Origin of the sequence: Nostoc sp. 106C (assembly GCF_002154725.1) — a bacterium.
GTDB lineage: Bacteria > Cyanobacteriota > Cyanobacteriia > Cyanobacteriales > Nostocaceae > Aulosira.
In genome coordinates, this window is record NZ_MTAW01000048.1 from 1 (window position 1) to 57,671 (window position 57,671).

Here is a 57,671-nt window from a genome sequence, read left to right on the forward strand (position 1 = left end):
TCGTAGCTCATTGCTCTTTGTTTTTTGACCTGTATTTTTTCATGCTTACATTATTTGTGCAAGAGGTCTATTGTTCACAAAAAGTGATCGCTTCGTTGATTTTTCCTGTATTGGCTTTGAGCATCCCCAACTGGTGCAACGTCACCGCTTTCTGTCTTTTGTCTTCTGGTGGGCAAAGGGCTATAACTTGCTGATAGTGTTCAAAGGCTTGCTCAACTAGACCAATTTCTTGTTTAGATTTACCTAATTCATAGAGAAGACGATAGTTTTCAATAATTTCTAAAGTGCCTTGACAAATTACAATTGCTTCTTGAAATCGGCTAATGTCATACCATCTATCTGCCAGAGCCGTAGCAATTTCAACCGCAATCTTTTCTACCTTCCCTCGCAATGCCAGCCGATGAATTTCTAAGCATCTTTCCTCAGTTGAGGTTTTCTTTTTTTCACACCAAAAGCGATACAACACCTCAGCCGCTTGCTTATACAAACCCTCCCCATCTCCCGCTAACTGCACAGGCAAAATACGCGGCACTCGCAACGCCTCATCATGGCTCACTTCCAACAGCCCCAACGCCACTGCGCGACTAATATAATCTTCCAAATTGGGGATATTCTCACAAACTGTGGCTAAAGCTTCCATCGGTACTGGTAACTCAAACACCAAACCCCGTGACAACATTTCTCGCATGGTTGTATCCATCTGTTGCAGCAGCGCCTCTGCCAAAACTTGCTCTCGCAACTCCACCGGATCTGCTTCCAAACTATTGAGAATTGCCGCTTGATCAACAGTTTTATTTTGCAGAATCTTATCCAACCATTCCAGCAAGCGGGGATTACCATCCGCCAATCTCTGCGCCTGTAACTTTAATGCCTCATCTACCTGCGATTTATCACTAAAAGCTGTGAGGCGATTAAACTTTTTTCGCAAATCTGCGCCTTGCAGCGCATCCAACGGCTGCTTGTGGAAATACTGCAACTGGGTAAATTCAAAATCGTAACGGCAAGTAATAATGATACGGTGGAATGTGTAATTGTCTCTAATTGCCCAAACTAAAGCTTTCAATACCTCTGCTGCTTCCGCTTGCAAACGACCTAACCCCCCTTCCCTAGCAGGGAATGGGGGAACTTGACTCACTTCTCCGCTTCGGAGAGGGGTTGGGGGTGAGGTCTCTAAATTCACTTCAAAGTCATCCAGCACCAACAAAAACGACTTTCCACTCTCATGCAATTGCTGCAAAACTCGCCGCAACCGAAATTTTAATTCTTCATCGTAATTTTGTAAGCTTCGGCGTTGTTCGTTGTCATCCAACTTTTCCCCTAAACGACTCACCAAATTAGCTTCATCAATTCTCCCCACCCAAACAATGCGCTCAAAATTCGGCAGTCTGTCGCACAGCCTAGCTGCTAAACTACTTTTACCCAAACCGCCCATTCCATGAATCAACACCCCAACTTCATTATTTGATTGCGTCAGCACCCTTAAACAATTTTGCAACTGACGGCGACGACCAACAAAACTTTCCCGCGTCGGGACTTTCACCTTACCCGTCGGATCTAAAAACTGGGTAGTCACAGAAGGCGGTGGTGCTGGTTTCCGTCCGCGAGTCCGTAAGGGTGTAACTAATGCACTGGGTAAATCATCTGCTGCATACAGCCGCAATAAATGCCAATCTCGCGCTTTATTCTTAATTAATGCTTGGTAGGTACTAGCAACAGCCTCAGTGATTTGCTTTCCCGCCGATAATTCCTCATACAATGCAGCAGCTGCGGCTGCTGCATCCGGATCTAAAACCTTTTGACCCCAACCCAATACCGCTTTTGCACCCGATTTCAGCAATTCTTCTGCCATCGAAGGCACATCACCCCCATTACCTGCTTGCCCAGTGCGACAACCAGACAGGAAAATCAGTTTAGGCAGTCGAAATTGTAATTCTTCGGCGATATCTCCAGCACTAGCATAGAAAGCTTCACCTGTTGCTGTTTCTGTCACAAAGCGCGGTTGCCCATCTTGTAAAGTAGCATGACCAGTCAGGTGTAAAACATCAAAATAATCCCTGTCGTAACCATCGACTAAATAACCCAACTCCGACAAACAGCCGCTTTCTTCCACAGTCAATGCTAAAGGTTGCCGCGCCGTCGCCTCTAAAATCCGCGCTTCCTCTCCCTCAAAATCCAACACAGGTTCAACATTCAACGGCGAAGTCGCCATAAACAAAACTTGTAGCGCCCGATTTTCTGGTTCCCCTGCAACAGTCAATTTTTTTACAGCGCTATCCGACACCCACCGCACGGGAACCACCGCCGGAACACGCTGTACCAAAAAGCCATTGCCATCATGCAAAACTTCCCAAGGCAGATGGGCTAGTTTTTCTGCTGCTGCGATCGCTAACCCCCCCCCTTCCCGCCGATACTTATCTAGTAGGGATTGTAGAGTGCGATCGCTTCCATCCAACCAGTTATACAACCGCCGCCCAGTTACCGTATAATCCTCTGGGAAAGCCGAAACATAATAATCTCGCTCCGCCAACTGAATCAAATCGGTGATTTCTGATAGAGCGAGCGATGTCTGACGACAAGCCGCTTCGCGTCTACGCTTCTGATACTCATTTGGATTATCAATAAAGTAACGTAGCTCTACGTAATTCCCATCAACTGGCTTGAGGTCGAGGTGGAGGGTTTGCACGTTCTTGCTCTAGAACTTTAAGACTTCAGTATTTTCTGCAAGTCTATCACCCTCGATTCCAAAGACGCGCTCAATCGCGTCTCTACGATTCTAAAATTTGCCGAATTTCCTCTAACGTCGCATCTTTCAACAGCAATCGTCTACCATTTCGCCCCACAATCAACACCTTTTCAATTCTTTTACCGGACTGTTTGGCTTGATACTCTTGATACCACTTGCGAATTTGTTCAGCAATGGCAATGCTTCCTCCCACAATCCCTACAATAGTTGCAACTGTTGTAACTACTGGCTCTCGTTCCTCTGCTTCTGAACTTACCGCATAATTCCCAGATATCCCAGGAATTGCCAAAAGCGCTTCCGTTGCAGCAACAGCATCTTCACCCTCAATCGCCAACTGAATTTCTGCCATAGATCTACCTGCAACTATCTCCAGGCTTATTTTAAGCAAAATGCGATCGCCATTTCTCCGACTTTCTGCGATTCATTAAACCTCTTATATCGTGTTTGGTGAAAGACTTATCATTAAGACTGACATGGAGACACAGAGACGCGGGAACGCGGAGAGTTTTGAATAATAAGTAGATTATCCGAACTCAGGTTACATAAGTGGTTTTCATCTGCATACCCTGCGGAAAGCCATCTATATCAAGGTTAATTCTTCATTATGTCGGACTTCTCCGCGTCCCCATGTCCCCGCGTCCTCTTCCTCATCTCCCTAACTTCCCCTGATGTTCACATTTAAAACCGTGACTTTGCCAAGCTTGCATATCTACATCTGCAAGTCTTGTCACTTTCGAGCATTCTGGCTGAATAATTTGGCTTAAACCCGCCCATATCAAGCTACGAGTTACATCCAGCCCAGTTTTTAGCCAAAACTCATGATTAGCAGGAATACCTTGCTCCTGAACAATATCTGGCTCTACCCAAATGCCATTAGCTCCCAAAAGAATCTGCGCCATCCATTTAGCTCTAGGTAAGTGTGTTGGCGAAGTAATCAGTTTTACTTTATGTACTCCCCAGCGCTGCAGAATGGGAATACTATAGTAAAAATTTCCCCAAGTAGAATTTGCACAGTTTTCTAACCAAATGTTTTGTAACTCAGTATTTTCCCTTTGGAATATTAGCCATACACATGGGTCTGGAGAACCATGAGAAATTAAAATTGGGATACTAGGGTATTTTTTAGCTTCTTTTGCTACGTATATTTCTCGGCGGATACTACCACCAAGCACAAACAAACCGTCTACTGGCTGGGAAGATACTGAAACTAGGGTTATAGTGGTACAGACCAGCCAAATCCCAAAGATAACGCACATCCCACAGGCTATTTTTTGTATCAAGTGCCACAGTTTCCTGAATTTTCTCCTATGGGAATCTGTTGATTTCATGGAACCATTACGTTTCATTACACAGTTACGAAAAGCTTGGTTAGTCAGTGTTTAAAATACCAGCAACTAAGCTAGCAAAGTGCTATCTTATAAAAGTAATCAAGGGTGTAAAGTTGACACATATAAAAGTGTCATATTCGCCTAGATTATCGTCCCGGAGAAAGCTAGCAAACAGAGAAATGATTGTTAAAAAGTAAAGCTGTATTTTCAGTATCATTTCTACTTGAAATGATCAAAAAGTAACGCTTAACTTGAGTATAAAAACTTAAAATTTTCTGGAAATCCTGATTGCTAAACTGTCAACAACACAATTATTCCAGCTGATATACATGAACCAATCTGCGAAACGTTACTCACCGCTCCAAGTAGCCTTGATTGGTGGAGCGATCGCCACGACAGCCACTGTATCTGTATTTGGTCCCGCTTGGACTCGCTGCGTTCGTGCTGCCCTACAAGATAGCCCGAAAGCAATAGTAGACCAAGTATGGCAATTGGTGAATCGTGAATACGTTGATGGTAAATTTAATCAACAAGATTGGCAAGCTACTAGACAGAGCCTTTTAAATAAAAACTATTCTTCTCGGGAAGACGCTTATGTCGCAATTCGCGAAGCTTTAAAAACTTTGGGCGATCCATATACTCGGTTTATGGACCCCAAACAGTATGAAGCTTTAACTAGCCAAACTTCAGGAGAAGTTTCTGGGATTGGCATTCGCATGGAATTGAACGACAAAACCAAGCGGCTGACTGTTGTGGAAGCTATAGAAAATTCCCCAGCGCTCAAAGCAGGTATTAAAGCAGGCGATGAAATTTTGGCTATTGATGGTAAACCCACTCAACAAATGAAAGTGGATGATGCCTCCAAATTGATTCGCGGCAAAGCTGGTACTGCTTTGACTTTGCGGCTGGGACGGACAGGGCAGAGTGTTTTTGATCTAAAGCTAACCCGGGCTACTATCGAAGTGCCAACAGTGCGTTACACCCTCAAGCAAGAAGGTAACCGCCGCGTTGGCTATATTCGTTTACGAGAGTTTAGTTCCCATGCAGGCGAGCAAATGCGGCGAGCTATCCGCGATTTGAACAGTAAGCAAGTTAACGCTTATGTCTTAGATTTGCGAGGCAATCCTGGCGGTTTATTGCAAGCAAGCATTGAAATTGCTCGGATGTGGCTGGATAACGGCGGCATTGTCCGTACAGTAGATCGTCAGGGAGGAACTGAGGATACTAAAGCTAATCGTACTGCTCTGACTAATCTTCCGTTAGCAGTGTTGGTAGATGGTAATTCCGCTAGTGCTAGCGAGATCTTAACAGGAGCACTCAAAGATAATAAGCGAGCAGTAGTTGTTGGTAGTCAAACCTTTGGTAAAGCCTTAGTGCAGTCAGTTCATGAACTCACAGATGGTTCCGGTTTGGCAGTCACCATTGCCCACTATTACACACCTAAAGGAACTGACATTAACCATAAAGGAATTACACCAGATATCAAGCAAGAATTAACAGAAGCCCAAGAGCGTCAGCTAGCATCTAATCCAGATTTAGTTGGCACGAAAAACGATCCGCAATATGCGCGGGCAATTACAGCTCTATCTAATAGTAACTTCGCTCAACCACCAGCCAGTCAAACTACTGGAGCCATGAGTATTCGTGCTAGAGACTTGAAATTTTAAGGATTGAGGAATTGATTCAGTAGTGCTGAGTCTTGAGTTGTGAGTGCTGAGTGAAACTCCATAACTAAGAGTTAGGGGATTGAATAAAGAATTCGTTTCTTTTTCTCTACGACTAAAGTTGAGGGCTTTAAACTAATTGTCTAGTTGCGAGCACTAATGTGCTTTGATAAAGCTCAGCACTCAGCACTCACTACTGGGAACTATTTCGGTAATTGATTGCCTTACTCAATTTCCTCCCAATATCTAGTTGCTAAGAATATTAGGTTTTGAGAATTTGGCAAACTGCCTATCTTAACTGATTTTAAGACTTTGGATTGGGAATACTAGTTAGTAATCCTATGCCAAAGTTTTAATTTATGAATCATTCTCCTGTTCATGCAACCACCACCCACAGCTTTTTGCCTAAGGTGTCGGTGGTTGTACCTATTTATAATGGTGAGATAGATTTACCAGATTTAATCTCCTGTTTGTTGTCTCAAACTTACCCAAAAGACCGGGTGGAGTATTTGCTGGTAGATAATAACAGTAGCGATCGCACTCTTACTTTCCTCAAAACAGCTGCGGAACTTTCTCCCCTCACCATTCACCCTTTGAGTGAAAATCAAATTCAAAGCTCCTATGCAGCTCGTAACACTGGCATTCGCTCTGCCACAGGTGAAATTATTGCTTTTACTGATGCTGATTGCCGTCCGCAGCCACAGTGGCTAGAATCATTAATTCAACCTTTTATCAACCTGGACGTAGTAATTGTTGTAGGTGAAATTACAGCGCTACCAGGTAAAAGTATTTTAGAACAACACGCCGACCGCCAAGAAACTCTATCGCAAAAGCACACCCTTTCCCATCACTTCTGTGCTTACGGTCAAACTGCTAATTTAGCCATTCGCCGTCTCGCCTTGGAAAAAGTCGGTTTGTTTCGCCCCTATCTCACTACTGGGGGTGATGCAGATATTTGTTGGCGAATTCTGATGGCAAAAATTGGAAAATTAGAATTTGCTCCAAATGCAGTAGTCCAACATCGCCACCGCACTACACTTAAGGAACTTCAAAGCCAATGGCGGCGCTATGGGCGTTCAAATCGCTACCTGCATGAACTGTACGGTGTGGAGTTAATGCCAGGGCTGACACGTAAGGAATATTATTATCGCTTAGTACGCTGGTTAGTGAAAGAAATACCAAAAAATATTTTGAAGGCGATCGCAGGTAAAGCTAGCTTTGTAGACTTTTTAAGTACTCCTATAGGCTTATTTACAGCTAAAGCGCGTTACTTAGGTCAAAGTGAAGCCAAACTACCAGAACAAGCTCAGATCATTGATTGGTTATAAAAATTTTTTATTACTCAAGGGTAAATAGTTATTTCTTCTTTATCTTCCTTGTTTCCCGCCTCTGCGCAACCTTGTCCTTTTATTTACGCTCCTTGTGTCCAATGCTTGCCAACTTTCGCTAAATTGGAAAAAGGTAGACTCAAGGAAATTTTAAATGTCAGCACAATTGTTATTGGTAGATGATGAACCGGGATTGCGGGAAGCCGTAAAAGACTATTTGCAAGAAAGCGGTTTCAGCGTTCAAGTCGCCAGTAACGCCCGTGAAGGCTGGGATTTGATGCAGCAGAATACGCCTGACTTAGTGATTTCTGACATCATGATGCCTCAAGTGGACGGTTATCAGTTCCTGAAACAACTACGAGAAGACCCTCGGTTTCAAGCACTTCCTGTAGTATTTTTAACTGCTAAGGGGATGACAGGCGATCGCATCCAAGGTTATCAAGCTGGTGTTGATGCTTACTTACCCAAACCCTTCGATCCAGATGAGCTAATTGCCATCGTAGAAAACTTACTTTCCCGACGCATGGCTAAACCTCACGCTACAGGTGAAGATACTGAAACACCTGATATAGCTGAACTAGCCAATCAGATTGCCCAAATAAAGGCGTTGTTAACTCAAAGAAGCGCTATCTCTCAATCACCAGCACCTTTTAAAATTGACTTAACTCCTAGAGAACAAAGTGTTTTAAATTTGGTAGCTGAAGGATTGATGAATAAAGAAATCGCCCGTCGCTTAGAGACAAGCGTCCGTAATGTCGAAAAGTACGTTAGTCGTTTGTTTAGCAAAACTGGTACGAATAGCCGCACTGAGTTGGTTCGTTTTGCCTTAGAACATGGTCTTGCTAAATAACCGTTATCAACTGCGTACACAAGGATAGATGAGGAACAAAGGAGCAGGGTGCAGGGGGACAATAAATACTAACTTTTGACCCTTGACCCTTGACTCTTGACCTCTTAGCAAAATGAATTCAACCCTGATGATTTAGTCAAAATTATCCTATATGTATGCCAGTTGTGAGGGCGGAATGTAACTTCAAGCTCGCAAAATACACATTCAACAATTGCGATCGCTCAACACAAGAGTGATAAATTGCGCAATTTTCGTAATCTTTAGACTATATCAAGCAGATTATCGCTCGCAAGTACTTCGCCAACTTGAAGTAACACCCTGATTAAATGTATTCCCCAGAACTAGAATTTTTGAAAAACTATAACCGCCCTGGTGAGAAAGGCATAACTGCATTAGTAGGCACCCAAGTATTTCCGTAGTGCAAAGGGTGAGGGCTACTGTGACGCTTTCTTTGGCTTTTTTGAGGAGAGAATCAGCTCCAAGCCTAGGTTTTAGATTACACAAGCCAACTCAATAAATGTTAGAGCAAATGACAAATTACATCTAGAAAATTTACCATTTGATGCTCAATTTACAACTTGCCACTACTTAATTAATACAGATAATTATTGACTATTGTCGGCAAAGTTACGTAAGCGCATTAACTGACGTCGCATTTGCGGTGAAGCTTTGAACTCAGAAATTTCCTGAGCTTTGACCGACGCTTGCAGCGTCTCCAAAAAGTCATCAGACCCTTCGGTTAAAGCATCTAATAGTACCTGTAACAGTTGCTCGCGATCGCCCAATAGACTCTTTTCCTCAATTAAACGGAATTTGAGATGGATTTCGCACTCATAAACACCTACTTCAATATTATTTATTTGGCGTGGTAAGGCTTTGGAGTTCATAGATTTGAGGATTCCTTTACTTGGTGGTCATGAAGTTTAGGAGTTAAATCTCCAGCAAAATTCTTTATATTTTCTTGTGAATCCAAAGTGTTTGAATTAAGAATTATTCTTTATCCATCACATTTGTATTCCATTTCACTCTCCTCTCGTTTTTTTCACTTCATACTTTACACTGCTTAGGCTGTAATGTCCCTGCGCCAGAGGTGTGCAGGTAAGCCATAACTATTATTCAGTTTTTAAGATTCTATACAATAAAGTTTCTGTAAGAAGTTGTTCGAGCTTTTTAAAGGTTTTTACATCAACTTTATCTTAACGTCAACAACAGTTTGGGATTTTACTGAAAATTTAGTATTTTTACGTAAGTGATCGCACTAAATTTCTTCTTTTTGATGAAAGTCTAAGGTAGTTGTACCATAACTACGTAAATCTACTAGATGTACATTTTTTTTATCCTAAAATTTTAGAAGACGTTAAGCAGCAAAGTCGTTAAAGGTTGATTTTTGATCTGAATCAAAATTATAGACACTGAAACACGCTGATTACAGCCTATTACAAAGTGACAAAATTGAAGCAGTCAGAGCCAAGAGTAGTCGATAACTGTTCCACTATCAAGTCGGCAGAGCCACAACAGTAGTTCCCTAAGAAATCCTACTGCTTTGGATCAGCTTTTGTGGCAAATGCTATGGGAACGCCAGTCACCTGGCTCGAGAACACCTCCCGAAGTTGCCACAACGCGGCGGTACTTCCTAAGCGAAGATTTCTGCTTTGGAGTACAAGTTTAACAACCCAATAGAGCGACCCTTGCGAGGCAATTGTCTTGGCATTACTACTAGACTCACGCCTGCCCGTTATAAGTAGTCAGACAGAATTGATTACACATACGTGTCAATTTAACGCAAAACCCTCATTCCGCAAGGAACTGAAGTTCCTTGCTCATAGCAAAAGTCATCTTTAGATGACTAGATATCGCTCAAAATCTTGAGTCTACTTTAGTAGACTTTCGCTATTAGCCTGGGAATTGATTCCCCGGCGGGCGATGAGGCCTAGCGTGAGGCTATTTGTAACTTAAGTGGACACGTATGAGCTATGTCGTACCCCTACGCTTAAGCAAGCTACGCGCAGGGTCTTTGCTAGGAGAAGGCTTTACCCTCGCCAGAACTGTAAATATTTTTGTCCGATTACTTAGTAGCTGTGGTGGCAGGAGACAGAAGACTGATGAAATAAGCATTGCCTGCTTGCACTAAATACCTCACCCTGATGCCTAGTCAATCTAACAAGTGCAAACAGCTTGACAGTATTGCTTGAATATGGTTAACTTACCGCTACAGTAAACTTGTAGCCCCTTCAGAAATGAAAACAACCTACTCCATCATTGTCATCAGAGGAAATTTTATCTGCGCTTCCTAGTTGAACAAACCTCCCTTACTTTAGTTATGAGCAGTTGCTGATTGACGCACAAGCTTTTTGCGTATGCCTGCTTAATTAGGCATGATTCCTGGTCATTGCGGGCATTTAAGCTCAGGCATAACGTTTACAATGATTTCATTGTAGTCAACCCAAATCTTACACCCTTTATGGACAACCCGATGCTGCTCAAGTCTACAACTCGGCATATTCGCATTTTTGCGGCAGAAATTGACCGGGATGGTGACCTGGTTCCCAGTAATCAGGTCTTAACCTTAGATGTTGACCCAGACAATGAATTCAACTGGAATGAAGATGCCCTACAAAAGATCTATCGCAAGTTTGATGAACTAGTAGAAGCATCTAGTGGCGCAGATTTAACAGACTACAACTTACGCCGTGTTGGTTCCGACTTAGAGCATTATTTGCGATCGCTCTTACAAAAAGGCGAAATCAGCTACAATCTCCAAAGCCGCGTCACCAACTATAGTATGGGAGTCCCACAAGTAGCAGTTGATGATCAACAGTCAAGATAAGAGCTACCTGTAAGTTTTGGTATCTCTGAGCTTCCTAGGGGCATTCTTTAAACTACCCCTAGGAACTTTTAACAAACACAAGCAACAGGGTAGGAAGGAAGCAAGGAAGTGTTTATTCTGTTCGTTGTTGCACCTAAAAGTGATAATTAGAGACGCTTAACTGGCTTGTGCCAATGATTAATCAACAGTTTGCTGGATGTCTTACACCAAAAATCATTAACTAAAATTTCTACTGACACAACTGCTGATGCAATATTTATCAGAGTGTCACGATCGCTACTACTATACTGCCTGCTGAAGCATTCAAAATTTTATCAATTACTTTCTGAGCCTTGAATACACTACTATTTGTTCGGTATAGCTAGCACAGTTGTTTATCTATAAAGTTATATTAATTTCAAGTAATTATAAGTTATACTAATCTAAATTTTGTCGGGTGAATGTGGGCACATTCAGCAAAAAATCCTATGAATGCAAGTTTTGGCAGCTTTAAATCAAAGATTAATGACATACAAGAATCCAGTTTGAGTTTTGAAAACATGTCCTACTCCTCTACCTTCCTAATTTGCTGTTCCCTGTTAAGAGTTCCCAAGTGCTACAAGTAAGTTCAAAACTCAAATAAGAGTAGCTTACATATTTCGCAAACTTTAAGCATTGATTTGTTGATTTATTTAGTTAAACCTCGTCCATTTTGAAACCTGGAGTAGTGCGGGCTGGAAAGCCCGCTAAGAAGAGCAGGGAGCAAGATGCTCCCACTACTTTTAAAACTATGGTTCTCAAAATAGATGTGGTTTATCTTAATTCTTAATTAAAGTTAATTGTTACCTAGTAACTTATAAACTATAGGAATACCAGCATAATTTGCCTGTTTTTGATGAAGTAATTCAACAAAAGTAAACAGTACAGTTATGTTGGGGTTAAGCTTTGGTGACAGGGTTAAAGTTAGCTGTGTTGACGATGGAGAGACATAGAGCAATAGAGGCTATGATGAGGCTGTAGGGTTGACTGAGGAGTAAATTATTTGGATAAGTAGATCGTAGATTCAATAAGTATTAGCACCTGCTGCTATCCACCAGCTAAAATCATTGATCCAAAGTTGGATATGTCAGGTTCAAAAATATGAGCGGTTTAGATTGCCGCTGCCAATGCTGTTGAAGAAATTGCCAATTGCTGATCGGTGAGAAAACTATGGAAAATGATGCGGCAACGCTCTACTGCCCAAATGAACTTTGTCAATCTCCCAACCCCCTAAGCCACAAATTTTGCTTGCGGTGCTCTACACCCTTACCCAAGCGCTATCTTTGGGCTGAAGGAGAAGGCTTGAGTGTTGCCGCCCCTGGAGAGATATTAGCCGATCGCTATTTAGTAATTGATAAATCTATTGTTTTAGATATCAGACCTGGTTTAGTACCCCAAACCCCTGAATTAGATAGTTTATCGACAATTAGACCTTATTTGCGGCTTATACCTTATCGATTACACGTACCGCAGGTATATGGAGTGATACCGCCAATAGACGGGCGCTGCCAACAAGAAATATTACTCTTAGAAAAACCGCCACTACTTAACGATTGTACAGCCCAACAAGCGCAACTTTGCCCCGATTTAATTACAGCTTGGCGTGATGCCAGCTCGATGCGCCAACTCCACTGGCTGTGGCAGTTAGCAAATCTCTGGCAACCATTGTTGAGTGAAGGTGTGGCTGTTAGCTTACTGAAATCATATCTAATCAGGGTAGAAGGTCCATTAGTACGCTTGTTAGAATTGCATTCCGACTCCGCCGCAGCGCCTACCTTACCCCAATTAGGCGAATTTTGGGGGCAATTGCACAAGAATGCTAAACCAGCCATAGCTGAATTTATTGACAAAATTACTAGTTCTTTAATTCAGGAAGAAATAAATTCATCTGAACAACTAATTGCTGTTTTAGATCAAGGAATAGCACAATTAGGGCGATCGCAAACGCCCACCATCAAAATTTTTACCAAAACTGACACAGGTCCCAGCCGCCAACGAAATGAAGATGCTTGTTATCCTCCCAGTGGAACTTTAGTGAGTAAACCACCACAACCGACAGCCTTAGCTATTGTCTGCGATGGCATTGGTGGTCATGAAGGCGGCAATGTGGCATCGAATTTAGCGATTGAAACAATTCAACAGCAGGTACAGCAACTGACAAAAGTTCCTGCCGATCATATAGATCCTTCACTGCTACTCTCTGACTTAGAATCAGCTGTAGCAGTTGTGAATGATAAAATCAGCCAGCGCAACGACAGCGAAAATCGCCAAGGGCGTCAACGCATGGGAACAACTTTGGTGATGGCGTTGCCAATTGCTCACGAAATGTACATTACCCATGTAGGTGATAGTCGTGCCTATTGGATTACGCGTCACGGTTGTTATCAAGTTACCCTTGACGATGATGTTGCCTCCCGCGAAGTTAGGTTAGGCTATGCTGTCTATCGCGAAGCAGTACAACAGAGTGGTTCTGGCTCCCTTGTCCAAGCTTTAGGGATGAGTCCCAGTACTTCGCTACATCCCACCTCCCAGCGGTTTATTCTCGATGAAGATGCTGTTTTTCTACTCACATCCGATGGCTTAAGCGATTTTGACCGTGTAGAGGATTATTGGGAAACAGAAATATTACCAATTTTGAAAGCGGAAACAGATGTGACAAATGCTGCGGAAAAATTGGTAGAAATCGCTAATACCAAAAATGGTCATGATAATGTCACCATCGCCTTAGTACATTATCAGGTTAAATACATTGAACCAGAGTCCAGCCTCACAGCAGTCATTCCCGAAAGTTTGCCCACGCAAGCTGCTGATACATCTCCCAGACCAACACAACAGACTCTCTTAACCAACTCCAATGCTAAAACGCAAGTAATTCCAGAAAATAAGCAGCGAACCAGCAGTGCTCAACTACCGCTACAGTTTATAGTCCCGTTGATCATAGTAGCTGCTGCTGCTGGTATTGGCTACTGGTTCAAGGAACAGCAATCGCAAGTAGCTACAGTTCAAAATACCCCAAGTCCAACTACAACTGTACAACCAACTCCTCTTAATTCACCCACAAAAAGAACTATTGATAACATCAACACTGGGTGGGTGATTCAAACCACAGCCGCAATACCCTTAGCTAACAAAGAATCGTTACCTCCTAGAAATTTTTTGCAAGTTATTGAAACAAAACCAAATCCTCAGTCTCCTAATCAGGAATTTTTGGTGGAGCTACAGGTATGTCCTAATAAAGATACATCTACTCCAGTTAAGGACGATTCTCCAAACGTACAGGAACCAAAGAGAATTGAATTTTCCCAGACCCAGCTGAAAAAGTATAAGGTTTCTGTCTTACAAGCAGGTCAAGCCAGCCCATGCGATCAAGTATCGCCACCAGTTAACCAAACGCCTGCACCTACTCCACAAGCTGAAGGTAATCCAACTTAGTTGAATACTCCATAAACTGGTAAAACCTGAAATAATACAGGTAGGAACGAAAATAAAAAACTTACAAGGTAGAGATTTTTACCTTGAAAAATTGTTATTTGAAATAATTTGTTTTCCCCCTTTAGTTTAATGACTCCATTGCCATGCCTGAACCTGGCGATCGCTCGTTTGACCAACACTGGCACTGATAACTTTGCCATTTGGGTGGTTAAGGCTCCTTATCCCAGTGGCTATGTTTTGCATGACTGTATATGGCCGATTGAACTCTCTCAAGTTTGGCAAGAATGGCAGGAGATGTTTGCAGGTCACAGTCGCTTAGATATTTCCTCACGCTCAACGCCTCCACAAATACCTCCCTTACCAATCAACTTGGTTTCATCTGCTTCAGGTCAAACAGCAGGCTACAGTAGTCGCCTGATGCAATATTTGGGAATTAGCCTGTGGCGATGGTTATTTGACGCACAAATTCTCGGCAGTCTAGAACGTAGCCGTGGCATGGCTATGGGTCAGCATACACGTTTGCGCTTTCGTTTGGAAGTTCGCGATCCAGATTTAATTGCCCTACCTTGGGAAATTATGCAGCGTGAACCTGGGCAATCGGCAATGTCGCTGTCTCAAGATTTACTATTTAGCCGTACTACCAGTGAAGTTGAATCATTGCCGTCTTTGCGAACAGATCAGGCTCTCAACATTCTTTTGGTTTTAGGGGAAGATGAAAATAAAAATCTGCAACTGGAAAAAGAAGCAGAAATATTAACACAAACTCTGACTAAAGCTGGGCCTTTAGGTAGCAATTCTCAGGGATATGCACCTTGTATGGTACATACACTGCTGCAACCAAGACCACAAGAGTTGATTGAAGAATTAGAAACTAAAGCATACAACGTCTTTTTCTACGCCGGTCACGGTTTGCCAGACCCAGACGGAGGTTTATTATTTTTACGACCGCGGATGACACTCAATGGCATAGAATTAGCCCAAGTATTGACTCGTACTGGTGTCAAACTAGCGCTGTTCAACGCTTGTTGGGGTGCACAACCAGCTGCTGTCAATCACCAAGCTATACCTTCTAGTAGTTTGGCAGAAGTGTTAATCCGTCATGGCGTACCTGCGGTTTTAGGAATGCGCGATGAGATTGCTGACTCTGAAAGCCACAGTTTTATTCAAGTTTTTACTGAAGCGTTGCGATCGCGCAAGCCAATTGATGAAGCGGTGGCAGAGGCAAGGCAAGAACTATTAACACTATATAAGTTCAATCAACCTGCATGGACTTTACCCGTCCTTTACCTGCATCCAGATTTTAATGGCGAACTGATTAAAAGTTTTGATGAAGGAGTTACAGAATTACCAGACACGACTATTCCGAGTATAATTTCTTCGGTGCCTACAGCCTCATTGCGATCGCTGTCGCTGGAAGGCAAAGCCTGGTTGTTACGTTCTGGAGTTACTCGTATTGGCCGGACAAAAGACAATGATATTGTCATCCCAGAACCTTCAGTTTCCAAACGCCATGCCGAAATCTTATGTCGGAATACTTTTACTGGTACGACTCCAGTAAGAACTTATTACTTGCAAGATTTATCTACCTACGGCACAACTTGGGTTTTAAGTTCTAATGGTTGGCAACAAATCCTCCGCGAGGAAGTACCTTTAACATCAGGAATGCAGTTAAAGTTTGGTAGTTCTAGAGGTGAGATCTGGGAGTTTATTATTGAAGACTCCTAACTTTTAGCATTTGACTTTCAAAGTGAGTACAAATGAATAGCACCGCAGCGGGTAAGAATAATTTGTAGCTGTCAAATAGCAGCTTAGGATGAGCTATTACATTGATGAAGTTTCCATTAATAGCAACAGCCTGACACAACTATTCTTACCCTCAGCAAAATTCTCTTGTTTTGCGGAAATGAGTTTCTGAGCGCTGTAGCTGTCAATACCGCTAAATAATCAATCGGGAGGCGACAAATGATTAACAAAATTAACAATTCAGATACTTTCAGTTCTTCACCATCTCAAGTGGAATTAGATTTTCTCGCAGCGTTACTAGAACCTGAAGATGCAAGTTATCCCTGGAATCCTGCTGATGCGGAATCAGAAGCTTATTTTGATCAATTAGAACAGCAGTTCCATAGCGATGATTTATGGGCAGAAGAAGAAATTACAAGGCGATCGCAAGATTTTTATAGCCAACTTGATGCACTTTGGCCTGAAACTGCCAATGCTTCAGATTCCAAGACTCATAGCAGCCGGATGATGATGGAAAATCTTCAAGAAGCTTTACAAGCTGCTTTTGCTTCAGCAGTACCTCAAGGCTGGCTAAATAGGATTGCCCAGAAAGCTACTGAGATTTTTATTTCCCAACAGTCAATTGGCGAGCAATTAGTTCAGTGTGTTCAAGATGTACTACCTACTTGGGGAGCAGAAGACCTCTTAGTTTTAGCTCGTCCTTATGCTTACGCTATGCGCAGTGGCGAACCACAAAACCCACAGGCTGTAATGACTAAGTTTGGCAATCGGGAATGGACAGCTTTATCGGAAGTCGAGCAAGCAAAGGTTAGTTTAGCGATTTCTTACTACGCTCTCACTCAACTCAATAGCTTTCAGTCAGAATCCTAAATTTAGTTGCCTTATATCTCTTAATCCGGAGATACTTCAGGCTAGTTTTAGCTTTGCCCGCACTCGGCGCTTGTATTGCGGGTCTGATAATTTATTGCTTGTGATTGCTAAGCATGGTTAAACCACCATGATTCAGACTATAGGCTGATTCACAAAGCAGCGCTATCTATCCCAAGACATAAAAATTTATTTGAAAATATTCGAGTGTCAACAGTCAACAGTTAAGGGTCATTAGTTATTTTTCCTTGTCCCCCTTGCTCTTCATCATTTACTTGGGGCCAAGAAAGCGAGTAGCAAAATTCTGCGATCGCGTTGGTGACAGAGCACGTGCCTTGAGAATTGCCGCCATCAAAAAGGCATAAGATAATACCCCAACAACCACCAACAGCAAGGCATTAATAGAACCAGTGGCATTCCACAAAGCATGGAGTGCAGCAGCGCTAACATAACCAATCGGAAGAATTTGCCAAATCAGACGCGGTTTGAGCACAGCCAAGCCGATAAAATACCCCAGATAGCCACTGTAAGCCATGTGTCCTGCTACAGAGCCTAAAATGCGTGGAATTAGTAATTGCAAACCCACCAGTTGCCCAGTCCCTACCCCTGCCTGTTGAGCAACATTTTGAGTAATAACTGGCACATATTGTCCAAGAGTTTCCAATAGAGTAAAACCTACAGCAGAAGCAGTTCCCAAAAGAATGCCATCTAGCGGTTCCCAGATACCTATACGTTCTCGCCAAGGCGAAGGTAAAGTCATACCTAATATCAGTGCTACCAATACAGGTAATGCCTTAAGTAATTCCTCCATCAACCCAGCACCAAAAAACATCCGTACTAACAATTCGGTGAAGGTAATCGAATCTTGAGATGAAGGTAAGTTCCCAGGCAAAATCCCGCGAAAAACGAAAATAAAGAAATCTAATAAGGGACTTTTCAAAATTAGTGCCGTACCCAATGCTACGGACACAAGCACCCACCAAGGCTTCTGTTTGCCGCAAAGTTGGTAAACAAAATAATAGGCAGCGAATGCTATATAACTCGCTACAATCACTTGATTGGCTTGTGGCTGACCTACCGTAGCAAACATCAATACCACAAAGACTACTGTAAGAATTCCCGGTACTAAGTAAGCTTTCCGAGTTAAATCTTTACCAGTGGAAATAATCGGGAATAGTTGGGTAAAGCTCACCGAATCAGATTTAGATTGACCTTGGTAGCTTCCAGCAGACGGAAGCGGTGTGGCTGGCCTAGTCATGATCGTAGCTTGGGAGACATATTCATGCTCAAACACAAATTGCGGTCCATCAGCACCCAGAGAAATGCGATCGCCTGCGTGTAATTCCTGACAACCTTGCAAGCGATGTCCATTTAAATAAGTGCCATTAGCACTATTCAAATCACAAATGAGCCAGCTGAATTTGTTATCTGGAGATGAAGAGAGGGGACGAACCACAGCATGACGACGAGATACCATCCGGTACATCATGGCATCCAAGACAATTTGGCAGCTGGGGTCGCGTCCAATTATCATCTCTTTACTGGGGAGCAGCGAGTAGCGGAATTCTGACCTAAAAGGTGCTCCATTACCAGACACTAGCCGCAGAAATGCATTATGTCTTGCGTTTTTGCCTGTCATCGAGTTAGAGTGCGTTTCTCAATTAATTCTTAAAATACTTTGGCATTAGAACTTAAGCTTAGCCAATTTACAGCAATCTCTTTTGGGTGGTGCACAAAAGTTATCTGCCGTACCTGGATTTCGACTTTAGACTTGTTCATATACTATTTCGGACTGCTGTAACTGCGGCATGGCTAAATACACTATAGCTTTACTCTCTGCTTAAGAATCCGAAATTCGCTACCTAAAAATTAAAATTGTGCGATCTGCTGCTGGCAAGGTTTGAATGATATCTTGATTCCACTGGATTGTATTGGTACTGCTGCCGAGTCAATCAAGAAGGAAGAAGTCAAAAAACTTTTATTTTAGTCTTGCACTGTTTTTAATGGGGTCTTTATTTTTGCTGGGCTGTACTAGTGCAAATTTAATGTACGTTAATTAATTACATAATTTAGTAGTCTTGACCACATTTATTTAGATACCAAAAAATATAGATTTATTAATTGTCTTTTGTCAGATATTTTATATAATTTATATTGGTTCGCACATTGCTGATAAGCCAATAATCATTAAAATTGCATCTCCGCGTCTTCCTTTCTCCGCGTCGTCGCGTCTTTCTGAGGCTAAGGATTATGCAACTTAAAGGCAGATTAGCTTACTTACTCAGCTTGTAGGCTAGCCTCAGAAAGCGGTTGTCTTGAGAAAGGGTGTAAGGATATAGAGGTGTTGGGAAGACTGCTTTTTTATGCTTGGTTATGAGATTGTCCCGTAATTGACTTTCTTGAAGTGAGACAAACCAGACGCCAAAAACGGGATATGCAGTGAAACAGCTGATTGATTGTGCAAACGAAATGTACCTTAGTTTAACCTAGCAGTTTAAAGCAGGTTAAATTCTGCCATTGCTTTGGGAAAGTTTTTATTTTCATGTCCTGAACGGCTGAGTTTAATTAGTGCAAACCGCTGTAAAGAAGTTAACGATTGCCATTGTTGAGTTGTGATAGTTATACCTAGTTCTTGAGCTTGTTCTTGAACTGTAACTGGAATATTATTAGAGTCCATCCATGCAGGATTGGCATCAATCGGCAATTGTTTTGCTGGTATACTTGTGTGGTTTAAAATCAGATGTTCGAGATGTTGTCGATAAGATTGAATTTCCGTTTCCGTATTGCAAGGTAATTCAACTAACGCTTCACGTTCAGCTTGAGACATTTGATGCCAATCAGACAATTTGAGCTTGATACCACTGGTATCTAGTTTATAGCGTACTTGCATGGGTATGCAACGCAGGGATTCAACGAAATCTGCCTCGAATTCAAAAAAGATTGCCATAATCATTAATTTAATAGAATAGTAATCTCAAATTTTTGGGCTGACAAATGCAAGTTGAAAATCCAAAATTTGCTAGATGGTTAATGCTAATTTCGCGAATTACTAAAACGAATTATTAAATAACTAATTGATAAAGCTAAAATTGCAATTCCTAAACCAATGATATCAATTCCTGACACCTTTTCTAAATCAAGAATGATAATTTTTCTGGCGACAGCAATTAAAGAGGTAACAATAACTAATTCAACTTGAACAACGTGTTTTCGCAGGTAAGCAGTAATATTTTCTAAAATTTCCAAAGCAATTAAAATGTTTAAGAATAAACCAAAAACTTTAAATAATATACTATTAAATTTTCCGTATGGTGCGGTAAATAATTCTCTGAGCAGAAAGACACCTAGATCCCAAATTGCAACCAAAATTACCAATACCATAAACAAAGATAGTACCTTAGAAACTATCACCTCTACTTTTTCAATGAGGTGCATAAATTGCTCATCTTTAGTGGTATCTATCATTCGTCTGAATAGCTTTCTCATTTGCTGCACCCTATTTTATAGCCCAAAGTCAACAGTCAAAACATACATTAAAAATCCCATAGATAAATCTATAGGATTAGAAAAAATAATCGTCACTATTGACTATTAACTATGGGTTAAATTTTCAATTTACTGTTTAGTAATCTACTTAGCAGCTTACCATTGTGAGGATTGGAGTTGATAATTTTTGAGTGTAACTTCCGCAGAAATTGGTATCAGTTGTACAGCACAAGCTTTTAATTCTGGTTGCAATGAATCGGGGCAAGATTCTGGATGGGTGAGGGCATTAGCTTCAGCCTCGTTTGCCCACAGCGCACCCCAATGCATGGGAACGAAAACTGTACCAGGTGCGATCGCTTTTGTGACTTTTGCCGGAAATTTCGCTTTACCTCGACGCGATCGCACTTCTAGCCACTGATTATCTGTAATATTCAACCTAGCAGCATCACGGGGATGAATCTCGATAAATGGTTCGGGGTGCATTTGCCGAATTTTTTCAACTCTACCAGTACGCGTTTGGGTGTGCCAATGTCCGTACAACCGCCCAGTCGTTAGCACAAAAGGATAATTCGGATCTGGAGGTTCTGCCAATCCTCGTGAGTGATAGGCTCCAAACCGCGCCCGACCATCAGGTGTAGGAAAGCGGAGATCGGTGTAGAGGCGCTTTCCTGAAGGGGAAGATGCGTGTTCCCGCGTCCCCGTGTTCTGTTCTGGATGAGGCCATTGGGTGGGGCCTTGTGCTTGTAATTTCTCATGACTAATACCAGTCATGTTGCAAGGGCGGTGACGAGTTAATTGCACAAATTCAGCATAAACTTCTGCGGAGTTGGTAAAGGCAAATTCTTTCACAAAACCCAATCTCCGACCAACTTCGGCAAAAATTTCCCAATCTGGTTTCGCTTCTCTTGGTGGTTCACGGAATGCTTGACAGAGGGTGACTGTGCGCTCGGAATTCGTCATCACCCCAGTTTTTTCACCCCACTGAGCAGCAGGTAAAAGGACGTGGGCGTAAGCAGCGGTTTCTGTTGGGTAGTAGGCATCTTGATATATAGTGAAGGGCGATCGCAATAATGCCTTCTTAGTCCGCTCCAAATCAGGCATACTAACGGCTGGGTTTGTGGCGGCTATCCATAGTAAACCAACTGCGCCATCTTCTAAGCCAGTAATCATATCCCAAGCCGTTAACCCAGGATTAGGTGAAATTTGTCCTGGCTTTAATCCCCAAAAATCTTCAACTTCAGCGCGGTGCTGAGGATTTTTCACCAAACGATAACCAGGTAATAAGTGCGCTAAACCCCCAGCTTCCCTTCCTCCCATCGCATTCGGTTGACCGGTTAAAGAAAAAGGCCCTGCTCCCGGCTTACCAATCTGTCCGGTCATCAGGTGCAGGTTAATTATCGTTCTTACCTTAGCAGTACCTTCACTAGACTGATTCACACCCATTGACCATAGAGACAACACCCTCTGTGATTGACCCCAATAGCGGGCTGCTGTTTCTAAATCTGCAACGCTGATTCCACAACGATTCGCCACTATATCTGGAGCATAATGGCGAAGCACTTCTGCATAGGCGGGAAAGTTGCTGGTACAGTCTTCAATGAAGCTAGGCTCAATATAGTTCCAGCGCATCAACAGGTAAGCAATCCCATTCAACAAATCGATATCTGTACCTGGACGTATGGCTAAGTGCAAATCAGCTGCTTCTGCGGTTGGTGTGCGTCGGGGATCAACCACAACCATTTTGACTTTGCGATTTTTTTTGTGGTACTTTGCCAAGCGATTGAAAATTATCGGGTGACATTCAGCTGTATTTGTACCAATTAAAAATGCACAGTCGGTTAACTCTAAATCTTCATAACAACAAGGGGGACCATCTGAGCCAAAGCTTTGAATATACCCAGATACAGCGCTAGACATACATAAACGTGAATTGGCATCGAAATTATTACTGCCCAGACAACCTTTCATGAGTTTCTGGGCAATGTAATAATCCTCGGTTTGAAACTGTCCAGAACCATACATACATATAGCTTCTGGTCCCTGGGTGAAACGCACTGTTTGAAGGCGCTTGGCGATCAGATCAAAAGCTTCATCCCAACTCACCCGTCGGAACTCTTGATCTAAAGAGTCCCTAACCATTGGGTAATGCAGTCTGTTTTTATCTAAAGACTCAGCGATTGTTGCACCTTTAACACAAACCATACCTTGACTAGATGGGTGAGCTTTGTCGCCACGCACCCGCCAAATTGGAGTTCCTTGACTATCCCGATGAGTCGCTTTGCCGTATTGGGCTGGGGGCGAAACTTCTAGCCCACAGCCAACACCACAGTAAGGACATTGGGTTTTGGTAAATTCACTCATGGCAATTATCCTATTGTGGATTTTGCAACACCGACCGCAGCGCCAGTTGGAAAAATGCGTATGGTGCACATCAATCCGATATTGAGGGAATTAAAACCACAGACAACTCAACAGTGTTTATCTGTGGTTTCATTTTCATAAAATTATTCTTCAGCTAGAACAGAAGGCTTTTGTGTTACCGTTTCTGATAATTCATCTTCAGGTGCGCCTGCAAAAGATCCTTTCGGTTCTTTGAGGAAGAAACCACACATAAAAGCGCAAATTATAGCTGCTACACCCATTGTGCTAAAGAGTGTTGATGCATCAGTTAAGCTGAAAATTGTTAGATATACTACACCACCAAAATTACCGTAAGCTCCCACATTGCCTGCTATTTGTCCAGTAGCTTCTTTTTTAATGAGGGGTACAATACCGTAGGTTGCACCGCAGCCAGCTTGGGCAAAGTAAGCAGCAAACATAGTGACTGCGATCGCTAAGGGAATTGGCCAGCTACTATTAATAAAATGTGCCATTAAATAGCCAACACCAATACCTGCACTGATAATTGTCATTGTCCATTTGCGCGAGCCAAATTTATCAGAAATTAAGCCACCACTGGGGCGAGAGATTAAGTTTAAGAAGGGGTAGGTGGCGGCGATCATCCCAGCTACTACATGCTCTAAACCGAAGGTTTTTTCAAAGAAAGCCGGGAGCATAGAAACTGCTGCTAACTCGCTACCAAAATTAGTGACGTAAGTGAATTCGAGTAAAGCAACTTGACTAAACTGATAACGCTGTGCAAGTGGGTAAGTTTTCTTCCCAATCAGTAATTCTTTGTTAACTTGATAAGCTTTATAGGTTTGGTAAGCAAACAATCCTGCCAACGCCGCCCAGGTAAAATACATTTGGGTTTGATTGAGGAAGTGAATATTCTTTTGTTCTAAACGCCAAGCTAATAAACCTAAGGCAAAAATTAATCCAAAATTGGAAAGAATCATTGCCCAGAAGCTTTTAACGCTAGTGACTTCTAAAGCGCCATTTTTCTTAGGTTTCTTGTAGATTTTGCCAGTAGGCGTATCTTGGACGCTGTTGTAATAAATCACGCCGTAGATAGCAGCAATGATACCTGTAAGTGCGATCGCCAACCGCCAGTTGGAAGCACCACCAGCTAAAAAGCTTGTAGCGACGGCAATCATTGGTAGAGCAAACTCTGCACCAAAAGCACCAAAGTTACCCCAACCGCCATAAATACCTTGGGCACTTCCCATCTGTTTTGGCGGAAACCATTCGGCTACCATGCGGATACCAACAACGAATCCAGAACCAACAATTCCCATTAACAGACGACTGATAACTAGTTGGTTAAAGTCCTGGGATAGCGCTGTTGCTAAACAAGGAACAGCAGCAAACATTAACAACATTGAGTAAGTAATCCTGGGGCCGAAACGATCCAGCAACATTCCAATAATTAGTCGTGCGGGAATTGTTAGGGCGAGGTTACAAATGCCCAAAGTTTTAATTTGCTCAGGTGCTAAATGTAGTTGTTTTCCAATAGTGGTTGCAAAGGGAGCAAAGTTAAACCAACAGACAAAGGTGAGAAAAAAGGCAAACCAAGTCTGATGAAGGATACGATAGCGATCCCTGAATGAAAATAATCCCTTGAGCATTCAAACTTTCCTCAATTCAAAAAGTGCATGGATCTACATCAGGGATAATGCTTAATTACCCTGCTCAAATCAGAGATTTCTTGTTATTTATTGGTGCTGAATCTAAGACTGTAATTCTTACTCCCTTATTAGTGGGCCTCCAGGGAGTGTTTCAATAATTGCTAATAACTAAAGTTAGAATTACCTAGCAAGTTGATTTGTATCTGCAATTACATTTTGCTGGTATAAATGTAAAAATGGCATCATAGCTATGCGTCAAAAATCATATTTTCAAAATTAGATGCCAAACAATTCTGCTAATTATTTTTACTCATCATCCTGAGCAAAGCGGCGATAGAGAAAGTCTAGGGCGTAGTTCCGCAAGTTATAGTATTTAGGATCTTCCATGATGCGGCGACGATTCCGAGGACGAGAAAAAGGAATATCTAAGATTTCACCAATTTGAGCAGCCGGCCCGTTTGTCATCATCACAACTCTGTCGGCTAAGAAAAGTGCCTCATCAATGTCATGCGTAATCATCAATACGGTGACTTGATGATCCCGCCAGATTTGCAGTAGTTCTTCTTGTAATTCCTCTTTAGTGATGGCATCTAATGCACCGAAAGGTTCATCCAGAATCAGAACTTGCGGACGGATAGAGAGGGCGCGGGCGATCGCAACTCGCTGCTTCATCCCTCCAGAAATCTGACTGGGTTTTTTATCAGCAGCTTCTGTTAGCCCCACCATTGCCAAATGTTCTCTAACTATGGCTCGTTTTTCTGCCTCGGTCTTTTTAGGAAATACCGCATCTACAGCCAAATAAACATTATCAAATACACTCAGCCAAGGCAGTAAACAGTAGTTTTGGAACACCATCATCCGGTCTGGACCGGGTTCAGTGATGGGTTGGTCTTGCAGTAACACCACTCCATCGCTAGGAGTGTTAAACCCAGAAACCATATTCAGCAGAGTTGATTTACCACAGCCAGAGTGACCAATTAAACAGACAAATTCACCCTCGCGAACTTTGAGGTCAATTCCATCCAGTACTGGGTAGGGACCTTCGGGAGTTGCATAAATTTTGCTTACACCTTCAATTACCAGAAAATTCTCTGCTTTCTGGGTTTGTAATTTCTCGATTTGATTAGTTCTATTGACTATTTGCATAATATTTTTTAGCTTGGCTGTATTTAGGATTTATTCACGCAGAGGCGCACAGACGCAGAGAGGGACTCGGAGAAATAACCAATGACAAATGACAAATGACCAAGGACTAAATAAATACCTCTTCAATACGTATCTGTCGCTTGATTTCCAGGCTTTTGAGGTACTCTATTGGCTCAGAAGGGTTAAAAACTTTACCATCAAATAAATGAATCGGGTCAGCCTGTCCGATATCGAGGATGCCGAGGTCTCGTGCAGCAGCGCCAAATACGTCTGTGCGGCAAACTCTGTCAATTACCTCCACCCAGTTTTTGGGGAAGGTTACTAAACCCCAACGTGCTAGCTGAGTTACCATCCACAAAAGTTCAGTGCGATTGGGATAGTTGGTTTGATTGAGATAAAACTGGTTGTATCTTGCTAGTTCTTGGGGTTCTGTACCATCGCCGCGATCATAGGGATCGATAAAACCAGGACGGACGTATGCAGGATTCATATTGAGGTACTCAGGACGACAGATTAATTCCACAATTTCTTCACGGTTGCGGAAGTCGTCGCAATATTTGCAGGCTTCTAATAGTGCTTTTACCAAAGCCAGATAAGTTTCTGGATATTTCTGCGCCCACTCTTCCCGCACTCCCAGAACTTTTTTCGGCTGTCCTGACCAAATTTCTAAAGCGGTAGCAGCAACAAAACCGATATCTTCATGAACAGCGCGGTAGTTCCAAGGTTCGCCAGCACAGTAACCGTCAATATTGCCAGCTTTAAGTTGAGAAACCATTTCTGTTGGTGGGATCACTGTCAGACTGATATCTCTGTCGGGATCGATCCCACCAGCAGCCAGCCAGTAACGCAGGATTAAGTTCTGCATTGATGTGGGATGCACGATTCCCAAAGTCAGAATTTGGTCGGGAGAAGCGTTAATTGCTGTTTTCAAGTCAGCTAGGTTTCTCACGCCTTGGCTATACAATCTTTTACTTAAAGTGATGGCGTTAGCGTTGCGAGAAAGATTTAAGGCATTGACTATAGGAATCGACGGTTTACCACCAGCGCCTAAAGTCAGGGCGAGAGGCATTCCGGCGACCATCTGGGCTGCGTCTAATCTACCAGTACCAACACCCTTAGCGATTTCCTTCCAACTGGTTTCGCGGCTGAGGGTGACTTGTTCTAAGCCGTACTGAGCAAAGAAGCCTTTTTCTTGAGCAACGATTAACGGTGCAGCATCGGTAAGGGGTAAAAAGCCAATGTCTAAATTAACCTTTTCTAAGCCGTTGCGGGAGACGATGATGGGTGTTTGAGTCTGTGCAGCCTGGCGCTTCTTAGCCTGTTTTTGCTGGTTAAGGAAGTAAATCATTTCGTTCCGCAGATTGTAATAACTGGGATGATTTACTACTTCTAGACGCTGACGAGGGCGGGGGATCGAGACTTCGAGAATTTGTCCGATGTGTGCTTCTGGGCCATTGGTGAGCATAACGATGCGATCGCTCAACAATAATGCCTCGTCCACATCATGTGTCACCATCACACAGGTAACGTTGTGTTCGTTGCAAATTTTCATCAGTTGTTCTTGCAAACTCCCCCTGGTTAAAGCATCCAACGCCCCAAAAGGTTCGTCTAACAGTAACAACTTCGGACGGGTAGCCAAGGCGCGAGCGATCGCTACCCTTTGTTTCATCCCTCCAGATAACTCACTCGGACGTTTATTCGCTGCTAGCCGCAGCCCCACCATGTCGATGTGTTCTTCAATAATTTCCCGACGTTTACCCTTGGGGTGATCCTTATAGACTTCATCTACAGCTAGGGCGATGTTTTCCCTGACAGTTAACCAAGGAAGCAATGAGTAGTTTTGAAAAACTACCATGCGATCGGGACTAGGATCTCTGACTTCTCGCCCTTCCAAAGTTACACCGCCAATACTAGCTCTATCTAAACCTGCGATGATATTGAGCAGAGTAGATTTACCACAACCGGAGTGTCCAATGAGGGAAACAAATTCTCCTTGTTGGATTTTCAATTCAATATTTTTCAGGGCAATATATTTGCCACCATTTGGTAGGTCAAATATCCGGTCAATGTGATCAACTTCTACAAAAGTAGCCATTAGTCCTTAGTCCTTAGTCATTTGTCAACAGTCATTGGTAAATAGTCAATACTCTCGTTTTGATTATTGACTTTGGATTATTGACTACTTCTGTTCTGCTACAACTTTGCTAGCGATAAAACCCACCATTCTATCTAGCAGTAAGCCAACCAAACCAACGTAGATGAGAGCTAAAATAATCTCGCTCAGGTTTGTTTCTGTAGTTGTGTTGTAGGCATCCCAAATAAACGAACCAATACCTACACCACCAACTAACATTTCTGCAGCGACAATTGCTAACCAAGATAAACCAATGCCAATGCGTAACCCTGTGAATATATAAGGAACAGTGGCAGGAAACACAATTTTAAAGAAATACTTTCCGCCTTTGAGGCGTAACACCCTAGCCACATTAATGTAGTCTTGGGGAATTTGTTGAACGCCGACTGTGGTGTTAATAATAATCGGCCAAATCGATGTAATGAAAATTACGAAAATTGCTGATGGATTAGCTTGTTGAAATGCTGCCAGCGAAATTGGTAGCCATGCTAGAGGCGGTACAGTTCGTAATACTTGAAAGATGGGATCGACAGCGTTATAAACTAATTGATTTGCACCGATAATAATTCCCAATGCAATTCCTACAATTGTCGCTAACGAAAAGCCTAAACCAACCCTGCCTAAACTACTGAGGATTTGCCAGCCCAAACCTTTATCACTTTCGCCATTATCAAAAAATGGATGGATAATAAAAGGGTCCCAAGTTTCAGAAAATGTTTCGATTGGTCCAGGTAACTTAAAGTTGGGATTTAAACAAAGTAGTTGCCAAATCACTAGAAAAATAGCTAATGCTACTAATGGCGGTATAATTTTTTTCCAGATTAATTTATTAAGAGCCTTTTGAGACTTTTTTCTAGTAGGACGACTTCCGACAATAGCTGTCATTTTCTTCTTTCTCCTGTTACAGTTTAGTTAAATTAAAAAGAAGCGATCGCAGCCATTATTAAACTTTTTTAATCTTCAAACTATTGAGATATGCTTCGGGTTGCTCTGGGTCAAATTTCACCCCATCAAAGAAAGTCTCAACTCCCCGAGAAGTGCTGGTAGGGATTTCAGAATCAGGTACACCAATTGCTTTAGCTGCTTGTTTCCACAAGTCTTCTTTGTTTACTTGATTGACTATTTCCTTAACTTTGGTATCTTTTGGCAGATAGCCCCAACGAATTTCTTCAGTTAAAAACCAAGTATCGTGGCTCTTGTAAGGATAGGAAGCATTATCTGCCCAGTACTTCATGCGATCGCTGAAGTTTTGCTGCTTGCGTCCATCGCCGTAGTCTATATTGCCCTTAGCTCTCTCTAAAATATCTGCGGCAGCAACGTTAAAGTATTTACGGTCAGAGCAGATTTTGCACATCTCCTCTTTATTTTCTGGTTTATCGCACCACTGTTGAGCTTCTAAAACTGCCATCAATAGCGCCTGTGCAGCGTTGGGATTTTTATCAACCCAATCTTTGCGCATAGCAAAGGCCTTTTCTGGATGATCTTTCCACAACTCACCTGTAACTAGCGCTGAGTAACCTAATTTTTGGTTTACCAACTGGGCATTCCAAGGCTCTCCCACACAAAAGGCATCGATTGTACCAACTTTCATATTCGCCACCATTTGTGGTGGTGGTACAGGTTCCAAAACCACATCTTGATCGGGATTAATCCCGCCAGCTGCTAGCCAATAACGCATCCATAAATCGTGGGTGCCACCAGGAAAAGTTATTGCCAGTTTCATGGCTTTTTTATCAGCTTTGGCTTTTGCAGCAGCCTCTTTCAACCCCTTACTTTCTAAACCGACTTTTAGGTCTTTTAATTTATTAGCGACCGAGATAGCCTGGCCGTTGGTATTTAACCGCGCCAAGAGATACATCGGCACTTTATCGTTGATAGTCATCAGGTAAGGCATAGGGCTGAGAATGTGCGCGCCATCAATGCCATCACCAGCAGAGCCGATTTTTAGGTTGTCACGGGTAACAGGCCAAGATTTTTGCTTGATCACCTCGACATTAGTCATGCCGTACTTGGCAAAGAAGCCCTTTTCTTTAGCAATGATTATAGGTGCAGCGTCAGTGAGTGGGATAAATCCTAGCTTGGCTTTGGTTGTTTCTATTTTGGGTGCGTTAGCTGCTGTAGAGACATTCGCAGCTGGGGCAGCCGAGGGTGCTTGTTCACCTGTTGTAGCTGAATTGGAATTACTAGAAGAGCAACCATGAGCCAAGATAGAAGCAGCAGCCGCAGCAGTGGTCGTGAAAATAAATTTTCTACGCGAGAGATTTGTCATTTTTCCTTTGTTAGTTACTTAGTTGTCTCTGTTTTTGGTTGTTGCTTTTTATCCACTCACTACTTATTTAATGAGTGACCAAGGCTTCTTGCTTGAGTTTTGCCCCAAAGTGTTGGATGAGTAAATTTTGTAAGACTGGCTGCAAGTCTTCGCAAGGTATGCCTTTGGTAACGCAAGTTCCCAAATGAGCATCTTTGCCGACCTTACCGCCCATATAGATGTCCACCCCTTCCAAGGTTTTGCCGTTCTTGCGGGTTTTAGTTCCCATCAAGCCGATGTCTGCAACTTGTGGCTGTCCACAGGAGTTAGGGCAACCAGTCCAATGAATGCGTACAGGGCGAGTTAGGATTAATTCTGATTCCAAGGCTTGAATCGTTGCCAGAGCACGGTTTTTGGTTTCGATGAGGGCAAAGTTGCAAAATTGTGCGCCTGTGCAAGAAACTAGCGATCGCGTCAGTAAACCAGGATCTACAGCAAACCTTTCTAATAAAGGTTCAGCTAACAATGTTGTCAATCTGGATTCAGGAATATTGGGGATAATGATGTTCTGCTCAACCGTGAGCCGAATTTCTCCACTGCCGTAAACTTCCGCCAAACGAGAAATTTCAAACATATCCCCCGCATACAATCGACCCACAGGGATGTGCAAGCCTACGTAGTTTAATCCTGGTTGTTTTTGCTTGTATACGCCGATATGGTCGCGTTTTTCCCAGTCGATTTCATCTTTTGGTGCTGCGGGTAAAAATGACTTACCCAAACGCTTTTCTACTTCCAAGCGGAATTTTTCTAAACCCCACTCATCAATCAACCACATCAAGCGAGATTTCTGGCGATTAGCACGTAAGCCGCGATCGCGAAAAACTTCCACAATCGCTCTACATACCGCAACCACATCTTCAGGAGGCACCCAGGCATTCAAGGGGATCGCCGCCTCACAACGTTTGGCAGAGAAAAAGCCACCGACGAGGATGTTGAAACCGAAGAGTTTTTGCTCCCCTGCTGCCTTAAAGGCTGGAACAAAAGCCAAGTCGTTGATTTCGGCGTGAACTGAATTGTCCCGTCCACCAGTAATTGCAATATTAAATTTGCGTGGAAGGTTAGTAAACTCTGGGTTACCTTCGCCTTTGTTGGTTAACATATCCTGAATTTGTTGCACCAACTCTCGCGTATCAAACAACTCGTCCGCATCTAACCCCGCTATTGGGTCGCCTGTGATATTGCGGATGTTGTCCATCCCTGATTGGATTGTGGTTAAACCCACTGCATGAAATCTATTAAAGATATCAGGCAAGTCTTCAATCGCGATCCCCCGCAGTTGGATATTTTGCCTGGTGGTAATATCGGCGTTGCCATCATCACCGTAACGCTGCACCACTTCTGCCAAAGCACGCATTTGGGCACTCGTGAGAATACCATTTGGTATCCGCATCCGCATCATAAACTTACCAGGGGTGACTGGGCGAAAAAACACACCCACCCACTTAAGTCGGTGATCGCGGTCTGTTTCATCCATTGCTTCCCAGCCTAAGGAGGCGAATTTTTCGATTTCCTCCTTAATGGCAAGTCCATCTTTTTCTGCCTTGAATTTCTCGAACTTGTTGAGGCTGGCTGTAGTGGTAGTTGCTGTGTCTGTCATGAGCTGACTCTCATTGCAAATTTTTAATCCCGGAGAACCAAAGCGAGTTGTTGCCCAATATCAATTAACCCGTAGTTCGACGAGCATTTTTTCTGTCTACTAGGGCAAATGCATTCATAATGTATATTTGGTGCTGAAATTACTGCTTCAGAAAAAATATTTCTGTGTATCCATTTGGAAATGTGTAAGCGCTGTTCTGGTACTGACAGTGTAACGATTTACATACTCTTAAGGTTAAAGGCGGATTTCCGCTAAAATCGTATAAATTGCTACGAAATTTTGGGTTAATGTCCAAAAATGTATTACTATGATGCATTTTCTGCATAATCTGCGTTACTGAAGTTACATAAAGTCCTTGAGAAAGACGATCGCCATTAATCCAAACTGGAAAGTTATTTGAAATAAAGTAGCCTATGAAACGTCGTGACTTTATTAGTTGGGTAGGTTTAGGCTGGATAGCAAGTTCTTTACCGATAGCAATTGCCGCTTGTTCTTCGGAAACAACGACACCAAAACCAACATCTTCTGCATCTGGAGATTGGCAAAAGGTAGGCACTACAGCAGAATTAGATAAGACTGGTCAGTTGGTTGCCAATGATTCACCTGTTGGGCCTGTCTTGGTAGTAGGTAAATCTCAATCTGAAAATTTGATTGCTGTTAACCCTACCTGTACTCATAAAGGCTGCACGGTAGCATGGAAAGACCAAGCCAAAAAATTCGCTTGTCCCTGTCATGGTTCAGAATATGGAGCTGATGGTAAGGTGCTAAAAGGACCAGCCGAGAAACCACTCAAAACTTACGCTGCTAAAATTGAGGGCAATTCTGTAGTGGTGAAGCCAAGCTAGTACCGCTACGCGAAAGTCAAAAGTCAAAAGTCAAAAGAATTTTATTCCGGGCTTTTGCGGTGTTTGGAATGGGTGGTTGATTCACGCAGTCTTGTACTAGCGGTTCATTGCTAAGGAGTCAATATATGTAATGCTAAGACCCCTAATTCGCTAGTGGTATTCTTCTAGAAAGTCAGAAATATTGTTTTTTACAAATAATTTAGGTTTGCTAGATTAGCTAAAAATTTGCTAAATCTAGCAATTTTTTTAGCCATATACAGCAGATTGTATAGGATTCATAAACTCTGTATTTATTAATTACGAATTACGCCTTTAAAATTAGGAGTTTGTATTAATTTATTCAGATTAAATTTTGGGAATTATTAACAATAAATTTTGCATTTATGATTGACAGGTATAAAATTATACATTAATATAATGACATGATAAAGGCGATCGCCTAATCCCGGAAAGAAGAATGCGATCGCCCTTATCTAGCCCCTATATCAGGAGACAAATACAATGATGGCACAATTACAAAAGTCCGCCCAGTCAAAATTAGAACAGTACTTGGGTGAAAATTTAGATACACCCGCCCGTAATCAATCAACTGCACCTTAACGGGTGACAACCTAGCTACAAAGCCTGTTGTATAAGGGACAGAGCATAAAAGCCTCGCTGAAAATAGAGGCGTTTATGAGGTTTGAGCGCAATCAGATTCAGTACCCAATCGGCCCATAATTCCATCCCATATTTCCATCGTTGCCCATATAGTCCAAGGTTGAACTCACTCTGTCTAGGAGTCGTATCTTTGTGTTCTTTAATACGTCCGGCGTAAATATCTATGCCTAATTTCTTCAGCCATTGTCCTTGGAGAGTTGCCAAACTATAGGCGATGGCAATTAATAATACTAAGGCTAAAAACCGAGTTTCATTCACTTTTGCTTGTTCTAAATTATAGCCACCCGTTTTGCAATCTTTGAACAGTTGTTCGATTCCCCATCGACAACAATAGACATCCAATGCTTGTTGAAGAGTGGGCAGATTAGTCAAAATATACCAGGGTTCTTTGGGTCCCTTATGACGATATTTTCGTTTCCAATAGACGGCCACATTAAATGGTCCTAATCCATCAGCTTTATTGCACAATACGCCTTGATAAAATTGGGACATTCCTGGTTTAAATCCAAGAGTTTTGAGTACCTGATACTCCTGATTGCACGCCTGTTGGAAATGAAGATCTTTCTTCTGACGTAGGGCAAAATATACACCCTTGGATTCAAGCCAGTCAGCGAATTTGGGGCTATGAAACTCTCGGTCTCCCAACACCAGAACTGGATAGTTTTTAAACAGATGAAGCACCGCTTTCAATAGACGTTTTTGGGTCTTCACATCGCTGTTGCCTTCATGGTCTAAGACCTCCCAATATAAGGGAAGGGCATGTGTTCCCCTTCCGGATACTCACCATAAATACATTACGACCTTTCCATTGGGTTCGATCCATTGCTATGATCCAATAGCCATATTTCTGATGCTTGAGTTTTTTTAATTGCCGACGCTGCTCTCGATTTAATCCTCTTCCAGTTTGCTCTTGTCGAATCCAATATTTAATCAATGGAAACCATAAGACTTTGATGCTGATCTGAGGCAATATTAAAAAGCGTTGCAAGTTACGTTTTCGACTTTGATATTGAATCGGTTGTGGAAAGACACTGGCGCTCTATGGAGAGTTTTACCTGTCGATGAGCCTGTATTAATAACAACAGAAGCTGTAAGGTTAGATACTGGCTTTCATTCAGATGGGCACGCAGGGTTGTTTGGTAAGATACAGGAAACATTTTATGAGCGGGGAGCGACAAAAATGCTCCCTATTTTTTGTCCTCACCATTTTCTCAAAGTTTTGTCCCGTATAGCTTAGAGTTGCCTTGTCACCCGCTAAGCAACTGCACAGACATTTCCCCATAGAGAACCAATTAAACATTTACTGATTGGTTCTCCCAAAGCTGTTAGCAGTACAATTCACTACTTGCAGGTAATTGGCTATGCCAGTGTAGGCGACTGGAGTCCACTGCTACCAACCGCCAACCCTGGTGAGGTAATGAGTATTTTAAGCCGCCAAATTTTGAGGCAATAACCCTTATCTAAACTTAGATCCCCGACTTTTAACAAAAGTCGGGGATCTGAACAGCGCAAAGTCTCTACTTTTCCTGTTGTGGATCTTCAGAGGGAGGATGAAAACCTCCTTTTATCCAAAGTTGCCGGGATTTTTGAATGAAGCGATCGCTACGACGTTGATCGTTCAAATCTAATCTATTACAAGTAGCTCGACCTGTAGGTGTGATACCAATAACTTTTGTAGCATCTGCTGACCAAACAAAGTGTTCAGACCATTGTTGCTGACGGGGATTAAATAAGATTACTTCCTGGTTAGCTTCCGGGTCAATTGCCACCGTAAAATTATAATGACGCTCGTTACAGCGACGACAAGCTAGAGCCAAATTATCCACTTCATCGGAGCCACCTAAAGATTGTGGATAAATATGATCAATTGTCAGAGGAGACGTGCTTAATGATTCAGGATAATGGCAGTATTCACATCGAAAGCCAGCACGTTTACGGACAAGCTCTTGAATATGATTAGGAATTGTCATGCCTGAGATGCAATGATGGCATTGATATAGCTAAAAATTACATCTAATTCTCCAATTGCTTCCAATTGTGCTGCTTCTTCTGGTGTCAGAGAATCTGCTTTTTTCTTATCCAAGAGTTCTTGCATCCGCAAACCCAATTCGTCTGTAAATTTAAACAGATTCAGATTATTGACTTTTTCGACTCGGATACCAGTCGTTAGCCAGGATGAGGGTTTCACTACTGCTGGTGTCATAGGTTGATGGCGATTGAATATATTGCTATTTTAGGCTGCATCGCCAGCCGCTTAAATCTTTCTGGAAACAAGACTGAATAACAGCGTCAAAATATCAATACTTTTCGGTTAAGAATTAAGCAGTATTAATAATGGAGAAATTGAGTGGCTGACGTTGAGTACCAGTGCCACGATACGCTAATATTTCCCTAATTTTAGCCACTGAGTTCTTAGCCCTTTGACCAGATTTTTCAAGACAGTTCGCATTGAATCTGATGACCATATATTCATCGCTATAACCATACAGATTACCAAGTGTGATGGCAGTTTCCGCTTTCTTGTTTCCCTACTCTCTGTCTGCTCTAATACTTGCTCAATTGCTTCCTCGGTATCGCTATTTCTATCGCTTTTAGCACTTCCCCTGATTCTATTAAAAGTGATACCAACGAAAATTTCTTGAGTTGCATTAGCTGTGTGCATTTTTAACTACAACTCTCAATCTACCTGTTTTTGGCCTTAACCGAAAAGTATTGACATCACTATAAGTGGAAGATGATCGGCATTACCAGAAAGATTGCCATGTATTCCCTAAGCTATGTTTGTGGGAATCAAATCAATGTAGTTAATATTAAAATCACCTGTGAGGATATCTAAGCGTAGTTCATGACTACCTGCGCTCAAGTTCATTCCTTGTAAGCTCGCATTAGTCCAAGTTTGATAGCCTCCTGTATAACCAAAGCTGAGGGTTTGCTCTTGGCTATTATCAATTGAAACCTTGATTTGTTTTTGAGCAATATCCCCAGTAGCGACCCGAGCTTGCATGTCATAGAATCCATTTTCAGATATGTTCACATTGTAGGTTAGCCATTCCCCAGTTTGGATCGCAGTTACATCATAGCCTCCTCCAATATCACTAGTATTCTCGATATCTACATTTAAATCTCTGCGATATTTTCCACCTGCATTCCCAGATGTTGTGTCGTAAGCATTGTTGTAGTTCTCTGCTTCAATGTGAATTTTAGCTGCGTCTGACGCAACAACAGTAGTGGTTGTTAAACTATCAGGCTGCGGGTTATTATTTCCAGCAACTTGTTGATAGGCTTTCAGCACATTCAAGCGACCACCAGTGTTGGTTTTGCCTTGCAAAGAATCAAGCTTGTCAACACTTGAAAGTAAGGCATATCTCAGATCTAAAACACTGAGATTGGGGTTAGTAGCTAAAAGTAATGCCGCAGCACCACTAACATAGGGAACAGCCATTGACGTGCCATTCCACTCATCGTACTGATTATTAGGAAGGGTACTTTTGATATTTACCCCAGGTGCGGCTAAATCTACGGAATTAACACCATAGTTGGAAAAATAGGCTAACTGGTCATTCTCATCAGTAGCTGTAACGGAAATTATATTAGGAAGATCGTAGTTTGCTGGATAGTGGGGAGTGGTATCAGTATTTTGGTTGCTGTTACCTGCTGCTGCTATAACTAAAACGCCGCGATCGTATGCATACTTCAGAGCATTATATTGCTCTTGGTCAAAAGAGCTTGAGCCAAAGCTGAGGTTGATGATTTTGGCTTTGTTATTTACTGCATAATAAATACCTTGCGGAACATCCCACAAATATCCTTCTGTGTCACTTGAGCTAAAATGCTTTGTAGGCATTATTGAGACATTCGGGCTTACCCCGATCACACCTAGGCTATTATTACCTGACGCACCAAGGATACCCGAAACATGAGTTCCATGACCTCCTCGTGGGTGATCGTCTGTGGGATTGTTATCTCCATCGCCAAAGTCCCAACCGTGGATATCGTCAACATAACCGTTCTTATCATCATCAATTCCATTTCCTGCTATTTCTCTGGTATTCGTCCAAATGTTAGCAGCTAGATCGGGGTGAGTATAATCAACACCAGTATCAACAACGCCAACTATTACGCTCCTACTACCTGTGGTATGGTCCCACGTGGCTGGCGCATCAATCTTTTTTAAACCCCAAAGACTGTCAAAATATGTATCGTTGGGTGTCCAGTCGGGTGTTACTGCATTATCTGCATCCGTCTTGATTTGATTTGTTTGGAAGTCATTGTTAGCAATGCTTGAGACATTCGGGCTGACTCTTGCCGCACGTAAGCTATTTTTGCCTGAAGTAGCAAGCTTACCTAAAACGTTAATTCTATTTTCTCTAAGTAAGCGATCGCCTATTGGATAATTATCTTTATTGCCAAAGTCCCAACTGTGAACGCCATTAATTTCATTTCCAGCTATTTGTTTGAAATTTGTCCAGAGGTGAGCAGCTAAATTAAGGTGATGATCATCAACACCTGCCACGACTAAATGGCTGCTATCTCTGGTATAGTCCGATGTTACTGTTACATTAGTTTTATTTAAGTCCAAGAGACTGCCAGAATCTGAACTGTTTAGTATCCAGTTGAGTGATACTGTATGATCATTTGCAATAGCTTCTATGTGACTTGTTCGGAGGTCATCGCTCATACTTAAATGAGCCTTTTTATCTATGTTTCGCATTTAGTGAAAAACACCTTTAAAGGTATTATTAAATACTAGAAAAAAGCCAATAAACTTTTATTCAAAAGACCAAACTTTGAACAAGGATTTACAGAAATTCAAATAAGCGAATATTAGGATTATGTAATTCCTGGTTACTTGCTTGATAATAGGAATTTTTACTAATCTCTTGAGAGAATAAGTTGTTATTTGCTCCGATATAATTAGCTGATTACTAATTACATTGGTATGCTTTTTTAGGAATAAATTTAAATTTTAGTAAAATTCTTGTTAGAAAGATATCATGTAATTTAAAGCACGTCAACCAAAAAATATGTATCTGGGGTAAGAGTTTAGGTTTGGCGAAGACCCTTGCAAGGCATAGCTTGGGTAAACTAAAATCTAACTCAAGCTTTGGTATAAAATTTCAAAAAAGAAAATATTTAAGATGTAAACTGGGCTAATAATACCAATTTCTGGAACATATTATTGATTGGTTAGAGTAAAAGAGAAAGACTGCTCTTTGCCTACTATCTCTAACCTGGTACGTAGCGGACGCTGCTTTTGCAACAAATATAAAGCCAATAATGTAAATAAATTGATTTTTGCTCTACTTTGTCGGTGAAAATCTGAGAGATTATCCCTAAAGCTTAATACTCAACCACAAGTTTTCTGTGAACTAAAAATCGGATCTCAAGTGTGGTTAAAGTCAAGGCTCCCACCTCTGTGGAACATCCTGAAAACTCTTTCGCCATCGGCGGTGTTAACCAGACAGAACAGGTACAGCAAAAGAAAGCGATCGCTCTCATCTTACACTTCAAGGGCGATCGCCTCAAAAATCGCTGATTTAACTAACAGGCTCTAGCTGATAACTGGCTTTTTGTTCTTGTTGCTTCTGCTTTAAATCTGCTAGTTTAGCTAGTAGCTGTGCTCTCACTTCATAGCGGTAGTTGAAGAAATGTTCGCCAACACCCAAGGTAGTTAGATAATCATATAGTAAACGCGGTTTAGCAAAGGCGATCGCTACCAATTGCCACCAGAATCGCCACCTTGTGGAACGCACTACACCCTGTCGCCAGCAAATTGCGGTAAACAGTCTCATCTCATGTGAAGTTATTTTCCGCTGAGTTTTCCCCCGCCACCCGTTCATCATCATAAAGTGGCGAAATGTGCGTTTCAAGTAAGGCATTGGCTCATAGATGTTCCAAAATGCTTGGATGTATTCCTCTGTAATTTCCTCCACTGGGCGTGTTGGTTTAAAGTTCATAATTGCGCCTTGGTGGAAGGTTCCCAAACCATCAACCAATCGCCCTTCCTGCTGGAGACGATTCCACATGGCAGTATTTTGTAATGCTTGCAGCATACTAAACTGCCCTTGGGGAATGCCAGTCTCCTCAATAAATTCTCGAATTCTTTCTCCCGCACCAGGACGTTCATTGTCAAAGCCGATGATAAAACCAGACATAATCTGCAATCCTGCCCGTGTGATTTTGTGGCAAGATTCAATTAAGTCCTTGCGTGTATTCTGGACTTTGTGAATCCCCAAAAGACTATCTGTATCTGGGGTTTCGATACCCATAAATACCAGGGTGAAGCCAGCTTTAACCATCAACTCAACTAATTCATCATCCTCAGCTAGATTTAGTGAAGCTTCTGTTAGCAGGATAAAGGGGTAATTGTGTGCTTCCATCCAGGGGATGAGGGCTTGTAAAAAGATCTTAGCATTGCGTTTATTGCCGATAAAGTTATCATCCACAACAAACACATACCGTCGCCAGCCTAAATCGTAGATAGTTTGAAATTCCCGCAACATCTGTTCTGGTGTCTTGGTGCGGGGCTTGCGTCCATACAAATTAATAATGTCGCAAAACTCGCATTGAAACGGACAACCACGGGAGAATTGTAATGTAATTGCCAAGTATGCATCGAGATTGAGTAAGTCAAACCGAGCAATTGGCGTTTGGGTGACATCGGGTTTTTCTGGAGAACGGAAAATTCCCCGTTCATCTCCCCGTGCCAAAGCTTCTAAAAACATGGGAATAGTGCATTCCCCTTCATCTAAAATTAGATATTGCGCTCCTGCTTCTAAAGCAAATTCTGGTACTGAAGTAGGGTATGGACCACCTACTGCTACCTTTTTACCTAAAGCAACTCCTTTTTGAATTAACTCTCTAAAATCTTGTTTCTGGATAATCATCGCAGAGATAATTACCATCTCACACCAATCCCAATCTTCATCTGTCTCTAGAGAGACATTGCGATCGGCAAATCTAATTTCCCAATCACTAGGCAGCATTGCTGCTATAGTTATTAAACCCAGTGGTGGATTGGTAGAACGTAAACCTGCCAGATCAAGTGTCTCTTGGTAAGACCAAAAAGAATTGGGCATTATCGGCCAGAGTAGTAAGGCTCTCATCAGCACATACCCCGGAGTAGAAAAGTTACTTATTCCCAGATTACTGCTACTCGATCTGACGCGACTTTAACTTTTATCGACTTTTGTAAACTGAAGGTACATACTTTTTGAGAGACAAGGGAGTGTGGGAAGACAAGGGGGACAAGGAGGAGATGAGGGGAAGAAGAACAAATGACTAATGACAAATGACAAATGCCCAATGCAGCTAGAAAATGTCAAAATTAAATGAGTTTTGTAACCGCCGCTTTACATAGCGCGGATTTGAGATAACTAACTTGAAATTTATGGGCAAGCAGCGTGTTCTGTCGGGAGTTCAACCAACTGGGAGTTTGCATTTAGGCAATTACTTGGGAGCCATTCGTAACTGGGTAGAAACCCAGAGTGAATACGAAAATTACCTCTTTGTAGCGGATTTGCACGCGATTACGATGCCACACGACCCTAAAGAGTTGGCATCGAATACGTATACCCTCGTTGCTTTCTATTTAGCTTGTGGTCTCGATTTAAATGATTCCACTATCTTCATACAATCTCACGTCTCCGCACACAGCGAACTTACCTGGTTGCTCAACTGCATTACTCCGCTCAATTGGCTGCAAGACATGATCCAGTTCAAGGAAAAAGCTGTCAAACAAGGTGAAAATGTAGGCGTAGGTTTATTGGACTACCCAGTGCTGATGTCTTCTGACATTTTGCTATACAAAGCAGATTTTGTTCCTGTAGGTGAAGACCAAAAGCAACACATAGAATTGACGCGGGATATTGTCAACCGATTTAATCACTTATTTGCTAAACCAGATCAACCAGTGCTGAAGCTACCAGCACCTTTGATTCGCAAGGAAGGCGCAAGGGTGATGAGTTTGACTGATGGTACGCGCAAAATGTCCAAGTCCGATCCTTCGGAATTAAGCCGGATTAATTTATTAGATACACCAGAACAGATTGCCAATAAAATTAAGCGCTGTAAAACCGATCCGATTCGTGGTTTAACTTTTGACGATTCAGAGCGTCCAGAGTGTAACAACTTGTTAACACTATATATGCTTTTGTCTGGCAAAAAGAAGGAAGAAGTAGCAGCTGAGTGCCAGGATATGGGTTGGGGGCAATTCAAGCCATTATTGACAGAAACAGCGATCGCAGCCCTAAAACCGATCCAAGATAAATATCACGCTGTGATGGATGACAAAGGCTATCTAGACAACGTGTTGCGAGAGGGACGGCAAAAAGCTCAAGCAGTTGCTAACCAAACTCTAGCAGAAGTGAAAGCTGCGTTGGGTTACTCTATGCCTCTTTAAAGATTTCGCTTTTATGGGTAATTTGTTTTACCCTGTAAGAAAATTGAAATCTTGAATGTTATGTCTGATACCCAGAGTACGACAGTCTTGAATGCCTTTCGCAGAGCCGCGCAAGCAGGCGAATTTTTAGTTACTGCCGAGGTAGCACCTCCTAAAGGCGGAGATCCAACACACATGCTTCAAATGGCGGCGACTCTTAAGGGGAGAGTTCATGCCGTCAATATTACCGATGGTAGCCGAGCAGTATTGCGGATGTCTTCGTTAGTGGCTTCGGCAATTTTATTACAACATGGAATTGAACCGATTTGTCAGATTGCTTGCCGCGATCGCAACCGAATTGGTTTACAAAGTGACTTAATGGGTGCTCATGCTTTGGGTATCCGTAACATTTTAGCTTTGACTGGTGACCCTGTGAAAGCAGGCGATCACCCCGATGCCAAAAGTGTGTTTGACTTAGAAGCCGTGCGACTGCTGCAACTGATTAGAAAGATGAATCAAGGATTTGACAGTAATGAACAGTCCCTCACAGATGGCGCACTAGATTTATTTACTGGTGCAGCAGTTGACCCACAATGTGCAAGTTTATCAGGCTTACAAAGTCGATTTGAACGCAAAATCGAAGCCGGAGCGCAATTTTTTCAAAGTCAATTAATCACAGATTTTGAGCGCTTAGAAAAATTCATGGACACCATCGCTGCTGGTTATAAAAAACCCATTTTGGCAGGAATTTTTCTGTTTAAATCGGCAAAAAATGCCCAGTTTATTAATAAATGTGTTCCGGGAGTAAATATTCCCCAACACATTATTGATCGGTTAGCAAAAGCGAAACATCCACTTGAAGAAGGAGTGAAAATCGCTGCCGAACAAGTGCAAATTGCACGGCAATTGTGTCATGGTGTCCACATGATGGCAGTGAAGCGAGAAGATTTGATTCCCGAAATTTTAGATTTGGCGGGAGTAGCGCCAGTTAATTTGGTATTAACTAAGTAAATAAAAGAGGCGATCGCATTTTTACTTTACTGATTGCCAAAGAAAGTGCGATCACCTCACCGCTCCTTTGATTGCTAAACTAAAAAACCACCCTTACCCCTGCAAAGATAGTATTCTGACCACAAAAGAGGGTTTTCAGCTTCGCATTTGCCATTTCCGACACTACAATTGCTATTTCGGACACTACAATTGCTATTTCGGACACTACAATTGCTATTTCGGACACTACAATTGCTATTTCGGACACTACAATTGCTATTTCCGATACTACAATTACTATTTCGGCGAGCGCAACAACTAACAACTAAGCAGTCCGATCTACTTAGTATTAAATCAAGATAAGTAAGTCAGCACAATAAAACCAAACTGTGTGAAGAAAAATAAATTGCTAGCCGAGTATCAGCCAAAAATAATTACCACGGAAGCAGAAAACGAACAAGCTATAGCACTCGCATTAACCTTAGAACATCGTCCTAATCGTACACCAGAAGAAGAGATGCTGTTGCAACTGTTGGTGACATTAATTGAACAGTTTGAAGAAACTCATTACCCAATCCTCCCAAGTACACCCAATTCGATGTTGATGTTAATGCATCTGATGGACGCACGCGATATGACAACTGAAGCAATAGCACAGGTAATTGGTTCATTGGAAATTGCCTTGCAAATTGTTAATGGCAGCACCATTAGTAAAACTCAAGCAGAAGCGTTGGCAGATTATTTTAATGTAGATGTCAGTTTATTTACTTAGCTGATATTCCATAACAACGCTCTTAGTCCCTTGCTATAACTAAAAGTTTTTGCAGATGAAGGGACAAGTGGTGGAAATTGACTTAAGTGAATATTATCTTAATAATATAGGTAAGATTTTAGGAATTTTATCTAATATTGTCATGAAAGAAGTATTTTAATATGCTAGTCCAGTCAACACCCGCAGAACAAAGAACAGTACTACATAACATTAGCTGGGAAACCTTTGAAGCCTTGCTAAAAGACACAGGTGAGGATAGAGACTCTCGGTTTGCTTATGATGGCAGTACTTTAGAAATCATGACACCACTTTTTGAACATGAAAATACCAAAATTCAATTTGATCGCTTGATATTTGCTTTGACTGAAGAAATAGGAAAAGAAATTAAAAGTGCTGGCTCTACAACATTGAAGCGCAAATTAGCAAGAAAAGGGATAGAGCCAGATAACTGCTACTATATACAAAATGAACCAAGAGTTAGAGGTAAGAAAAGTCTAAATTTAGAAACAGATCCACCACCTGATTTAGCAATTGAAATTGATATTACTAATAGTTCAATTAATAAATTTAATATTTACGCAGCGTTAGCTATAAATGAACTTTGGCGATATGATGGGCAAAATTTGAAATTTTATCAGTTGCAAGCAGGGCAATATGTTGAGTGTAAATCTAGCATCGCTTTTCCTCTGATTTCAGTGAATGAGATGAGTAGATTTATTCAGCAAAGTCAAAGCATGGGTGAGGTTGCTTTGTTGAAATCTTTTCGTATTTGGGTTAGAGAAAAATTAGCATAGTTAACTAACCTGAGTTCGGGTTAAGCCAGAAGCTAAAAAGCTTATTGTGTATAGATTGAGAAAAATTCTAAGTCGTAAAAGAAGTGATTAAAGTGGAATCGTTGCGTCAATAAGGTTTACAAATGAGATTAATATCAACAACATGCCTTATTGAGAATATATGAAAACCAAGCTTCAGACCGGACAACGCAAAATCAAAGGGTTTGAGGATTTCTTATCCCGAGCTCAGGTTAACTACGATATGTCATGGCGATTTTCCTTCGGAGACGCTTCACGAACGCACCATTAGTAAAACTCAAGCAGAAGCGTTGGCGGACTATTTTAATGTAGATATCAGTTTATTTACCTAGCTTATCTTCCATAACAACGCTCTTAAAACCAGCGCTTGGTATTGAGCCGGAAATTTAATATTTAATTTTTTACCAGTTAAGTTCAAATGATAAAGCTATCAACCTGTATTAAAAAATCCTATGTCCTAACCATCCCAAACCCAAGCCTAGACCAGAAGTGCTAGCTAAAATTAGAAAAGTATTAACCTTGTTAAAACCTTGTAATTTATCTCCAACCACATTCTCAAGTATTTCCCCAGCGATAAACACAGTATAACCCACAAACGCAGCCGCAAACCCAGCAAGAAGCAAAGAGAAAACCACAGCGATAGGGTCAGCGTTAACCTTAGCATTGGTCGACCCAAGCGCAGACTTAGCCACAGCCCAAGCCACAGCCCAAGCCATAACCATAATCGCAGTCCAAGCCACACCCCAAGCCTCAGCCCCAGCCGCAGCTACAGTCACAGCTATAGCAGTCGCAATCCAAAATATGTACGGAGTGTTAGACGCGGCTAAGAAGTAGCCTATCAATAAGTAGTTGAATAAGACACCAATCAGCCTGCCCCAGGGAATAATTCTAACTGATTTACTAGAAATTCCCTCTGAGTTAAGCTTGGGTTTGGAACGAATAACTTCTTTTCTATGAGCTGGCTCAACAGATGGTGGAGGGGTTGCTTTTGGTGCTTCTAACATTGCCAACCATGTTTGCATCGAGTAAGGGCGGTCTTCTGCCTCCAGCGCCATACCATTGAGAATTGCTTGATTTAATTGATCGCTAATCTTTCGATTAATTTGTTTAGGTGGAGTCAGAGAAGTACTGTTTAGCTTGCGATCCAGAGAATTTGTAGGGAATTTACCTGTCACCGCATAATAGAGTGTGGCAGCTAGAGAATAAATATCGACGTTTGGCTCCCGACTGCCTCCAGTCTGCTGTTCATAGGGTGCAAAAGCCCTATGACCATCCTTATTGATTGAGGTATCCGATGAAGGAACTACTTGTTTGGCTATACCAAAGTCAATCAAAACCGCTTTACTATTGTTCGCTAGCATTATGTTTTGAGGGTGAGCATCTCGGTGTACTAGCCCTGCTTCATGCACCACTATTAAAGCTTCTCCAATTTGGCGGATACAGGGTACAATCTCTGCTTGTGGTAACGCCCCTCTACGTTTTACTGCCTCAAACAAATTTTCTCCCTTTACAAAATTCATCACCAAGCAGTGGATAGCACTTTCCTTAAAAAAGTCAATCACTCCTACAATGTGAGGATGTGGGTCTTCAGATAAACGTGCTAGTGTCCGCCCTTCTTGGATAAATCGTTCTATATACTTCTCATATTCTGGGTCATTGCTGAGACGTTCATTGGGTGTCTTGATGACAACTATCCGCTTTAGTTCAACATGCAATGCCTTATAAGTAATCCCGAATCCCCCCTGTCCCAGGACTTTATCAATTACATATTTGCCATTTTGTAATCTTTGTTCTGCTTTCCAAGGCATGAAAACCTCTAAATCGGAGAAAATACTTAAAAAATTACTTTAATGCCAGCATCCTAATGAAAGTTTAGCTAATTCTACGGGGTTTTACTAGATGGTGGGCTGGGAGACACTGATGTTGGACTAGGAGACGGAGATGGTTTAAAAATCGGAATCAACCCAGCCATACCTGAAAAAAAGGTTCCAATAGCTGCAATTAAGGTTGCAATGGCAGTAACAGCAATCCAATTAATTTTTGATTCCGGTTTAGGAGGTATAGGTATCTCCGTCTTGCTAGTTTCCCCAGTCAACCCTAAAGAGTCAAGCCATTCTCGCATTGATTGCGATCGCTGTTTGGGGTCTAGCTTCATCCCTGTTAAAATTGCTCGGTTGGTGCGATCGCTAATCTGAGGATTCCATTCTTTTGGAGATACTAAATGCTCACCGTCCACTTTGCGCTTTATTGCATCGACAGGTGTTCTTCCTGTCAGAAGTTTATACAGAGTAGCTGCCAGTGAATAAATATCGCTATATGCACGAGTTATAGTACCTCTAGTATAAAGTTCAGGAGGCGTAAATCCATCAGAAGTTTCCTTAGTTCGGCTTGTGGTTAAGATATGGTCGAAATCTAAAGCTAGACCAAAATCGATTAATACTGCTTCTAACTGCCCCTCTCGGTTCCGCAACAAGATATTTCCCGGATGCACATCCCGATGAATCAGTTCATTTTCATGTACAAATATCAGTGCTTCCCCAATTTGCTGAATGTAATGTAATGCATCTGGTTCTGAAAGTATTGGTGGGCGTAGGTCAGCCAAACTCGCTTCATCCACATACTCCATTACCAAACACAAACAGTCTGCTTCCTCAAAGGAGTCTAAAACCTCCACAATATACTTATGCTTACACTTTTGAAGCTTTAAAGCCTCCCGCAAAAACATTGTCTTTAGCCGTTCGCGCTCCAATTGATTAAGGGAATTTAGCAAGTCATCATTTAAGGTTTTAATGACTTGGCGATCGCCATTTTTGTTTTTTACCAAATAAGTGATGCCAAAGCGTCCCCTTCCCAACTCCCTTTCAATCGTGTATTTGCCACCTTGCAATTGATCACCTGCTACCCAAGCCATCGTTGCAACTCCCAAAATACATAGATTAATTTTCACACGCCAGACTCTTGAAAACTTGAGTTAGTTTCTTCTCAGAAGTGCGATCGCCTCACCTCACCTTTGATTGCTAAACTAAAAAACAACCCTTACCGAGTGCAAAGGTAGCCTTATGACCTCTGCAACTAATCCCTCCACCTCCACAGATGAAACTACCCTCACAGAGCACACCCAACTGCCTGAAGCTGAGAGTAAACTTATAAAACACTTCCAAAAATATACCCAAAGCTTTGTATTAACAGACTCTATTGGCCAGGTGTTGCGAAAACGCCATTCTGATAGGCAATACTTTACTGGTCAACATTGTCCCATCTACTGGCGCTCTGATCCTCCAGAACGAGATGCGGTAACCCCTAGTTGGTTCTACGTGCCGAATGTGCCGCCAATATTCAATGGACATATAAGACAATTCTATATGCTGTGGCAAGAGTCTATTGCGCCGTTGATTGTCTTAGAATTCGTCACTGGCGACGGTACAGCAGAAAGAGACAAAACTCCTAGAAAAGGTAAATTTTGGATTTATGAGCAGGTATTGAATTCAGCTTTTTATGGCATTTATGAAGTCGATAAAGCCAGCATCGAAGTTTATGAATTAATTCATGGACAATATCAGCCAATGTCAGCCAATGAACGCAGCCATTATTCCATTACCCCGTTGGGAGTTGAATTAGGTATTTGGCAGGGAGAATATCAGAATATGGAATTACCTTGGCTGCGCTGGTGGGATGAGCAAGGTAATTTGTTATTAACTGGTGAAGAAAGAGCGGAACGCCTAACTGCTCAATTGCGATCGCTTGGTATTGAACCGGAAGCGTAATCTGGTTTGTGCGATCGCTGAGTGTAGCGTGAGGAAGATGCGATCGCGTCAACAAGTTAATAATGTAATTAAGCTATAAGCTATACAGCTAAAATTCAGCCAAAAGCCGAGTTTTATATTGATTATTAACTATTGACCTGATTAGATTAATGCCACAAAATCCTTTCTACGTTGGTGGTCCAGTACCTCCAGATTACTTTTTCGGTCGCAATTCTGAAATTAGAATCGCTTTCGATCAAATTTCCCGACGTGCCCACTTAGCTATTTATGGTAGTCCTGGTATGGGCAAGTCTTCGCTTTTAAGATATTTAGCTTCACCGATAGTCTGGCAAGCACGAGGACGAGATGCAACGAAAGCATTGATTATTTCAATCAACTGTACAGGTATAAGTCCTTTCACTCCTTCTGGTTTTTGGCGAGAAATTCTCAGTCTGTTGCAAGATGAGGCTGAAGGTGATGACTCTCTACAAGCTGATATTAAGCAGTTGTTACAGGAAGAAAGGGTAGAGAAAGGAGACTTGCGCCGGATGCTGCGAAAAATTGGGCAGCGTGACAAGTTCTTGTTACTGTTGTTAGATGATTATGATGCTGCTCTGCATCCAAATGACCAATATACTGAAGCCCAAATGCTCACCTTCTTAAGTGAGTTCCGCGATTTAGCAGTTCATAGCAATGAAGGTAAATACCTCTCAACTATTGTTACAACTTTTCGCCGCCTCAACGAACTTGGCCCGACAATTACACCAGGTGGTTCACCTTGGTATAACCATTATCTCTTCCGTCTCCTAAGACCATTACCTGCTAATGAAGTGAATGCCCGACTTAGCATTCCCATTCCTGGTAATTTGAGAGCAGGAGTTTTGGAAATTATAGATGGACACCCAGCATTGCTGCAAAATGCAGGTTATCTGCTCTATGACACTATCCAAGCTGGACAAATCCCTGATATTCAGTCTTTCACACGGGATTTTGAAAGCGCTACCGAGCAATACTTTCGAGATACATGGAGATTTTCTACTGAGGAAGAGCAGATTCTGTTGATGTTAATTGCCCTTGTGCGTCTCCAAGGTCGTTTAAACAGAAACACTCGCTACGCTTTAGGTGACATTGACCTAGTTTTCAGCCAACGGAGTCGAGAACTAATTGATTTGGAGGAAAGAGGCGTAATTCTGCGCACGTTAGATGAAGGGAAAACCGTTTACACTTTTAATTCATCGATGATGGAGTGGTGGGTGATTCAAGAAATCTACAACACTAATGAGGCGCAACTGGAAGGACGGGAGAAAGTTTTTCTCAATTTGATGAGCCGCGAACAAGCAGGTACAGTCAAAAAAGCTATCCGTTGGGTATGGCAACATCGAGATGTAGTCCAGTCTTTAGTATGGATTGTGCGTAAACTTGGGGGCGACCCTACTTGAGAAGTAATTGTCACCTGCCTTATGCTTAAGGTATAGATGGATCTACTTCCTCCGGGGAGGGCTTGGCAAGAATGGTTTCTTCAACCGATTGGGAAGATAATCCTTACATTATTGGTCGCCCAATTTACGAACCAGAGCTATTTTTTGGCCGTGAAGATCTATTCAATTTTGTCCAAGACAATCTCAATAAAAGGGCACAGGTGATTTTGCTGCATGGTCAGCGACGGATTGGCAAGTCGTCTGTACTATCCCAAATTCCTAACTTTATCACTCTAGAGCAATTCTTGTTCGTGCCTTTGTCCCTAGAAGGTAAAAGTCAGAAGTCCCTAAGTGAAGTTCTCCATGAGTTGGCAAGAGATATTATTGATTACCTCGAATTGTCCTACCTCCAAGTTGCCTTACCTTCAAAAAGAGATTTGGAAGAAGATGCACAAATATTTTTCAATAATTTCTTGCCCCAAATTTATCAAGTAATAGACGGGAAGAATTTAGTACTATTGCTGGATGAGTTTGATGTTTTGGCTGATTCTAACGAAGATTCAGCTGTTTCTCACTTCTTTCCTTGTCTCCAGTCGATTGTCTATTGGCACAAGGAACTTTTTATTATTCCAGTTGTGGGGCGGCAATTAGATGATATGCCTAATTTACTGAGTCTATTTAGGCAAGCTCCCCATCGAGAAATTGGTCTGTTGGATAGACACAGTACAGAACGGCTAATTGTTAAACCTGCTGAAGGAATTCTTAGATATAAACCTGATGCTATAGATGCAATTTGGGAACTTTCAGCAGGACATCCTTATTTTACGCAAGTGATCTGCTTTGCGCTTTTCTCAGAGGCTAGGGATGAGCAACGCTGGCAAGCGAATCGCCAAGATGTAGAAAATATTGTAGAGCAGGCGATCGAGATTGGCGAGGCTGGTTTAGCATGGTTCCGGGATGGATTGCCAATTCCTGAACGAGTAGTTTTCTCAACAGCAGCACAAGCCCAACAGCAGAAAAACTCAGTAGTTAAAGGAGAACCCTTAACACAGCTTGTGCAGTGCGGTGTTGTTTTGACTGAGCCATTTCATACGGCAGAGGAGAGATTGCTAGAATGGGGCTTCTTCAAGCAATTAGGGGTTTCTGAGATACCAGAGTTATATTACCTGAATACTTACAAAATTACAGTTGAGTTAGTGCGTCGCTGGCTAATTAAGCGGTATCCTTTGCGAAGAGAAATTTGGGAACTAGAGAAACTTGATCGGCAAGCCGATCGCATATATCAACAAGCAACAAAGCTATATCAACATAATGATATCCAAAACTCACTCAAGCTATATGAACAAGTATTACAGATTAATCCCAACCACTTTGATGCTCTGTTTAGGCTAGCTGAGGTATGCATAGATGTCAAAGATTTTGACGAAGCAGTAGAACTCTATGCCCGAGCCTATAAAGTTGATCCAATCCGCAATAAGGAAGGATTTGTTCAAGCTTTGCTCAGTTATGGACAAGAACTAATGGAGCAAAATAGATTTGAAGCAGCAAAAGAACAATTTAGACAAGCATTAATACTTCAGCCTGATAATAAAGTTATACAGGCAGCTTTAGTTGCTGCCCAACATGAGACACAGATTTTTAGAAGCGGTGAGAGAGTTGTAATTACGAACGGCAAATATGTTGAAAAACTGAGTGACTCAATAATTATCAGTCACCCAATTAATGTAGGTGAGCAAAGCATAAATATAAATCAAGGCATCGATTTAGGTGATGTGACATTTAGTGATGCTACTCATTTAGTTAATAGTAGTATTGCTCAACTGCAAAATTTAGACGATCCGGAAGCAGCAAGATTGGCAAATTTACTCCAACAGCTGCAAACAGAAATTGTCACCAATAGAGAATTAAATCCTGAAGATAAAGCAGAAGCTTTGGAGCAGGTAATTGCGTTAGCTGAAGCTGGAAAAAATCCTGAAGAAGGGCGTATGCGGAGGTTAGCAAGAACTTCGCTGAAGATTTTGATAGGTACACTTGCAGGTTTACCAAGTTCTGCAACATTAGTGAGAACTGCTAATCAATTATTGCCTGCAATATCTAAGCTATTAAATTTGAATCTTTAGGGTTATAAGGATTTTCTTCTCACGCAGAGGCGCAGAGGAGAATGCAAGAGTTCTGTCTAATTTCTTGGAATTAGCGATGTCCAAGGACAAGCCCTCCGAGTTCGGGGGTGACGCTCCTGCGTCGCTACTGCTGCGCTAACGCAATCGACGGAAAGCGGAGCCACTGCCTTGGACGGGTTCCCCAGCTTGAAGCAAGTGGCATCCAAGACTGCGACCCCCTCACTGCTTTGCGTCTACGCACTTTTTCTCCAATTGTCAAAAATTCATCTTTTACCATTTTCTGCTGGACCTATATTAGCTATCTCATAACCATTTGGATAACTACGAATAGGATAATCAATAAAGAAGTGTGGCTGATTTCGCGGTGGGAAGAAACGCAATAATCTAGCTCGGAGTTTGAGTATATTTGCAAGCAGTGATCGCAGGAATGGGGAAGGATGTTCAAACCCAAAGGCATTGAGAATTGTATCATCAAGTAAAGCATATACTAAAGGTTTTAAACCTGAACCCATCCAACCAGGAAACCAACTCAAAAACAAATCGCGGGTTGCTTCTCCTACTCGGCGATTTGTATCTGAATAACGAAAGTTTTCCTGTTCGTAGTCGCGGTTATAGCGTTCAAATTCTTCGTAGGTTTCGGGGATATTTTGAATATGCATCCGCTTCCCTACTTCCCGCCAGAAGTAAAAAGCTGCTAATTTCTCTTGTTCGCACATCAACCGCCAACCAAAACTGGCATTCCAGCGAATTGGATCGTAAATGAATGTCGAAAGTACATACAAAAAATCGGCATTGTCAATCTTGAAGCGAGCGTGGATTGCATTCATACGTTGCATGGCTTGTTTGCCGCGATCGCTATCGTAACCCCACTTGCCAATTTCCCCTACAATTATGCCTGTATCGTCATACCGTTTTTGCGAACGGTGATAAAATTCCCCTGTTTTATCCAATAATTTAGAAATGCTGGGAATACAGTAAGTTCGCATTAAGGCAACTTCGAGCGATCGCATCATTTCCCAAGGGAAATCGTAACCAAACATGAGACGATAAATCTGGTAATGGTCTCTCTCAGGATCTAGCTGCTGAATCAGATGGAGATTTTTGTAGCGATTAAAAAGCATCTGAGGTGAATCTGGCGCTCAAAGTTTATTAATTATAGTCAGCAAAAAAACGAAAGTAAAGTTAGGGATAGACGCCTAAAAACTTACTTTCGTAGATTAGCATATTCTGTCGTTTATCTGAAAAAATGTGCTGATTTACTGATTAACATCCAGCAAACGCGAAGTTTGGAAACGTTCCATCCATTTTTCTAAATAAACTTGATTCGCTTGTTGTTCAGATGGATCTTCACTATCTAAAGGATAAGGCATCAATCCCAAAATCGCGGCTGTAGTTACACAGAACATCGATTTTTGGAAAGTTATACAAATTTGCACTCGTAAATCATCTTCACCGCGAGGAGTGCGACGATAAACTTCATGCAAATACTCTGGCAGATAATGCCGCATATCCTGCATTAATAAGGTGGGAGGAATACCAGCGCTACCAATGGGTAAAGGATCTGCATATAATGCACCATATTGAAAGCGAGCTTGATCGGGGGGAATTTGATATGCTTGAGCGTTGTAGGTAACTGTCCCAGAGAAAGGAGTTCCCCGAAAGAAAACTGCTTCTACATAAGGTATTGCTGTATCTGCTAAGAAGGTTAGACCAAGTTTTTTAGGCAGGATTTCATAAACTTTGTTATCAATTTTTACTTCGTAAGTAATTGGCTTGGCTGCATCTGCTACTAACCCTGCTTTTATATGATCTACAACTTGGGGAATTGTTTGAATTTCGCCTCGGTCATAGCGGTCTGATAGGTTTAGAAAGATATCAGCCATAACACGCCAGAATTGCCCCAAACCACTGTAGTATGTAGAAACACGCAACTGTTCAATTAAGAAATCGGGAAACAGTTTATTTACTACCTGCACTAAGGGATTATTTTTAAATTTGGCTGCAATTACAGCTTGGGCTGCTGCTTGAAATTCTTTAGTATCTAAATATGTATCTAGTCCACCGCCACCATGCCACATCATGGACTTCATGCAATACTCGGCATATTCAAAATTAATTCTGTCATGCCACCAGTGACGGAATAATTTTTGCCAAGAAAATTTACCATTAAAGTATTTAAAAAAGGGAAAAAATACTAAGAATTGATGATTGGCAATGTAGATAAGATTGTTTGAATATGCATCTAGAACTACACCATAGCTTTTGAGAATGCCAACTACTTCTAAAACATTCTGTGAGCTATCAGCAAGTAGTGCTTCACCTGTTTGTAGGCGTTTGATATACTCAGCTAAGGGATTGTTATACGGCTTATTTTGTATCGTTACCATTATTTTTTCTCCAAAACAGTAAAAATATTATTTGTAATTGCTTATTATCGGCGATTAATTAGTTATTAATTACCAGCTTGGAGATTATGTTTGTAGTAAGGATGATGCATTACTACAAACCCAATCTCCATATTTTAATTTTTACTTGCTTTATCCAAGGCAACCGTTGCCACTACGTTTTGTGTATTTACCATTGCTGTTATTGTTGGTTCTGTCCAACGCGCTATCCAAGCGGGTTGGATACCAAAAATCACAATCAGCACAGCTAAAACTATAGATGGAATGCGATCGCTCCAATACACGCGCGGTAAGTTGGTAACTTGTGCAGATAGACGCCCAAAAAAGGCTTGGTTAACCAGAATCAAGAAGTAAACAGCAGTTAACCCTGTACCAATCATACATAGCAAGGTTTGGACTGGAAAAACTGGAAAGCTGCCCCGAAAAATTACGAATTCGGAAATAAATCCTAACATTCCAGGTATACCAGCACTGGCCATGACTCCCAAAACCATCAAGCTACCAATGACTGGCATCCCGCGTTCTGGATTTAGCAGTCCTCGGACGACATCTAAATCGCGACTCCCAGCCTTTTTATAGACAACACCTACAAGCAGAAACAGTAGGGCCGAAATTAAGCCGTGGCTAATCATTTGCATGACAGTACCTAAGACGCTTAACTGTGTCGCCGCCGCTGCCCCTAAAAGTATATAGCCCATGTGTCCAATGGAACTGTATGCCACCATTTTTTTCATATCTTTTTGGGCGATCGCGCAAGATGCACCATACACTACACTTACTACTGCCCAAGTCGCCAACCAAGGAGCTAAATAACTCCAAGCTTCTGGTAACAAGTTCATACCAAATCGCAGTAAGCCATAAGTTCCCAATTTCAACAATACCCCAGCTAATAAAACTGAAATTGGCGTGGAAGCTTCCACGTGAGCATCTGGTAACCAAGTATGGAAAGGAACCAAAGGAATCTTAATGCCAAAACCGACTAAAATTCCTGCCAGTAACAAAAGTTGCGTTGCCAACGGTAGAGACTTGGCATTTAAGGTTGCTAGCGCAAAGTTAGGCGCACCACTCAGCCATATCAGACCAAGGAAACTTGCTAAAATCAGAATTCCCGAAAGAGCAGTATAAATTAGGAATTTCGTAGCTGCGTAACCTCGTCTTTCACCACCCCAAATTGCAATCAACAGATACAGGGGAATTAGTTCCAATTCATAAAACAAGAAAAATAGCAACAAATCCTGAGCAAGAAATGCTCCAGTTACCCCAGCACTTAACAGCAGTATCAATGAATAATAAAATCTAGGACGTTGCAGAGATTCATCGCTGCTGTAAATAGCAATGCAGGTCAATAATCCGTTTAAAACCAGCAAAGGCAAAGATAAACCATCTACTCCCAGATTATAGTTCAAACCTAAGGTATCTACCCACGGTATGAACTCACTAAACTGTTGACTAACTTGCCCTGGGTTAAATTGAATAGCTAAAACGACCGACCACACAAAAGCGATACTAGCAACGAGTAAAGCTATCCCACGGGAAAGTTTACCATTCATGCCAGTGGGCCAAAAACCGATCAAAGCCGCACCAAATAATGGCACTAAAATCAACGCACTTAGCATACACAGAACTAGTTAAGGATAGGGAAGGGAGATGAGGAGGACAAATGACAAATGGCTCCTAGAAAGGCAGCTTATCTAATAGTCCTAATGACCAACTGATGAAAAAGCCCAGTACGCTGACGACTGCGAGGATGGTCAACATATAACCTTGGGATTGCCCAGAAATGCTGTACTTTAAACCTTGTCCGCTGAGAATAGCTGCAAACCCAACCAAGTTAACAAGACCATCAACTAAATAGCGATCGCTCCATGCAGAAATTTTAGAAAGTAACGCTACTGCACTTACCACAGTCACTTTATAAATTTGGTCGATGTAGAAATCGTAACCCAATAAGTCTTGCATAAATCTCCAGACCAGGATTCTAGACCTCGACCAAGCTTTTTCCAGATACATGGTAGAGCCAATGCTTACGCCTACCATAGTCGAAGACAATAATATTCCCACTACGTACCAATTAATACTTTCCCAATCAGGTAGCAAGTACCATTGCTGTAGCATCAAGGGTAGTAACAGCGTCAGAATAATCAAAGCTACCATTGGAAATGCCATCTGCCAACCCACTTCTGGTGCACGTCTGGTTTTTTGTTGCGGTGTACCCCAAAATATGTATCTGAATACCCGCGTTAAATTTAATGCTGTCAAACCATTGACTATTACTAATACACCAATTACCCAAGGGCTAATATTAACAAAGCCATCAGCCCAGGACAGCATTGCCCAAAAGCTTCCTAGTGGTAGCAGTGTTACCATTCCCGCCGAACCGACAACATAGGCAGTGGTAGTGGCTGGCATCCGCGACCACAAACCACCCATTTCTGTGAGATTTTGAGTGTGAGTAGTATAGATTATGGAACCAGAACTCATAAATAATAGTGCTTTGGCGATCGCATGAGTTAACAGCAGCATCAAGGCCACACCGCCTTGCTGCAACCCCATTGCCAAAAATACTAGCCCCATGTATGCGCTGGTAGAATGAGATAGTGCCCGCTTAATATCAATTTGCGCTAAAGACACTAAAGTTGCACCAATTGCTGTCACTGTACCCATGATTACCAAGGCGTTCAACGCCACTGGGGACAGAGCCAACAATGGCTGCATTTTATATAGTAAATAGGCACCACCAGCTACCACCAGTGAGTTCCGTAATACTGAGGCAGGGTTCGGCCCTTCCATCGCTTCATCTAACCACAGATGCAGAGGAAATTGAGCACATTTACCTGCTGGACCAGCAATCAATGCTAACCCCAGTAAGGTAGAACTGACTGAATCTAAGTTAGCTGTTTGCGCCCACTCATATAAATCAGAAAAGTTCAAACTACCCGCCAAGCTAGAAAGTGCCACTACACCCATCAGCAGCAACAAGTCTCCTACCCGTTTGGTCCAAAATGCATCCCGTGCTGCTGTCACTACTAGCGGTTGTGCATACCAGAATCCTACTAGCAAGTAAGTAGAAAGCGTCAAGACTTCCAAAAGAGCATAGCTGAGAAACAAAGAGTCACTAATGGCTAAACCACTTAGAGCTGCTTCAAAAAATCCAATCAACGCAAAAAAACGCGCTAACGCCCAGTCCTTTTCCATGTAACCTAGGGCGTAAATTTGTGCTAGTACGCTTAAACCGGTAATTAAAACCGTAGCCCCAATACTAACAGGCGAAATTTCCAATCCAAAGGACAAATCTAAATCTGCTACTTTGAACCAGTTAATCAACAAATTTTCTGGTTCTTTATCCCAGATATGTTGAAATATGAATAAGCTATGGACAAAAGCGGCAATCGTTGTCAACAAGTTGAAATATGCCGCAGGTCTTGGCCCGGTTCGCCGAATAATTCCCATTGCCCACGGCAAGGTTAAAACAGCACCTATTAAACCATAAACAGGCACAAACCAACTTGTGATGTAGAAAGATTGATTCATTTAAATTCCCTTTGACGGCTCAGGATGGAATACCTTGTTTAAAATCAGCTTTTTTAAAAAATATTCTTTATAACTTAGCTTGACATTACACAGTGATAAAAACTGTAATGGCAAAATAAAAATATTTAATTGTTACTCTATACTTTACTTATAACATTGGAATTCCTACTTCTACATTGCCAATTTATAACGCTTATTATAAAAACTTATATAACTTTTAGACTATGGTTGTATAAACAAGAAAATTTTAGGAAAACCCTTTCAGATAATGTATCTAGGTTCCTATTCTGGGGACTGAGATTAAATTACAAAGTTTATTAATCTAGGTTTAACAAATGTAATTAAAAAATTATAAAGCGTAATTGACCGCTCTAGCAATCCGTGAAATTTCATTAACCAAATGACAGCATTAATTTATGTTAAGTTTTCTTAAACGTTTTTATCATAAACTATTATAGTGATTTATATTGCCAGGAACGCCAAGCTTTCCTATGCTTATTTTGGAAGTGTTTTCTTA

The 57,671-nt window shown here is 41.8% G+C and carries 40 protein-coding genes and 2 pseudogenes; 16 read left to right on the forward strand and 26 right to left on the reverse strand.

Going from position 1 to position 57,671, the window contains the following annotated elements:
• Nucleotides 1-67 precede the first annotated feature (67 nt).
• The 3 genes from BV375_RS03810 to BV375_RS03820 all read right to left on the reverse strand — a co-directional run bounded on the left by BV375_RS03810 (nucleotide 68) and on the right by BV375_RS03820 (nucleotide 4,089).
• Nucleotides 68-2,683, reverse strand: coding sequence for a CHAT domain-containing protein (locus BV375_RS03810; RefSeq protein ID WP_243713836.1), 2,616 nt, complete (start codon nucleotides 2,681-2,683; stop codon nucleotides 68-70).
• Between the two features lie 82 nt (nucleotides 2,684-2,765).
• On the reverse strand, nucleotides 2,766-3,092 hold the full coding sequence (locus BV375_RS03815; RefSeq protein WP_086757433.1) for a hypothetical protein: 327 nt from the start codon (nucleotides 3,090-3,092) through the stop codon (nucleotides 2,766-2,768).
• A 298-nt stretch (nucleotides 3,093-3,390) separates the two neighbouring features.
• Entirely contained in the window at nucleotides 3,391-4,089 is a 699-nt protein-coding gene (locus tag BV375_RS03820; RefSeq protein WP_086757435.1) for a YdcF family protein, read from the reverse strand.
• Between the two features lie 311 nt (nucleotides 4,090-4,400).
• Here BV375_RS03820 and ctpB point away from each other — a divergent pair, with 311 nt between their 5' ends.
• From ctpB to BV375_RS03835, 3 genes are all read left to right on the forward strand, one after another.
• Nucleotides 4,401-5,738: a carboxyl-terminal processing protease CtpB gene (gene ctpB, locus BV375_RS03825; protein WP_086757437.1), complete on the forward strand. Its 1,338-nt coding sequence runs from the start codon at nucleotides 4,401-4,403 to the stop codon at nucleotides 5,736-5,738.
• A 356-nt stretch (nucleotides 5,739-6,094) separates the two neighbouring features.
• Nucleotides 6,095-7,063 carry a glycosyltransferase gene (locus tag BV375_RS03830; protein WP_086757442.1) on the forward strand — a complete coding sequence of 323 codons (969 nt, stop codon included), beginning with the start codon at nucleotides 6,095-6,097 and terminating at the stop codon, nucleotides 7,061-7,063.
• Nucleotides 7,064-7,217: 154 nt separating this feature from the next.
• Entirely contained in the window at nucleotides 7,218-7,913 is a 696-nt protein-coding gene (locus BV375_RS03835) for a response regulator transcription factor (RefSeq protein WP_086757445.1), read from the forward strand.
• Nucleotides 7,914-8,518: 605 nt separating this feature from the next.
• On the opposite strand, the gene BV375_RS03840 is transcribed toward BV375_RS03835, so the two are convergent.
• Nucleotides 8,519-8,800 carry an Npun_R1517 family heterocyst differentiation transcriptional regulator gene (locus tag BV375_RS03840; RefSeq protein WP_086682179.1) on the reverse strand — a complete coding sequence of 94 codons (282 nt, stop codon included), beginning with the start codon at nucleotides 8,798-8,800 and terminating at the stop codon, nucleotides 8,519-8,521.
• A gap of 1,574 nt (nucleotides 8,801-10,374) precedes the next feature.
• Between BV375_RS03840 and BV375_RS03845 the strand changes: the two genes are divergently transcribed.
• The 4 genes from BV375_RS03845 (at nucleotide 10,375) to BV375_RS03860 (ending at nucleotide 16,803) form a co-directional block, all read left to right on the forward strand.
• Entirely contained in the window at nucleotides 10,375-10,740 is a 366-nt protein-coding gene (locus BV375_RS03845; RefSeq protein WP_086757447.1) for an NAD(P)H-quinone oxidoreductase subunit M, read from the forward strand.
• Between the two features lie 1,188 nt (nucleotides 10,741-11,928).
• Nucleotides 11,929-14,190, forward strand: a complete 2,262-nt coding sequence (locus BV375_RS03850) for a PP2C family serine/threonine-protein phosphatase (protein ID WP_086757449.1) — start codon at nucleotides 11,929-11,931, stop codon at nucleotides 14,188-14,190.
• Between the two features lie 138 nt (nucleotides 14,191-14,328).
• Nucleotides 14,329-15,915 (forward strand): CHAT domain-containing protein, encoded by a 1,587-nt coding sequence (locus BV375_RS03855; RefSeq protein ID WP_086757614.1) that lies wholly within the window; start codon nucleotides 14,329-14,331, stop codon nucleotides 15,913-15,915.
• 237 nt (nucleotides 15,916-16,152) lie between these two features.
• A complete protein-coding gene (locus BV375_RS03860; RefSeq protein WP_086757452.1) occupies nucleotides 16,153-16,803 on the forward strand; it encodes a hypothetical protein in 651 nt (216 codons plus the stop codon).
• A 268-nt stretch (nucleotides 16,804-17,071) separates the two neighbouring features.
• On the opposite strand, the gene BV375_RS03865 is transcribed toward BV375_RS03860, so the two are convergent.
• The 10 genes from BV375_RS03865 to BV375_RS03910 all read right to left on the reverse strand — a co-directional run bounded on the left by BV375_RS03865 (nucleotide 17,072) and on the right by BV375_RS03910 (nucleotide 31,478).
• Nucleotides 17,072-18,439 (reverse strand): PrsW family glutamic-type intramembrane protease, encoded by a 1,368-nt coding sequence (locus BV375_RS03865; protein WP_086757454.1) that lies wholly within the window; start codon nucleotides 18,437-18,439, stop codon nucleotides 17,072-17,074.
• 855 nt (nucleotides 18,440-19,294) lie between these two features.
• On the reverse strand, nucleotides 19,295-19,747 hold the full coding sequence (locus tag BV375_RS03870) for a nitrate reductase associated protein (RefSeq protein WP_086757617.1): 453 nt from the start codon (nucleotides 19,745-19,747) through the stop codon (nucleotides 19,295-19,297).
• Between the two features lie 86 nt (nucleotides 19,748-19,833).
• Nucleotides 19,834-20,286, reverse strand: a complete 453-nt coding sequence (locus BV375_RS03875) for a phosphate-starvation-inducible PsiE family protein (protein WP_086757456.1) — start codon at nucleotides 20,284-20,286, stop codon at nucleotides 19,834-19,836.
• 156 nt (nucleotides 20,287-20,442) lie between these two features.
• Nucleotides 20,443-22,647, reverse strand: coding sequence for a nitrate reductase (locus BV375_RS03880; RefSeq protein WP_086757458.1), 2,205 nt, complete (start codon nucleotides 22,645-22,647; stop codon nucleotides 20,443-20,445).
• Between the two features lie 143 nt (nucleotides 22,648-22,790).
• Complete coding sequence (locus BV375_RS03885; RefSeq protein ID WP_086757460.1) at nucleotides 22,791-24,293, reverse strand: NarK family nitrate/nitrite MFS transporter; 1,503 nt, start codon at nucleotides 24,291-24,293, stop codon at nucleotides 22,791-22,793.
• A 306-nt stretch (nucleotides 24,294-24,599) separates the two neighbouring features.
• Nucleotides 24,600-25,439: a nitrate ABC transporter ATP-binding protein gene (locus BV375_RS03890; RefSeq protein WP_086757463.1), complete on the reverse strand. Its 840-nt coding sequence runs from the start codon at nucleotides 25,437-25,439 to the stop codon at nucleotides 24,600-24,602.
• A 106-nt stretch (nucleotides 25,440-25,545) separates the two neighbouring features.
• Nucleotides 25,546-27,534, reverse strand: a complete 1,989-nt coding sequence (locus BV375_RS03895; RefSeq protein WP_086757465.1) for a nitrate ABC transporter ATP-binding protein — start codon at nucleotides 27,532-27,534, stop codon at nucleotides 25,546-25,548.
• A gap of 84 nt (nucleotides 27,535-27,618) precedes the next feature.
• Nucleotides 27,619-28,458, reverse strand: coding sequence for a nitrate ABC transporter permease (gene ntrB / locus BV375_RS03900; RefSeq protein WP_086757467.1), 840 nt, complete (start codon nucleotides 28,456-28,458; stop codon nucleotides 27,619-27,621).
• Nucleotides 28,459-28,516: 58 nt separating this feature from the next.
• Nucleotides 28,517-29,842: a CmpA/NrtA family ABC transporter substrate-binding protein gene (locus BV375_RS03905; RefSeq protein WP_086757469.1), complete on the reverse strand. Its 1,326-nt coding sequence runs from the start codon at nucleotides 29,840-29,842 to the stop codon at nucleotides 28,517-28,519.
• 67 nt (nucleotides 29,843-29,909) lie between these two features.
• Nucleotides 29,910-31,478, reverse strand: a complete 1,569-nt coding sequence (locus tag BV375_RS03910) for a ferredoxin--nitrite reductase (protein ID WP_086757471.1) — start codon at nucleotides 31,476-31,478, stop codon at nucleotides 29,910-29,912.
• A 413-nt stretch (nucleotides 31,479-31,891) separates the two neighbouring features.
• On the opposite strand from BV375_RS03910, the gene BV375_RS03915 reads away from it, so the two are divergent.
• A complete protein-coding gene (locus tag BV375_RS03915; protein ID WP_086757474.1) occupies nucleotides 31,892-32,323 on the forward strand; it encodes a ubiquinol-cytochrome c reductase iron-sulfur subunit in 432 nt (143 codons plus the stop codon).
• 615 nt (nucleotides 32,324-32,938) lie between these two features.
• Here the strand turns inward: BV375_RS03915 and BV375_RS03920 are convergent.
• The 5 genes and pseudogenes from BV375_RS03920 to BV375_RS03940 form a co-directional block, all read right to left on the reverse strand.
• Nucleotides 32,939-34,140: pseudogene (locus BV375_RS03920) on the reverse strand (IS4 family transposase).
• Between the two features lie 360 nt (nucleotides 34,141-34,500).
• Nucleotides 34,501-34,953 carry an HNH endonuclease gene (locus tag BV375_RS03925; protein ID WP_086757475.1) on the reverse strand — a complete coding sequence of 151 codons (453 nt, stop codon included), beginning with the start codon at nucleotides 34,951-34,953 and terminating at the stop codon, nucleotides 34,501-34,503.
• The gene (locus BV375_RS03930; RefSeq protein WP_086757480.1) at nucleotides 34,950-35,186 is read right to left on the reverse strand and encodes a hypothetical protein; all 237 of its coding nucleotides are present in this window, start codon (nucleotides 35,184-35,186) and stop codon (nucleotides 34,950-34,952) included. The genes BV375_RS03925 and BV375_RS03930 overlap by 4 nt, the downstream gene beginning before the upstream one ends.
• Nucleotides 35,187-35,366: 180 nt before the next feature.
• Nucleotides 35,367-35,543, reverse strand: a pseudogene (locus BV375_RS03935) (transposase domain-containing protein); the annotation flags it as partial.
• Between the two features lie 210 nt (nucleotides 35,544-35,753).
• Nucleotides 35,754-37,694 (reverse strand): S8 family serine peptidase, encoded by a 1,941-nt coding sequence (locus BV375_RS03940; protein WP_086757481.1) that lies wholly within the window; start codon nucleotides 37,692-37,694, stop codon nucleotides 35,754-35,756.
• Nucleotides 37,695-38,372: 678 nt separating this feature from the next.
• Between BV375_RS03940 and BV375_RS36515 the strand changes: the two genes are divergently transcribed.
• Nucleotides 38,373-38,519 carry a hypothetical protein gene (locus BV375_RS36515; RefSeq protein WP_166507364.1) on the forward strand — a complete coding sequence of 49 codons (147 nt, stop codon included), beginning with the start codon at nucleotides 38,373-38,375 and terminating at the stop codon, nucleotides 38,517-38,519.
• Nucleotide 38,520: 1 nt separating this feature from the next.
• Here BV375_RS36515 and BV375_RS03945 read toward each other — a convergent pair whose 3' ends face one another.
• Nucleotides 38,521-40,089: a B12-binding domain-containing radical SAM protein gene (locus BV375_RS03945; RefSeq protein ID WP_086757482.1), complete on the reverse strand. Its 1,569-nt coding sequence runs from the start codon at nucleotides 40,087-40,089 to the stop codon at nucleotides 38,521-38,523.
• Nucleotides 40,090-40,373: 284 nt separating this feature from the next.
• On the opposite strand from BV375_RS03945, the gene trpS reads away from it, so the two are divergent.
• The 4 genes from trpS to BV375_RS03970 all read left to right on the forward strand — a co-directional run bounded on the left by trpS (nucleotide 40,374) and on the right by BV375_RS03970 (nucleotide 43,919).
• The gene (trpS, locus tag BV375_RS03950) at nucleotides 40,374-41,384 is read left to right on the forward strand and encodes a tryptophan--tRNA ligase (RefSeq protein WP_086757483.1); all 1,011 of its coding nucleotides are present in this window, start codon (nucleotides 40,374-40,376) and stop codon (nucleotides 41,382-41,384) included.
• 60 nt (nucleotides 41,385-41,444) lie between these two features.
• A complete protein-coding gene (locus BV375_RS03955; protein ID WP_086757484.1) occupies nucleotides 41,445-42,374 on the forward strand; it encodes a methylenetetrahydrofolate reductase in 930 nt (309 codons plus the stop codon).
• A 370-nt stretch (nucleotides 42,375-42,744) separates the two neighbouring features.
• A complete protein-coding gene (locus BV375_RS03965) occupies nucleotides 42,745-43,125 on the forward strand; it encodes a transcriptional regulator (RefSeq protein WP_243713837.1) in 381 nt (126 codons plus the stop codon).
• Nucleotides 43,126-43,286: 161 nt separating this feature from the next.
• The gene (locus BV375_RS03970; protein ID WP_086757494.1) at nucleotides 43,287-43,919 is read left to right on the forward strand and encodes a Uma2 family endonuclease; all 633 of its coding nucleotides are present in this window, start codon (nucleotides 43,287-43,289) and stop codon (nucleotides 43,917-43,919) included.
• Nucleotides 43,920-44,377: 458 nt separating this feature from the next.
• Here the strand turns inward: BV375_RS03970 and BV375_RS03975 are convergent, their stop codons facing one another.
• Both BV375_RS03975 and BV375_RS03980 read right to left on the reverse strand, forming a co-directional pair.
• Complete coding sequence (locus tag BV375_RS03975; RefSeq protein ID WP_086757497.1) at nucleotides 44,378-45,745, reverse strand: serine/threonine-protein kinase; 1,368 nt, start codon at nucleotides 45,743-45,745, stop codon at nucleotides 44,378-44,380.
• A gap of 74 nt (nucleotides 45,746-45,819) precedes the next feature.
• Nucleotides 45,820-46,884 (reverse strand): serine/threonine-protein kinase, encoded by a 1,065-nt coding sequence (locus BV375_RS03980; RefSeq protein WP_243713838.1) that lies wholly within the window; start codon nucleotides 46,882-46,884, stop codon nucleotides 45,820-45,822.
• 112 nt (nucleotides 46,885-46,996) lie between these two features.
• Between BV375_RS03980 and BV375_RS03985 the strand changes: the two genes are divergently transcribed.
• The 3 genes from BV375_RS03985 (at nucleotide 46,997) to BV375_RS03995 (ending at nucleotide 51,218) form a co-directional block, all read left to right on the forward strand.
• Nucleotides 46,997-47,701 carry a Uma2 family endonuclease gene (locus tag BV375_RS03985; protein WP_086757501.1) on the forward strand — a complete coding sequence of 235 codons (705 nt, stop codon included), beginning with the start codon at nucleotides 46,997-46,999 and terminating at the stop codon, nucleotides 47,699-47,701.
• 149 nt (nucleotides 47,702-47,850) lie between these two features.
• Complete coding sequence (locus BV375_RS03990; RefSeq protein WP_086757503.1) at nucleotides 47,851-49,119, forward strand: ATP-binding protein; 1,269 nt, start codon at nucleotides 47,851-47,853, stop codon at nucleotides 49,117-49,119.
• Nucleotides 49,120-49,190: 71 nt separating this feature from the next.
• Entirely contained in the window at nucleotides 49,191-51,218 is a 2,028-nt protein-coding gene (locus BV375_RS03995) for an ATP-binding protein (protein WP_086757505.1), read from the forward strand.
• Between the two features lie 263 nt (nucleotides 51,219-51,481).
• On the opposite strand, the gene BV375_RS04000 is transcribed toward BV375_RS03995, so the two are convergent.
• From BV375_RS04000 to BV375_RS04015, 4 genes are all read right to left on the reverse strand, one after another.
• Nucleotides 51,482-52,339, reverse strand: coding sequence for an oxygenase MpaB family protein (locus BV375_RS04000; protein ID WP_086757507.1), 858 nt, complete (start codon nucleotides 52,337-52,339; stop codon nucleotides 51,482-51,484).
• Between the two features lie 135 nt (nucleotides 52,340-52,474).
• Nucleotides 52,475-53,605 carry a CO2 hydration protein gene (locus BV375_RS04005; RefSeq protein WP_086757509.1) on the reverse strand — a complete coding sequence of 377 codons (1,131 nt, stop codon included), beginning with the start codon at nucleotides 53,603-53,605 and terminating at the stop codon, nucleotides 52,475-52,477.
• Between the two features lie 134 nt (nucleotides 53,606-53,739).
• Nucleotides 53,740-55,239, reverse strand: a complete 1,500-nt coding sequence (locus BV375_RS04010; RefSeq protein WP_086757511.1) for an NADH-quinone oxidoreductase subunit M — start codon at nucleotides 55,237-55,239, stop codon at nucleotides 53,740-53,742.
• A gap of 58 nt (nucleotides 55,240-55,297) precedes the next feature.
• A complete protein-coding gene (locus BV375_RS04015) occupies nucleotides 55,298-57,154 on the reverse strand; it encodes an NAD(P)H-quinone oxidoreductase subunit F (protein WP_086757513.1) in 1,857 nt (618 codons plus the stop codon).
• Nucleotides 57,155-57,671: the final 517 nt, after the last annotated feature.

Excerpts from the sequence above, each read along its gene's own strand:
- BV375_RS03815 (WP_086757433.1), bottom strand. The coding sequence starts at position 3,092 with ATGGCAGAAATTCAGTTGGCGATTGAGGGTGAAGATGCTGTTGCTGCA.
- BV375_RS03820 (WP_086757435.1), bottom strand. The coding sequence starts at position 4,089 with ATGAAACGTAATGGTTCCATGAAATCAACAGATTCCCATAGGAGAAAA.
- ctpB (WP_086757437.1), top strand. The coding sequence starts at position 4,401 with ATGAACCAATCTGCGAAACGTTACTCACCGCTCCAAGTAGCCTTGATT.
- BV375_RS03830 (WP_086757442.1), top strand. The coding sequence starts at position 6,095 with ATGAATCATTCTCCTGTTCATGCAACCACCACCCACAGCTTTTTGCCT.
- BV375_RS03835 (WP_086757445.1), top strand. The coding sequence starts at position 7,218 with ATGTCAGCACAATTGTTATTGGTAGATGATGAACCGGGATTGCGGGAA.
- BV375_RS03840 (WP_086682179.1), bottom strand. The coding sequence starts at position 8,800 with ATGAACTCCAAAGCCTTACCACGCCAAATAAATAATATTGAAGTAGGT.
- BV375_RS03845 (WP_086757447.1), top strand. The coding sequence starts at position 10,375 with ATGGACAACCCGATGCTGCTCAAGTCTACAACTCGGCATATTCGCATT.
- BV375_RS03850 (WP_086757449.1), top strand. The coding sequence starts at position 11,929 with ATGGAAAATGATGCGGCAACGCTCTACTGCCCAAATGAACTTTGTCAA.
- BV375_RS03860 (WP_086757452.1), top strand. The coding sequence starts at position 16,153 with ATGATTAACAAAATTAACAATTCAGATACTTTCAGTTCTTCACCATCT.
- BV375_RS03865 (WP_086757454.1), bottom strand. The coding sequence starts at position 18,439 with ATGACAGGCAAAAACGCAAGACATAATGCATTTCTGCGGCTAGTGTCT.
- BV375_RS03870 (WP_086757617.1), bottom strand. The coding sequence starts at position 19,747 with ATGGCAATCTTTTTTGAATTCGAGGCAGATTTCGTTGAATCCCTGCGT.
- BV375_RS03875 (WP_086757456.1), bottom strand. The coding sequence starts at position 20,286 with ATGAGAAAGCTATTCAGACGAATGATAGATACCACTAAAGATGAGCAA.
- BV375_RS03880 (WP_086757458.1), bottom strand. The coding sequence starts at position 22,647 with ATGAGTGAATTTACCAAAACCCAATGTCCTTACTGTGGTGTTGGCTGT.
- BV375_RS03885 (WP_086757460.1), bottom strand. The coding sequence starts at position 24,293 with ATGCTCAAGGGATTATTTTCATTCAGGGATCGCTATCGTATCCTTCAT.
- BV375_RS03890 (WP_086757463.1), bottom strand. The coding sequence starts at position 25,439 with ATGCAAATAGTCAATAGAACTAATCAAATCGAGAAATTACAAACCCAG.
- BV375_RS03895 (WP_086757465.1), bottom strand. The coding sequence starts at position 27,534 with ATGGCTACTTTTGTAGAAGTTGATCACATTGACCGGATATTTGACCTA.
- ntrB (WP_086757467.1), bottom strand. The coding sequence starts at position 28,458 with ATGACAGCTATTGTCGGAAGTCGTCCTACTAGAAAAAAGTCTCAAAAG.
- BV375_RS03905 (WP_086757469.1), bottom strand. The coding sequence starts at position 29,842 with ATGACAAATCTCTCGCGTAGAAAATTTATTTTCACGACCACTGCTGCG.
- BV375_RS03910 (WP_086757471.1), bottom strand. The coding sequence starts at position 31,478 with ATGACAGACACAGCAACTACCACTACAGCCAGCCTCAACAAGTTCGAG.
- BV375_RS03915 (WP_086757474.1), top strand. The coding sequence starts at position 31,892 with ATGAAACGTCGTGACTTTATTAGTTGGGTAGGTTTAGGCTGGATAGCA.
- BV375_RS03925 (WP_086757475.1), bottom strand. The coding sequence starts at position 34,953 with ATGACAATTCCTAATCATATTCAAGAGCTTGTCCGTAAACGTGCTGGC.
- BV375_RS03930 (WP_086757480.1), bottom strand. The coding sequence starts at position 35,186 with ATGACACCAGCAGTAGTGAAACCCTCATCCTGGCTAACGACTGGTATC.
- BV375_RS03940 (WP_086757481.1), bottom strand. The coding sequence starts at position 37,694 with ATGCGAAACATAGATAAAAAGGCTCATTTAAGTATGAGCGATGACCTC.
- BV375_RS03945 (WP_086757482.1), bottom strand. The coding sequence starts at position 40,089 with ATGAGAGCCTTACTACTCTGGCCGATAATGCCCAATTCTTTTTGGTCT.
- trpS (WP_086757483.1), top strand. The coding sequence starts at position 40,374 with ATGGGCAAGCAGCGTGTTCTGTCGGGAGTTCAACCAACTGGGAGTTTG.
- BV375_RS03955 (WP_086757484.1), top strand. The coding sequence starts at position 41,445 with ATGTCTGATACCCAGAGTACGACAGTCTTGAATGCCTTTCGCAGAGCC.
- BV375_RS03970 (WP_086757494.1), top strand. The coding sequence starts at position 43,287 with ATGCTAGTCCAGTCAACACCCGCAGAACAAAGAACAGTACTACATAAC.
- BV375_RS03975 (WP_086757497.1), bottom strand. The coding sequence starts at position 45,745 with ATGCCTTGGAAAGCAGAACAAAGATTACAAAATGGCAAATATGTAATT.
- BV375_RS03985 (WP_086757501.1), top strand. The coding sequence starts at position 46,997 with ATGACCTCTGCAACTAATCCCTCCACCTCCACAGATGAAACTACCCTC.
- BV375_RS03990 (WP_086757503.1), top strand. The coding sequence starts at position 47,851 with ATGCCACAAAATCCTTTCTACGTTGGTGGTCCAGTACCTCCAGATTAC.
- BV375_RS03995 (WP_086757505.1), top strand. The coding sequence starts at position 49,191 with ATGGTTTCTTCAACCGATTGGGAAGATAATCCTTACATTATTGGTCGC.
- BV375_RS04000 (WP_086757507.1), bottom strand. The coding sequence starts at position 52,339 with ATGCTTTTTAATCGCTACAAAAATCTCCATCTGATTCAGCAGCTAGAT.
- BV375_RS04005 (WP_086757509.1), bottom strand. The coding sequence starts at position 53,605 with ATGGTAACGATACAAAATAAGCCGTATAACAATCCCTTAGCTGAGTAT.
- BV375_RS04010 (WP_086757511.1), bottom strand. The coding sequence starts at position 55,239 with ATGCTAAGTGCGTTGATTTTAGTGCCATTATTTGGTGCGGCTTTGATC.
- BV375_RS04015 (WP_086757513.1), bottom strand. The coding sequence starts at position 57,154 with ATGAATCAATCTTTCTACATCACAAGTTGGTTTGTGCCTGTTTATGGT.